This window comes from Flavobacterium anhuiense, from assembly GCF_004151235.1.
GTDB lineage: Bacteria > Bacteroidota > Bacteroidia > Flavobacteriales > Flavobacteriaceae > Flavobacterium > Flavobacterium anhuiense_A.
In genome coordinates, this window is record NZ_JUIV01000007.1 from 57,672 (window position 1) to 115,342 (window position 57,671).

The 57,671-nt window shown below is 32.9% G+C and carries 59 protein-coding genes and 3 tRNA genes (2 of these 62 cut by a window edge); 42 read left to right on the top strand and 20 right to left on the bottom strand.

Annotation, left to right across the window (positions count from 1 at the left end; genetic code table 11):
- From ilvD to acs, 5 genes are all read left to right on the top strand, one after another.
- Positions 1-1,490, top strand: partial view of a dihydroxy-acid dehydratase gene (ilvD, locus tag NU08_RS10715; RefSeq protein ID WP_129747111.1) — the 3' portion only. Its footprint begins 184 nt before the window's first position; only the last 1,490 of its 1,674 coding nucleotides appear in the window; the start codon falls outside the window, past its left edge; it ends in the stop codon at positions 1,488-1,490.
- 57 nt (positions 1,491-1,547) lie between these two features.
- Entirely contained in the window at positions 1,548-3,236 is a 1,689-nt protein-coding gene (gene ilvB, locus NU08_RS10720; RefSeq protein ID WP_129747112.1) for a biosynthetic-type acetolactate synthase large subunit, read from the top strand.
- Between the two features lie 89 nt (positions 3,237-3,325).
- On the top strand, positions 3,326-3,847 hold the full coding sequence (ilvN, locus tag NU08_RS10725) for an acetolactate synthase small subunit (RefSeq protein ID WP_111291077.1): 522 nt from the start codon (positions 3,326-3,328) through the stop codon (positions 3,845-3,847).
- Between the two features lie 61 nt (positions 3,848-3,908).
- Positions 3,909-5,378 (top strand): ketol-acid reductoisomerase, encoded by a 1,470-nt coding sequence (ilvC, locus tag NU08_RS10730; protein ID WP_129747113.1) that lies wholly within the window; start codon positions 3,909-3,911, stop codon positions 5,376-5,378.
- Positions 5,379-5,869: 491 nt separating this feature from the next.
- Positions 5,870-7,780, top strand: coding sequence for an acetate--CoA ligase (acs, locus tag NU08_RS10735; RefSeq protein WP_129747114.1), 1,911 nt, complete (start codon positions 5,870-5,872; stop codon positions 7,778-7,780).
- A gap of 45 nt (positions 7,781-7,825) precedes the next feature.
- Here acs and NU08_RS10740 read toward each other — a convergent pair whose 3' ends face one another.
- The 5 genes from NU08_RS10740 to NU08_RS10760 all read right to left on the bottom strand — a co-directional run bounded on the left by NU08_RS10740 (position 7,826) and on the right by NU08_RS10760 (position 12,522).
- Entirely contained in the window at positions 7,826-8,227 is a 402-nt protein-coding gene (locus tag NU08_RS10740; protein WP_129747115.1) for a hypothetical protein, read from the bottom strand.
- Between the two features lie 193 nt (positions 8,228-8,420).
- Complete coding sequence (locus NU08_RS10745; protein ID WP_129747116.1) at positions 8,421-9,017, bottom strand: 3'-5' exonuclease; 597 nt, start codon at positions 9,015-9,017, stop codon at positions 8,421-8,423.
- A gap of 3 nt (positions 9,018-9,020) precedes the next feature.
- Positions 9,021-10,937 carry a DUF294 nucleotidyltransferase-like domain-containing protein gene (locus tag NU08_RS10750; RefSeq protein WP_129747117.1) on the bottom strand — a complete coding sequence of 639 codons (1,917 nt, stop codon included), beginning with the start codon at positions 10,935-10,937 and terminating at the stop codon, positions 9,021-9,023.
- A gap of 697 nt (positions 10,938-11,634) precedes the next feature.
- Complete coding sequence (locus tag NU08_RS10755) at positions 11,635-12,018, bottom strand: hypothetical protein (protein ID WP_129747118.1); 384 nt, start codon at positions 12,016-12,018, stop codon at positions 11,635-11,637.
- 87 nt (positions 12,019-12,105) lie between these two features.
- Positions 12,106-12,522, bottom strand: coding sequence for a hypothetical protein (locus tag NU08_RS10760; protein WP_129747119.1), 417 nt, complete (start codon positions 12,520-12,522; stop codon positions 12,106-12,108).
- A gap of 144 nt (positions 12,523-12,666) precedes the next feature.
- On the opposite strand from NU08_RS10760, the gene NU08_RS10765 reads away from it, so the two are divergent.
- Together NU08_RS10765 and NU08_RS10770 are read left to right on the top strand one after the other, a co-directional pair.
- Entirely contained in the window at positions 12,667-13,896 is a 1,230-nt protein-coding gene (locus tag NU08_RS10765; RefSeq protein ID WP_129747120.1) for a multidrug effflux MFS transporter, read from the top strand.
- Between the two features lie 83 nt (positions 13,897-13,979).
- Complete coding sequence (locus tag NU08_RS10770) at positions 13,980-14,327, top strand: DUF4242 domain-containing protein (RefSeq protein ID WP_242502537.1); 348 nt, start codon at positions 13,980-13,982, stop codon at positions 14,325-14,327.
- 113 nt (positions 14,328-14,440) lie between these two features.
- Here NU08_RS10770 and NU08_RS10775 read toward each other — a convergent pair whose 3' ends face one another.
- From NU08_RS10775 to NU08_RS10790, 4 genes are all read right to left on the bottom strand, one after another.
- Positions 14,441-15,706 (bottom strand): NAD(P)/FAD-dependent oxidoreductase, encoded by a 1,266-nt coding sequence (locus NU08_RS10775; protein WP_129747122.1) that lies wholly within the window; start codon positions 15,704-15,706, stop codon positions 14,441-14,443.
- A gap of 80 nt (positions 15,707-15,786) precedes the next feature.
- Positions 15,787-17,121, bottom strand: a complete 1,335-nt coding sequence (locus NU08_RS10780; RefSeq protein WP_129747123.1) for a DEAD/DEAH box helicase — start codon at positions 17,119-17,121, stop codon at positions 15,787-15,789.
- Between the two features lie 151 nt (positions 17,122-17,272).
- Positions 17,273-18,808, bottom strand: coding sequence for a DEAD/DEAH box helicase (locus NU08_RS10785; protein WP_008464114.1), 1,536 nt, complete (start codon positions 18,806-18,808; stop codon positions 17,273-17,275).
- Between the two features lie 109 nt (positions 18,809-18,917).
- Complete coding sequence (locus tag NU08_RS10790; RefSeq protein ID WP_129747124.1) at positions 18,918-19,451, bottom strand: DUF6155 family protein; 534 nt, start codon at positions 19,449-19,451, stop codon at positions 18,918-18,920.
- A gap of 141 nt (positions 19,452-19,592) precedes the next feature.
- Here NU08_RS10790 and NU08_RS10795 point away from each other — a divergent pair, with 141 nt between their 5' ends.
- Both NU08_RS10795 and NU08_RS10800 read left to right on the top strand, forming a co-directional pair.
- Entirely contained in the window at positions 19,593-19,886 is a 294-nt protein-coding gene (locus NU08_RS10795) for a DUF3817 domain-containing protein (protein WP_008464118.1), read from the top strand.
- Positions 19,879-21,126 (top strand): mechanosensitive ion channel family protein, encoded by a 1,248-nt coding sequence (locus NU08_RS10800; protein WP_129747125.1) that lies wholly within the window; start codon positions 19,879-19,881, stop codon positions 21,124-21,126. Before NU08_RS10795 ends, NU08_RS10800 begins: the two co-directional genes overlap by 8 nt.
- A gap of 237 nt (positions 21,127-21,363) precedes the next feature.
- Here the strand turns inward: NU08_RS10800 and NU08_RS10805 are convergent, their stop codons facing one another.
- Positions 21,364-21,783 (bottom strand): hypothetical protein, encoded by a 420-nt coding sequence (locus NU08_RS10805; protein ID WP_129747126.1) that lies wholly within the window; start codon positions 21,781-21,783, stop codon positions 21,364-21,366.
- 82 nt (positions 21,784-21,865) lie between these two features.
- On the opposite strand from NU08_RS10805, the gene NU08_RS10810 reads away from it, so the two are divergent.
- Complete coding sequence (locus NU08_RS10810) at positions 21,866-22,267, top strand: glyoxalase (protein ID WP_119790970.1); 402 nt, start codon at positions 21,866-21,868, stop codon at positions 22,265-22,267.
- Positions 22,268-22,331: 64 nt separating this feature from the next.
- Here NU08_RS10810 and NU08_RS10815 read toward each other — a convergent pair whose 3' ends face one another.
- On the bottom strand, positions 22,332-24,308 hold the full coding sequence (locus tag NU08_RS10815; RefSeq protein WP_129747127.1) for a thiamine pyrophosphate-dependent enzyme: 1,977 nt from the start codon (positions 24,306-24,308) through the stop codon (positions 22,332-22,334).
- A gap of 188 nt (positions 24,309-24,496) precedes the next feature.
- Here NU08_RS10815 and NU08_RS10820 point away from each other — a divergent pair, with 188 nt between their 5' ends.
- The 16 genes from NU08_RS10820 (at position 24,497) to NU08_RS10895 (ending at position 35,960) form a co-directional block, all read left to right on the top strand.
- On the top strand, positions 24,497-25,447 hold the full coding sequence (locus NU08_RS10820) for an isopenicillin N synthase family dioxygenase (protein WP_129747128.1): 951 nt from the start codon (positions 24,497-24,499) through the stop codon (positions 25,445-25,447).
- A 113-nt stretch (positions 25,448-25,560) separates the two neighbouring features.
- On the top strand, positions 25,561-25,893 hold the full coding sequence (locus NU08_RS10825; RefSeq protein WP_008464140.1) for a translation initiation factor: 333 nt from the start codon (positions 25,561-25,563) through the stop codon (positions 25,891-25,893).
- A 119-nt stretch (positions 25,894-26,012) separates the two neighbouring features.
- Positions 26,013-26,885 (top strand): nucleoside phosphorylase, encoded by an 873-nt coding sequence (locus NU08_RS10830; RefSeq protein WP_129747129.1) that lies wholly within the window; start codon positions 26,013-26,015, stop codon positions 26,883-26,885.
- A complete protein-coding gene (locus NU08_RS10835) occupies positions 26,882-27,133 on the top strand; it encodes a hypothetical protein (protein ID WP_129747130.1) in 252 nt (83 codons plus the stop codon). Before NU08_RS10830 ends, NU08_RS10835 begins: the two co-directional genes overlap by 4 nt.
- Positions 27,134-27,150: 17 nt before the next feature.
- On the top strand, positions 27,151-27,591 hold the full coding sequence (locus NU08_RS10840; protein ID WP_129747131.1) for a DinB family protein: 441 nt from the start codon (positions 27,151-27,153) through the stop codon (positions 27,589-27,591).
- A gap of 3 nt (positions 27,592-27,594) precedes the next feature.
- On the top strand, positions 27,595-27,987 hold the full coding sequence (locus NU08_RS10845; protein WP_129747132.1) for a VOC family protein: 393 nt from the start codon (positions 27,595-27,597) through the stop codon (positions 27,985-27,987).
- The gene (locus tag NU08_RS10850) at positions 27,987-28,463 is read left to right on the top strand and encodes a DUF4265 domain-containing protein (RefSeq protein ID WP_129747133.1); all 477 of its coding nucleotides are present in this window, start codon (positions 27,987-27,989) and stop codon (positions 28,461-28,463) included. Before NU08_RS10845 ends, NU08_RS10850 begins: the two co-directional genes overlap by 1 nt.
- Positions 28,464-28,698: 235 nt before the next feature.
- Entirely contained in the window at positions 28,699-29,550 is an 852-nt protein-coding gene (locus NU08_RS10855; RefSeq protein WP_129747134.1) for a substrate-binding domain-containing protein, read from the top strand.
- 19 nt (positions 29,551-29,569) lie between these two features.
- Positions 29,570-30,502 (top strand): transglutaminase, encoded by a 933-nt coding sequence (locus tag NU08_RS10860; RefSeq protein ID WP_129747135.1) that lies wholly within the window; start codon positions 29,570-29,572, stop codon positions 30,500-30,502.
- 216 nt (positions 30,503-30,718) lie between these two features.
- Positions 30,719-31,090, top strand: coding sequence for a hypothetical protein (locus NU08_RS10865; protein ID WP_242502538.1), 372 nt, complete (start codon positions 30,719-30,721; stop codon positions 31,088-31,090).
- Between the two features lie 207 nt (positions 31,091-31,297).
- Positions 31,298-32,884, top strand: coding sequence for a ribosomal protection-like ABC-F family protein (gene abc-f, locus NU08_RS10870; protein ID WP_129747137.1), 1,587 nt, complete (start codon positions 31,298-31,300; stop codon positions 32,882-32,884).
- 144 nt (positions 32,885-33,028) lie between these two features.
- Positions 33,029-34,081, top strand: a complete 1,053-nt coding sequence (locus tag NU08_RS10875; protein ID WP_129747138.1) for a linear amide C-N hydrolase — start codon at positions 33,029-33,031, stop codon at positions 34,079-34,081.
- A gap of 137 nt (positions 34,082-34,218) precedes the next feature.
- Positions 34,219-34,536: an ArsR/SmtB family transcription factor gene (locus tag NU08_RS10880; protein ID WP_111378014.1), complete on the top strand. Its 318-nt coding sequence runs from the start codon at positions 34,219-34,221 to the stop codon at positions 34,534-34,536.
- A 3-nt stretch (positions 34,537-34,539) separates the two neighbouring features.
- Positions 34,540-35,007: an SRPBCC domain-containing protein gene (locus NU08_RS10885; protein WP_129747139.1), complete on the top strand. Its 468-nt coding sequence runs from the start codon at positions 34,540-34,542 to the stop codon at positions 35,005-35,007.
- A gap of 5 nt (positions 35,008-35,012) precedes the next feature.
- Positions 35,013-35,390 (top strand): DoxX family protein, encoded by a 378-nt coding sequence (locus tag NU08_RS10890; RefSeq protein ID WP_129747140.1) that lies wholly within the window; start codon positions 35,013-35,015, stop codon positions 35,388-35,390.
- A gap of 12 nt (positions 35,391-35,402) precedes the next feature.
- A complete protein-coding gene (locus NU08_RS10895; protein WP_129747141.1) occupies positions 35,403-35,960 on the top strand; it encodes a DUF4256 domain-containing protein in 558 nt (185 codons plus the stop codon).
- Positions 35,961-36,166: 206 nt separating this feature from the next.
- On the opposite strand, the gene NU08_RS10900 is transcribed toward NU08_RS10895, so the two are convergent.
- Positions 36,167-36,517, bottom strand: a complete 351-nt coding sequence (locus tag NU08_RS10900; protein WP_008464157.1) for a DUF2200 domain-containing protein — start codon at positions 36,515-36,517, stop codon at positions 36,167-36,169.
- Between the two features lie 118 nt (positions 36,518-36,635).
- Here NU08_RS10900 and NU08_RS10905 point away from each other — a divergent pair, with 118 nt between their 5' ends.
- Genes NU08_RS10905 through NU08_RS10915 form a run of 3 tightly spaced genes read left to right on the top strand, consistent with a single transcriptional unit; the run spans position 36,636 to position 38,260 of the window.
- Complete coding sequence (locus NU08_RS10905; protein ID WP_129747142.1) at positions 36,636-37,034, top strand: VOC family protein; 399 nt, start codon at positions 36,636-36,638, stop codon at positions 37,032-37,034.
- Between the two features lie 52 nt (positions 37,035-37,086).
- Entirely contained in the window at positions 37,087-37,605 is a 519-nt protein-coding gene (locus NU08_RS10910; protein ID WP_129747143.1) for a serine O-acetyltransferase, read from the top strand.
- A 16-nt stretch (positions 37,606-37,621) separates the two neighbouring features.
- Complete coding sequence (locus NU08_RS10915) at positions 37,622-38,260, top strand: SMI1/KNR4 family protein (protein WP_129747144.1); 639 nt, start codon at positions 37,622-37,624, stop codon at positions 38,258-38,260.
- A 42-nt stretch (positions 38,261-38,302) separates the two neighbouring features.
- Here NU08_RS10915 and NU08_RS10920 read toward each other — a convergent pair whose 3' ends face one another.
- Entirely contained in the window at positions 38,303-38,698 is a 396-nt protein-coding gene (locus NU08_RS10920; RefSeq protein WP_129747145.1) for a VOC family protein, read from the bottom strand.
- A 132-nt stretch (positions 38,699-38,830) separates the two neighbouring features.
- Between NU08_RS10920 and NU08_RS10925 the strand changes: the two genes are divergently transcribed.
- Both NU08_RS10925 and NU08_RS10930 read left to right on the top strand, forming a co-directional pair.
- Positions 38,831-39,337 carry an endonuclease V gene (locus NU08_RS10925; RefSeq protein WP_129747146.1) on the top strand — a complete coding sequence of 169 codons (507 nt, stop codon included), beginning with the start codon at positions 38,831-38,833 and terminating at the stop codon, positions 39,335-39,337.
- 41 nt (positions 39,338-39,378) lie between these two features.
- A complete protein-coding gene (locus NU08_RS10930) occupies positions 39,379-40,551 on the top strand; it encodes a hypothetical protein (RefSeq protein ID WP_129747147.1) in 1,173 nt (390 codons plus the stop codon).
- An 84-nt stretch (positions 40,552-40,635) separates the two neighbouring features.
- Here NU08_RS10930 and NU08_RS10935 read toward each other — a convergent pair whose 3' ends face one another.
- Positions 40,636-41,217, bottom strand: coding sequence for an HD domain-containing protein (locus tag NU08_RS10935; protein WP_129747148.1), 582 nt, complete (start codon positions 41,215-41,217; stop codon positions 40,636-40,638).
- A gap of 139 nt (positions 41,218-41,356) precedes the next feature.
- Here NU08_RS10935 and NU08_RS10940 point away from each other — a divergent pair, with 139 nt between their 5' ends.
- The 5 genes from NU08_RS10940 (at position 41,357) to NU08_RS10960 (ending at position 45,094) form a co-directional block, all read left to right on the top strand.
- Positions 41,357-41,920: a Crp/Fnr family transcriptional regulator gene (locus NU08_RS10940; protein WP_129747149.1), complete on the top strand. Its 564-nt coding sequence runs from the start codon at positions 41,357-41,359 to the stop codon at positions 41,918-41,920.
- Positions 41,921-41,993: 73 nt separating this feature from the next.
- Positions 41,994-42,794, top strand: coding sequence for an MBL fold metallo-hydrolase (locus NU08_RS10945; RefSeq protein ID WP_165352448.1), 801 nt, complete (start codon positions 41,994-41,996; stop codon positions 42,792-42,794).
- Between the two features lie 120 nt (positions 42,795-42,914).
- Complete coding sequence (locus NU08_RS10950) at positions 42,915-43,427, top strand: hypothetical protein (protein WP_129747151.1); 513 nt, start codon at positions 42,915-42,917, stop codon at positions 43,425-43,427.
- The gene (locus NU08_RS10955) at positions 43,424-44,347 is read left to right on the top strand and encodes a DUF2268 domain-containing putative Zn-dependent protease (RefSeq protein ID WP_129747152.1); all 924 of its coding nucleotides are present in this window, start codon (positions 43,424-43,426) and stop codon (positions 44,345-44,347) included. Before NU08_RS10950 ends, NU08_RS10955 begins: the two co-directional genes overlap by 4 nt.
- Positions 44,348-44,443: 96 nt before the next feature.
- Positions 44,444-45,094 (top strand): hypothetical protein, encoded by a 651-nt coding sequence (locus NU08_RS10960; protein ID WP_129747153.1) that lies wholly within the window; start codon positions 44,444-44,446, stop codon positions 45,092-45,094.
- Positions 45,095-45,150: 56 nt separating this feature from the next.
- Here the strand turns inward: NU08_RS10960 and NU08_RS10965 are convergent.
- From NU08_RS10965 to NU08_RS10975, 3 genes are all read right to left on the bottom strand, one after another.
- Positions 45,151-45,231 (bottom strand) — tRNA-Tyr (locus NU08_RS10965).
- A 70-nt stretch (positions 45,232-45,301) separates the two neighbouring features.
- Positions 45,302-45,376, bottom strand: a tRNA-Val gene (locus tag NU08_RS10970).
- An 89-nt stretch (positions 45,377-45,465) separates the two neighbouring features.
- Positions 45,466-45,540: transfer RNA gene (locus NU08_RS10975), tRNA-Val, on the bottom strand.
- 255 nt (positions 45,541-45,795) lie between these two features.
- Between NU08_RS10975 and NU08_RS10980 the strand changes: the two genes are divergently transcribed.
- A complete protein-coding gene (locus NU08_RS10980; protein ID WP_129747154.1) occupies positions 45,796-47,580 on the top strand; it encodes an ABC transporter ATP-binding protein in 1,785 nt (594 codons plus the stop codon).
- A gap of 144 nt (positions 47,581-47,724) precedes the next feature.
- Here NU08_RS10980 and NU08_RS10985 read toward each other — a convergent pair whose 3' ends face one another.
- Positions 47,725-48,894 carry a proline dehydrogenase family protein gene (locus NU08_RS10985; protein WP_129747155.1) on the bottom strand — a complete coding sequence of 390 codons (1,170 nt, stop codon included), beginning with the start codon at positions 48,892-48,894 and terminating at the stop codon, positions 47,725-47,727.
- 246 nt (positions 48,895-49,140) lie between these two features.
- On the opposite strand from NU08_RS10985, the gene aroB reads away from it, so the two are divergent.
- The 5 genes from aroB (at position 49,141) to recQ (ending at position 55,663) form a co-directional block, all read left to right on the top strand.
- Positions 49,141-50,208: a 3-dehydroquinate synthase gene (gene aroB, locus NU08_RS10990; protein WP_129747156.1), complete on the top strand. Its 1,068-nt coding sequence runs from the start codon at positions 49,141-49,143 to the stop codon at positions 50,206-50,208.
- 304 nt (positions 50,209-50,512) lie between these two features.
- Positions 50,513-51,916, top strand: coding sequence for an arginine decarboxylase (locus NU08_RS10995; protein ID WP_111369071.1), 1,404 nt, complete (start codon positions 50,513-50,515; stop codon positions 51,914-51,916).
- 99 nt (positions 51,917-52,015) lie between these two features.
- Positions 52,016-52,984 carry a deoxyhypusine synthase family protein gene (locus NU08_RS11000; RefSeq protein WP_057117936.1) on the top strand — a complete coding sequence of 323 codons (969 nt, stop codon included), beginning with the start codon at positions 52,016-52,018 and terminating at the stop codon, positions 52,982-52,984.
- A gap of 8 nt (positions 52,985-52,992) precedes the next feature.
- Positions 52,993-53,406: a hypothetical protein gene (locus tag NU08_RS22330; RefSeq protein WP_008468993.1), complete on the top strand. Its 414-nt coding sequence runs from the start codon at positions 52,993-52,995 to the stop codon at positions 53,404-53,406.
- A 142-nt stretch (positions 53,407-53,548) separates the two neighbouring features.
- Complete coding sequence (gene recQ / locus NU08_RS11010; RefSeq protein ID WP_129747157.1) at positions 53,549-55,663, top strand: DNA helicase RecQ; 2,115 nt, start codon at positions 53,549-53,551, stop codon at positions 55,661-55,663.
- 209 nt (positions 55,664-55,872) lie between these two features.
- Here the strand turns inward: recQ and NU08_RS11015 are convergent, their stop codons facing one another.
- Both NU08_RS11015 and NU08_RS11020 read right to left on the bottom strand, forming a co-directional pair.
- Positions 55,873-56,388 (bottom strand): DinB family protein, encoded by a 516-nt coding sequence (locus tag NU08_RS11015; RefSeq protein ID WP_129747158.1) that lies wholly within the window; start codon positions 56,386-56,388, stop codon positions 55,873-55,875.
- Positions 56,389-56,397: 9 nt separating this feature from the next.
- Positions 56,398-57,671, bottom strand: the end of a protein-coding gene (locus NU08_RS11020; RefSeq protein ID WP_129747159.1) for a phosphoenolpyruvate carboxylase. Its footprint extends 1,312 nt past the window's final position; 1,274 of the gene's 2,586 nt are visible here — the last part of the coding sequence; the start codon falls outside the window, past its right edge; it ends in the stop codon at positions 56,398-56,400.

A 57,671-nucleotide genomic window follows, 5' to 3' on the forward strand; every position in this document is an offset into this window, starting at 1 on the left:
AAAAAGGTGTCTGGGGTGCAGATCTTGTCGGACTTATTTTTAATACCATTGGTGTCAGTGACGGTATTTCTAACGGAACTGAAGGTATGCGTTACTCACTAGTTTCTCGTGATGTAATCGCAGATTCTATCGAAACAGTTGTAGGAGCGCAATGGTATGATAGTTTAATTGCAATTCCTGGATGCGATAAAAATATGCCAGGTGCTTTAATTGCAATGGGAAGGTTAAACCGCCCATCTCTTATGGTTTACGGAGGTTCTATCCATTCTGGGAAATGGAAAGGAGAATCTTTAAATATCGTTTCTGCTTTTGAAGCTTTAGGAAAAAAAGTAAAAGGCGAAATTACTCCAGAAGATTTTAAAGGTGTTATCCAAAATGCTTGCCCAGGAGCTGGGGCTTGCGGTGGAATGTATACTGCAAATACAATGTCTTCTGCTATTGAAGCATTAGGAATGAGTTTGCCTTATAGTTCTTCTAACCCTGCTTTAAGCCAAGAAAAAAGAGACGAATGTTTGGAAGCTGGAAAAGCAATCAAAATATTATTAGAAAAAGATATCAAGCCAAGAGATATTATGACTCGTAAGGCTTTTGAAAATGCGATTACAATTGTAGCTGTTTTAGGTGGTTCTACAAATGCTGTTATGCACTTAATTGCAATGGCTCACTCAGTTGGAATCACAATTACTTTAGATGATTTCCAAGCAATTAACGATAGAACACCAGTATTGGCAGACATGAAGCCAAGTGGTAAGTACATGATGGAAGATATTCACGAAGTTGGAGGTATTCCTGCAGTAATGAAATACTTATTGAAAGTTGGATTGATTCACGGAGACTGTTTAACGGTAACTGGAAAAACAGTGGCTGAAAATTTAGCTTCAACTCCAGATTTACAAGACGGACAAGAAGTAATTCATGAAATTCAAAAAGCATTAAAACCAACAGGAAATATTCAGGTATTATACGGAAATCTTGCTACTGAAGGTGCTGTAGCAAAAATCAGTGGTAAAGAAGGAGAGTATTTCGAAGGGCCAGCTGTTGTATTTGAAGGCGAATTTGAAGTAATTCCAGGTCTTCAAGCCGGAAAAATTAAACCAGGTAATGTAGTCGTCATCAGGGGTTGTGGACCAAAAGGTGGTCCGGGAATGCCTGAAATGCTGAAGCCTACATCTGCTATTATTGGTGCTGGATTAGGAAGCAGTTGTGCACTAATCACAGACGGTAGATTCTCGGGCGGTTCGCACGGTTTCGTGGTAGGACACGTTACACCAGAGGCATATGACGGTGGTGGTATTGCACTAGTAAAAGATGGAGATTTAATTGCTATCGATGCTGTGAAAAATACGATCGACCTGAAGATATCTGACGAAGAATTTGCTGCAAGAAAAGCGGCTTGGGTTCAGCCAGCTTTAAAAGTTGACAGAGGGGTTTTACTTAAATACGCTAAGTCGGTTTCTAGTGCATCAACAGGATGTGTAACCGATAAATAATTATAAAAAATCAAAAATCAATTTCAAAAGCATTGAAATTGATAAAAAAAATATACTATGAAAATATCAGGGGCAGAAGCCGTTATAAGATGTTTATTAGCAGAAGGAGTAGATTTAATTTATGGTTATCCAGGTGGAGCTATAATGCCAGTTTACGACGAATTATATAAATTTCAAGATCAGTTGCACCACGTTTTAGTACGTCACGAACAAGGTGCAACGCATGCAGCTCAAGGTTATGCAAGAGCTACAGGAAAAGTAGGAGTGGCAATTGCTACTTCTGGACCAGGAGCTACCAATTTAGTAACTGGTATTGCAGATGCTCAGATCGATTCAACTCCTTTAGTATGCATTACTGGTCAAGTTGGAAGACATTTATTAGGATCTGATGCATTTCAGGAAACAGATATTATCGGAATTTCAACTCCGGTTACAAAATGGAATTTCCAAGTAACCGAAGCTTCTCAAATTCCTGAAATTATTGCAAAAGCATTTTACATTGCTCGTTCTGGACGTCCGGGACCTGTATTGGTAGATATTACTAAAAACGCTCAGTTTGATGAGTTTGAATTTAGCTACGAAAAATGCACAGGAATCAGAAGTTATGTTCCGGTACCGAAATTAAACTTAGACAAAGTTGCAGAAGCTGCAGCTTTAATCAATAGTGCAAAAAAACCGCTTATTGTTTTCGGTCAGGGAATTATCTTAGGTCAGGCAGAAGCTGAGTTTAAAGCAGTAGTAGAAAAAGCTGGAATTCCAGCAGCTTGGACAATCTTAGGTTTATCAGCTTTACCAACAGATCATCCTTTGAACGTTGGTATGCTTGGAATGCACGGAAATTATGCGCCAAATTTATTGACCAACGAATGTGATGTTTTAATTGCTTTCGGAATGCGTTTTGACGACCGTGTTACAGGTAAATTAAGCACTTATGCAAAACAAGCCAAAGTAATTCACTTCGAAATCGATCCTGCTGAGATTGATAAAAACGTTAAGACAGATATTGCTGTTTTAGGAGATGTAAAAGAATCTTTAGCTGCTTTATTACCGCTTCTTGATGCTAAATCTCATGATTTGTGGCACAATGAGTTTAAAGAATTAAGTAAAGTTGAATATGATTCTGTAATAAAAGAAGAATTAAATCCAACAAACGGTAAAGGAATTTCGATGGGAGAAACTATCGAAATGATCAACAAACATTCAAAAGGAGACGCTATTATCGTTTCAGATGTTGGTCAGCACCAAATGTTTGCATGTCGTTATGCTAAATTCAATTCGACTAAAAGTAACATTACTTCGGGAGGTTTAGGAACTATGGGATTTGCATTGCCAGCTGCAATTGGAGCAAAAATGGGAAAACCAGAGCGCGAAGTAGTGGCGATTATCGGTGATGGAGGTTTCCAGATGACAATTCAGGAGCTTGGAACTATTTTCCAGACAGAAGTTCCAGTAAAAATTGTGGTTTTAAACAACGAATTCTTAGGAATGGTTCGCCAATGGCAAGAATTATTCTTTGATAACAGATATGCTTCAACCAAAATGATTAATCCAAATTTCATTGCAATTGCTGAAGGATATCATATCAAATCTAAAAAAGTTACACAGCGTGAAGATCTTGATGCCGCGGTCGCTGAGATGCTCGCATCAAAAGATTCATACTTCTTAGAAGTTGTTGTCGAAAAAGAAAACAACGTTTTCCCAATGATTCCAACAGGAGCTTGTGTATCAGAAATTAGATTAAGTTAAGGAAAAAGTTTCAAGTTTTAAGTTTCAGGTTTCAAGTTCTGTTGAGAACGTGAAACTTGAAACGTGAAACAAAAAAAAACTAAAAACAAATGGAAGATAAAACATTTACCATATCGGTATACTCAGAAAATAATGTGGGTTTGTTAAATAGAATATCTGGAATATTCTTAAAGCGTCACATTAATATATTAAGTCTAAATGTTTCAGAATCAGAAATAGAGAATGTTTCAAGATTTATCATTGTAGTAAATACAACTGAAAAATGGGTTCAGAATATTGTAGGCCAGATTGAAAAACAAATTGAAGTTATAAAAGCATTTTATCATACAGATGAAGAGACTATTTTCTTAGAAAATGCTTTGTTTAAAATCGCTTCAAGTTTGTTGTTTGACGAGAAACAAATTCAGAATATCATCAAAGAAAGCCAGTCTACGATTGTAACGGTTTCTCGTGATTTCTTTGTGATTTCAAAATCAGGAAGACGTTCTGAAATTGAAGAATTATACCAAAAGTTCAAACCATACGGAATTATGCAGTTTGTGCGTTCGGGAAGAATATCGGTTTCTAAACAAAAAATGGAGATTTCTGCATTGCTAGAAACCTTTAAATAATAAAATCTTAGTTATATAAAATCAATATTAAAATTTCATTTCATTAAATATTAAAACAAAAATGGCAAATTATTTCAATACATTACCACTTAGATTACAATTAGAACAATTAGGAGTTTGCGAATTTATGGAGCAATCTGAATTTGCAGACGGAATTGCAGCATTGGCTGGAAAAAAAGTTGTAATTGTTGGTTGTGGAGCACAAGGTTTGAATCAAGGTTTAAACATGAGAGATTCTGGTTTAGACATTTCTTATGCATTGCGTGCAGATGCAATTGCAGAAAAAAGAGCTTCTTATAAAAATGCAACTGAAAATGGTTTCAAAGTAGGAACTTATGAAGAATTGATTCCAACAGCAGATTTAGTTTGCAACCTTACACCTGATAAACAACATACAGCTGTGGTAACTGCTATTATGCCATTAATGAAACAAGGTTCTACTTTGTCTTATTCTCACGGATTCAACATTGTAGAAGAAGGAATGCAGATTCGTAAAGACATTACTGTTATTATGTGTGCTCCTAAATGTCCAGGTTCTGAGGTGCGTGAAGAGTATAAAAGAGGATTTGGAGTTCCAACTCTTATCGCTGTTCACCCAGAAAACGATCCAAACGGATTTGGTTTAGATCAAGCAAAAGCTTACGCTGTAGCAACTGGAGGACACAGAGCTGGAGTTTTAAGATCATCTTTCGTAGCTGAAGTAAAATCAGATTTAATGGGTGAGCAAACTATTCTTTGTGGTTTACTTCAAACTGGATCTATTTTATGTTTTGATAAAATGGTTGAAAAAGGAATCGATGCTGCATATGCTTCAAAATTAATCCAATACGGATGGGAAACTATCACTGAAGCTTTAAAACACGGTGGTATTACAAATATGATGGATCGTTTAAACAATCCTTCAAAAATTGAAGCTTACGAATTGGCTGAAGAATTAAAAGATATCATGCGTCCGTTATTCCAAAAACACCAAGATGATATCATTTCTGGAGAATTCTCTAGAACTATGATGATCGACTGGGCAAATGACGATGTGAATTTATTGAAATGGAGAGCTGCAACAGGAGAAACTAATTTCGAAAAAACGGCTCCACAAGAAGCTCCAATCTCTGAGCAAGAATATTTTGACAATGGAGTATTAATGATTGCGATGGTAAAAGCTGGTGTTGAATTAGCTTTCGAAACAATGACTGAAGCTGGAATTATCGAAGAATCTGCTTATTACGAGTCATTACACGAATTACCATTAATTGCAAACACAATTGCAAGAAAGAAATTATTCGAAATGAACCGTGTAATTTCTGACACTGCTGAATACGGATGTTATTTATTTGATCATGCATGTAAACCATTATTAGCTGACTTTATGAAAAAAGTTGAAACTAATATTATCGGTAAACCATTCTCAACTTCAAACGAAGTAGATAATACTGTATTAATTGCTGTAAATAAAGCAATCCGTCAGCATCCTATTGAAGAAGTAGGAGCTTGGTTGAGAGAATCTATGACAGCAATGAAAAAAATTGGATAATAAAAAATTCGGAATTTTCGCAGAATCCGATTCTGCGGAATTTGCACTGTATCAATGATTTGTAATATTTTGAATTAGTAAGCACTTATTAAGATAATAGATATAGATGCATATTGCATTCACTTAACTTCAGATAATAAGCAAGTTAAGTGAAGCGGATCCCTAAAATGGGGTGTATTTTGAAAAAAATATACTTGTTGAAATTTCTGTTTTAATTAATAAGGATGCTGCTATTTTCAAAATAGAGAAAAATTTTGCAACGCATTTACAAAATTAATTGTTATTGAAATTTGTTAAATTAAAAAAGGCATAATATCTGTTTATTATGCCTTTTTTGCCCTTAAGTAGTAATAAAAAATAAAGTTTTAAAATAATTTCAAATAATTATCATATTTTATTAAATAAATGTTTTTTTTTGATAAAATTTATGAATTAAATTATTTCACGGATACGTTCAGATTTAATACATTTATAAAAAAATTCAACAAACGATGAGCTATTACAAAATTGAAAATTTAGAACAATACTTTAAACATTACAATAAGTCAATAAGAGAGCCAAGAAAATTTTGGGGAAAAATAGCAGAGGAGAATTTCACATGGTACCAGCAATGGGAAAAAGTTGTTGATTTTAATATGGCTGAGGCTGAAGTAAAATGGTTTACAGATGCTAAAGTTAACATTACCAAAAACTGTATTGATAGACATTTAAGCAAAAGAGGAGAGAAAACGGCAATTATTTTTGAACCGAACGATCCTTCTGAAGAGGCTTTACATATATCGTATAATGAGTTATACGAAAGAGTTTCAAAAATGGCAAACGTTCTTCGCGAGCAAGGTGTTCGTAAAGGAGACAGAGTTTGCATTTATTTGCCAATGATTCCAGAATTGGCAGTCTCTGTTTTAGCTTGCGCTAGAATTGGAGCTATTCACTCAGTTATTTTTGCTGGATTTTCTGCTTCTGCAGTTTCTGCAAGAATTAACGATTGCGAGTGTAAAATGGTGATTACATCTGACGGAGGTTATAGAGGAAATAAAACAATTGATCTTAAAGGAATTGTTGATGAAGCTTTAGAAACTTGTCCTTCTGTAACAAAAGTTTTAGTTGCAAAAAGAACTAATACTGATGTTAAAATGAAAGATGGCCGTGATATTTGGTTGCAACCATTATTAGACGCAGCATTAGACAATAGTGTTGCAGAAATTATGGATGCCGAAGATCCTTTATTTATTTTATATACTTCAGGATCAACAGGAAAACCAAAAGGAATGGTTCATACTACTGCAGGTTACATGGTATATACAGCGTATACTTTTAAAAACGTTTTCAATTACGAAGACAATGACATTTTCTGGTGTACTGCAGATATCGGATGGATTACAGGTCACTCTTATATATTGTACGGACCATTATTGAATGGCGCTACAACTGTAATTTTTGAAGGAGTTCCATCTTATCCAGATTTTAGCCGTTTTTGGGATATTATCGAAAAACATAAAATTACACAATTCTATACTGCGCCAACAGCAATCCGTTCGTTAGCAAAAGAAAGTTTAGACTATATTCAAAAATATCCTCTTAAATCTCTTAAAGTTATTGGATCTGTTGGAGAACCAATTAACGAGGAAGCTTGGCACTGGTTTAATGACCACGTTGGTGATAAAAGATGTCCGGTTGTAGATACTTGGTGGCAGACAGAAACAGGAGGAATCATGATTTCACCTATTGCTTTTGTAACACCAACAAAACCAACTTATGCAACTTTGCCATTACCTGGAATTCAGCCTGTTTTAATGGATGAGAAACGTAATGAAATTGAAGGAAATCAAGTAGTTGGAAGTTTGTGTATTAAATTTCCATGGCCTGGAATCGCAAGAACCATCTGGGGTGATCACCAGCGTTATAAAGACACTTATTTCTCTGCTTTCCCAGGAAAATATTTTACAGGAGACGGAGCATTAAGAGACGAGGTAGGTTACTACAGAATTACGGGTAGAGTAGATGATGTTGTAATTGTTTCTGGTCATAACTTAGGAACGGCTCCAATCGAAGATGCTATCAACGAACACCCAGCTGTAGCGGAATCTGCTATTGTTGGATTCCCACATGAAATAAAAGGAAATGCTCTTTATGGATACGTAATTCTAAAAGAAACAGGAGAAGTTAGAAATAAAGAAAATTTATCAAAAGAGATTAACCAATACATTGCAGATCATATTGGACCAATCGCTAAGTTAGATAAAATTCAATTTGTTTCTGGTTTGCCAAAAACTCGATCAGGAAAAATTATGCGTAGAATTCTGCGTAAAATAGCAGAAGGAGATTTTTCTAATTTTGGAGATACAACTACTTTGTTAAATCCAGAAGTGGTTGAAGAAATTATGAAAGAAAGAATTTCTTAAGTAAAAAATATAAGACTAAAAAGCCTCTTAATCTAAGAGGCTTTTTTATTGTATCTGTTGTGTGTTTTTTAAGCTTGCATCATTTACAAAAACAAGCTGTTGCATATTGCTTAAGTTCGTAAGCGATAAAATACCATTTTTGTTTTCATTTATTCCATTTATTTTAAAACAGAATTGATTACCATCTTTGTCCATTAAAGTTATAAATTCTGCTGTATCATCCGTGAAATTTTGGCAACTATGCGAAATGGTGTATTTATACATCACAGCCATTCTATCTTGGTTGTAATTGTAAACTCTTCCATCCATCGTAAAAGTCCATTTGATATTTGGATTTGTTTTAGAATACCAATTCCCTAAAATTCGTTTAGAAGAAGGATCTTGATTTTGAGCAAAAATTGCTGAAACAAAAAACAGCAATGGCAACATAAATAAAAGCTTTTTCATAGATTTTTTTTAATTAAAAAATAGACTGTGTTTTTGTTTGTTTTTTGGAAATATAATTTGATATAAAATTACAGTTTTACTTAATTTGAAAAATATGTGAGCTTATAATTTTGTGTTAAAGCTTAAATAAACAAAATGCCTCTTAAAAATTTAAGAGGCATTTTTATATCGTACAAAATTGATTATTTTTAATTTATTTAATTCCCAATCTAGATTTTAATTTCAAGAATAGAAGTCCAATTCTATAGGCATCTTCCGAAGAAGAATTTCTATCACTTTTCGGAATTTTATAGATTCCGCACAAATCGTCAAGAGAAAATTGTTTATCATTTATGTCAGTCAATTTTCTGTACATTACATCTACATCGAGCGCTTCATTTTTTAATCGACCGCAATCTAAACGTTCCAAAGCGGCATTCAGCATTTCAATATCAAAATTAATGTGATGTCCTACTAAAATTGAATTTCCAATAAAATTCACAAAAGCTTCAAGTGCATCAGGTTCAGGCATTTTCATCATTTTGCTTTCAATGATAAATTCATTTGAAAGTCCGTTGTCCTGAAGATATTTGTATTGTAATAAAACCGTTTCAAAATTTTCTTTAATAACAATGCTGTCATCGATAACAGAAAAAGCTCCAAGCGATAATATAACATCCTTATCCGGATTTAAGCCAGAAGTTTCTGTTGATAAAACAACAAACTTATTAGGTTTAGTTTCGAATTTAGTTAAATAGTCTTTCCAGAAATCTGGATAGTCTTTATTGATATTTTTTAGCCAGTCTAGCATGTTTTATGAGAATTGTGTCAATTGAAATTTACTTTTAATCAGTTCCTCCAGGTCTTTCATTGGGGACAATGCATTTTTTAATTTCTCTCTGTCAGATTTTGACATTTCTCTTAGATTAATATATTGGCCAGAGTCGTCATTTTTTAATCCTTCAACAGTTCTAAATTTCGAAAGTGTCAAGAATGCTTCCGCACAACTTAAATATATTTCGGCATTTTTAGAATCTGTAATTGCTAATTGTTTGAATCTTAGATAAGTATTTTGAATTCCTTTTATGTTAGCGTTTAATATTAATAAACGTGCGCCGTCAATTAATGGCATTAAAGCTCTTGTTTTAATGTCAAATTTGTCTTTATAAGGGCCATCTTCTTCTGTGATAAATTTCTTGAAGAAACTTAAAGGAGAATTTCTTTTTAATGCATCATTTCCTAAAAAGTCAAAAAACAAAGTATTATTTACTGCATTTTTGAAAATCACGCTTTCTATCGCTTCTTCAATTTTTGGTTCTCCAAAAACAATTTCGTAATCAAAGAAAATACTGCTCAAATCATTGCTGTTTTCACCTGGAGTATTCATCCAGCTGTTGTACTGTTTTGTCCAGTCGCTCAATGATTTACACCAAAGCATATTGCTCGCCATGTGTCCGTTTGGACAATAATCATAACCTACTTTTTCTAATATAGAAGTAGCGCGTTTTGCCAATCTCAAGAAATAATCTTTTACTTCTCTGTATTTCTCGGGAGTAACATCTTCAAAAATTAAAATGCTATCTTGATCTGTAAGCAATAATTGCTCCTTACGCCCTTGACTACCAATGCTTAACCATGCAAAACGTGCAGGAGGGGAGCCTAAATCTAAAATTGATAATTCAACTGCTCTTTTAATGATAGCTAAGTTAATCTCACTTGCGATATTGCTAACATGTGAGATTGGAATATTCTTTTGAATCGAGTTCTGAATCAGATCAGATAGACGATCACGTATTTGTTTTAAATCTTTTGGAAGCTGAGAACGCTTAATTTCTTTGATTAATACACCTGGGTTACTAGCTTGAGCAACAATAAGATCGTGTTCAGAAATAATTCCTTTTACAACAGATTTGCTTGTACCGTCTTTAGTAACGCATAAGTGAGTTACATTATGTTTCAGCATTAACAATTGTGCTTCAGCCAAAGACACATTTTCTAAAACTGTAACAACCGGAGAAGACATAATCTTGTCAATGGTTTCAGTAATAGGATAGCGTCCAGTTGCAATTTTTGAAGACAAATCAGCATTGGTGACAATTCCAATTGGATGATTTTTCTCGCCGCAGATAATGATATTATCTACCATAGCATCTGTCATCAAAATAGCTACATCCTTAATTATAGATGTCGCCTGAGTGGTTAGTGGCGAATTATTATAGTTAAGTGATTGAATATATTGCATTTCTGTCTGCTGATCAATGTAATCGCTATCAGAAATTAGCTTGCCGTTTGAGCTAACGCTATCTTTTGTGTGACGTGAATTTACAGCAAAACTCTCCAGCAGAAAGTTTAATACATCAGAATTATTGGCAACAAATGGTCTAAATACAGCGATTGGGATAGCATAAATAATGCTTTCCTCACGTGCCTTAGCGGTCATCATGTAGTTGTTTTTTGCAAAAAACGGACGTAAACCAAAAATATCGCCTTCATGACATTTGTTTATAATGGTTTCTTCGGCGTCTGCAATAGTCGTAAGATTAATGACACCAGAAGCTACAACATAAAAACTTTCATGAAGCGGATCGTTATTTTGAAATAATACCGCATGCTTTTCTAAATTGATGACACGAATATTCGTGGCAATATCTGATAATTCCTGAAAGGTTAAATTATCAAACGGTTTGTATTCTTTTAAAAAATCTGCAATATGCTCAGCAACTGTATTCATATGTGTGATAATTTATTTTTAAAGTATCGAATGTAAAAATAGTAAAATAAAGTCTTACAACGAAAGGTTCTTTAGTAGAAACTAATTATTTTAAGGAAATGTTAAAAGATAATAGTTACAAGGCTTGTAAAAGTTTTTATGTTTTGAAAATCTGAATATTTCTGATTTTGAAAAGAGATATTTCATTTAATGAAAAATAAACGTCAAAAAGCAAGTCTGATGATTTTGCGATATTTGAAAAATTTTATGATTTAAAAGTCATATACTGCATTTATGGCGGTTTGAATTTAAAGGAAAAAATTCAGCGTAACAGACAAATTGTCGAGCTAATTTTGCAATATTTGAAAATATTTTATTTTAAAGATCATATAGCGTAATTATGATTGATTTGAATTTCGAGAAATTTGTTCTAATGATCAATAAAATTTTCTTAAATCAAGATAATCCAAATTTTCAATATTTGAAAATTTTTTAAAACAAAAACCATACAGCGTATTTATGCGAGTTTGGAATTTTTAATTCTTTTGAAAAAAAATTATTCATCAAATATAAACCAGAAGTAAGGAAGTGGAATTTTCGATATTTGAAAACATTTTCAAAAGAAATGCATATAGCGTATTTATAGGGTTGTTTCTAAAATATTCTATTTTACATAATATAAATTATAGGTCAATTTGAAATAACTCTGAGAAGGAGCTTATTCGTATAATTTATTCAAAATCATCTCTTTTGGTACAACATCGCCTCCGCCATTTTTATTGAACTGGATTACGTTGTCGTTTACAAATAAAACTGCACTAGCTGTAACTCCGTTTTTATCTTTTAATTTTATTTGCGCTTTATCGCCGTGTGGATAAACATGTCCGGAAACTTCCAAAATTCCTGAATTTAAATCTTTGTGTTCGCTTGTAACTTCAGCAGTTCCAAAAATCTTATAATTTGACTGAGCTATTGTAATCGTAAAAATATATTCTTTCTTGCAGTTTTTGCATTTTTGGCTTCCCCAAGTTCCTGAGAATTTGTTTTGCTGTGAGAATGCTTGCATGGAAATTAAAAATGCCAGGAAAAGAAATTTTTTCATTGTAGTTTGTTTTATTAAAATCTGAACCAAATATAAATCAAAAAAGCATCACAAGTTTGCGATGCTTTTTCTAAAGTTTTTTTAAACCTATAATTTTTTCAAATAAACCGATTTTCCATTTAACGAAACGTCAACCTGATTTGTTTTTTCGTTAAACGTAGTTCGTAAAGCATTTCCGTTAAATATTGTAACGTCGCCATACACATGCCCAGTTTCATTAGAAGTATAATCAAATTTTACTTTTTTGTTTCCTGGTTCGATGCCTAATTTATAACTTGAAAATTTTGTGCCTCTTAAATCAAAATCCTGTTGCGAATCGATAATTTTACCGTCAGCGTAAAAATTCGTGACCGATTTGCTTAAGGTAATATCCGGATAATATTGGTTTACTTTTTTTAAGAGTTCGTATTGTTCAATACTAGCTTCTTCTTGTTTAGATGTAATGGTCTGTGCAAATGTAATTGATGTGCATAAAACTGCAGCTAGTAAAAGGTACTTTTTCATAATTTTTAATTTAAAGATTAATAAACAGTTACACTAAATAATGTTGGCAATTACTTTAATTTATTATTATATACTTTCTCAAGTTATACTACAAGGTATGAAATCTTTACCTTTACAAAAAATTATAAGCCACTTTTTAAGATAATGACAACAAAAAAATATATTCAGCTTATACTGATATTGGGTTCTTTAACCGCTCTTGGCCCTTTTTCAATCGATATGTACCTGCCTGGTTTCTCGGGAATTGCAAAAGATTTAAATACTACTGTTGCTAAAGTTTCGATGAGTTTATCCAGTTATTTCATCGGAATTTCTGCTGGACAATTGCTTTATGGGCCTTTATTAGACCGTTTCGGACGTAAAAAACCTCTGTTTGTTGGACTTTTGGTCTACATTCTGGCGTCTTTAGGGTGCATTTATGTTGCTGATATTGATTCTTTTATAATGCTTCGTTTTGTACAGGCAATTGGTAGCTGTGCCGCAACTGTAGCTTCTGTAGCAATGGTTCGTGATTTATTTCCTGTAAAAGATATTCCGAAGGTATTTTCGCTTTTAATGCTCGTTGTGGGACTTTCTCCAATGCTGGCGCCAACTATTGGCGGTTATGTTACCGAAGATTTAGGCTGGCATGCTGTATTTTTTATATTAATGTGTATGGGAATCTTGATTTTGGCTGCTTCACAATTCGGACTTCCAAATACATATAAGCCAGATACTTCCATTTCGTTAAAGCCGAAGCCGATTCTGTCTAATTTTCTTTTGGTAATAAAAGAACCTCAATTTTATACGTATGCGTTTACAGGCGCTGTAGCTTTTTCAGGATTATTTTCTTATGTAGCGGCTTCTCCTCTGGTTTTTATGGATATTTATAAAGTCGATGCCAAAACTTATGGATGGATTTTTGCTCTTATGTCTGTTAGTTTTATCGGATCTAGTCAGTTGAATTCTATGCTATTAAAGCGATTTTCGAGCGAACAGATGATTTTTGGAGCTTTGATTTCTCAATCTGTCATTAGTATAATATTCTTGATTTTGGCTTTAAATGACCTTTTAGGATTGTATCAAACTATCGGAATGTTATTCTTGTTTCTGGCATGTTTAGGAATTTCAAATCCAAATACTGCTGGATTGACGCTAGCTCCTTTTGCTAAAAATACCGGAAGCGCTTCTGCATTAATGGGTGCCATTCAGCTTGGAATTGGCGCTTTGGCTTCGTTTGCAGTTGGTGTTTTTGTGAAGGATTCAGTAACGCCAATGGTTGCGATTATGACGACTACAACTATAACCGCATTTATAATTTTAAATATCGGCAAACGATTTATCAAGCAAAAAGTAGAATTGTCTGAAGATGACAGCATTGCTTCTGTTCATTGAATTATAACGCAAGTGATTAAAAATCAAAAGGTAATAATTGATTTTGCGCTTTTATTTCAGTAATTTTATAGGACTAAAATGGAATGGAATCCAGAAACCATTTTAAAAACGGGGCGAAACCGAAAAGCCACATGAGTAGGAATAAATTTCTAAAGATTATGCCTAAATATGTTATCGAAAGAGAAATCCCAAATGCCGGTAAACTTACATCTGATCAATTAAAAAGTATTTCGCAGGCCTCCTGTGGCGTACTTAGTCAACTAGGAACTCAAATTCAATGGGTAAACAGCTATATTACAAACGATAAATTATATTGCATTTATATAGCGCCAAATGAAGAAATGGTTTATGAACACGCTAAATTAGGAGGTTTTCCAGCCAATTCTGTAAATCAGGTCACAGGAATAATCGACCCAACTACTGCTGAATAAATAATTAATATTCCAAATTCCAAAATTGGAAAGCGTTAAATACCAAAAAGCCAAAAACACTTTGTTTTTGGCTTTTTTATTTTTCAATACATTGGAATTTGGAATTTAAAACTCTAATTTTGTGTCTTTTTATCTGGTCTGATAATCATCCTAAGCGATTGATCCTTTGCGAAATATGCGACCATCCAGTTCCAAAAAGTATTTAATCTGTTTCTGTAAGTAATCAAAGAAATTAAGTGAATAAACAGCCAGATGATCCAAGCAAAGAAACCTTTGAAATGCCATTTTGGACTTGGCAAATCAACAACGGCTTTAGCTTTTCCGATAATCGCCATAGATCCTTTGTCTTTGTAAGCAAAAGGTTTAAGCGGTTTGTTGGCAACCATAGCCTTGAAGTTTTTAGCCAGATTCAAACCTTGCTGAATAGCTACTTGTGCAACCTGCGGATGACCATCAGGGAAATTTTTATCTCCTGCTAAAATAGCAGTGTCACCAATTGCATAAATATTATCTACGCCGTTAACTTTATTGAATTCATCAGTTGCCATGCGTCGTCCGCGTCCATAACTTTCTTTAGGAATTCCTTCGAAAATTCTAGCAGAAACACCAGCTGCCCAAATTAAGTTTTTGGTTTTGATGGTTTCTCCATTTTCAAAAACTACCGTGTCATCAACGTAATCTACAACTTTAGTGTTTAGTTTTACCACAACTCCAAGTTTTGTTAGAGCTTCTAGAGTATCTTTTTGAGAATCTTTGCTCATTGGCGCCAAAAGTGCATCGCCTCCATCAACCAAATAAACATTGCTCGCAGAAGTATCTAATTCTGGATATTCCTTTAACAGAATATTTTTTCTCATTTCGGCAAACATTCCAGAAACCTCCACTCCTGTTGGCCCTCCTCCTGCTACTACAATTGTAAGTAATTTACGTCTTTTACGCATGTCTTTACAAATGGCAGCTTTTTCAAGGTTTTTAAGCAACGTATTACGCATTACGATGGCATCATTTAAGGTTTTCATCGGAATAGCGTTTTTCATCACGTTTTCCATACCAAAATAACTCGTCTCTGCTCCAGTTGCAAAAACAAGGTAATCGTATTCCAATTCTCCGTTACTTAGAGTGATTTTCTTTTCGGCAGGAGAAACTGATAATAATTCGCCTAAACGAAACTGCAGATTTTTCTTGCCAGCAAAGAATTTTCTGAACGGATAGCTAATGCTTGATGGCTCTAAAAATGCAGTAGCAACCTGATATATAAGTGGTGGAAAAAAATTATAATTATTCTTGTCTACAAGAGTTACTTGTATTTGAGGCTGATTTACAAGCTCTTTTGCCAGATTGATTCCTGCAAATCCACCTCCAATAATGACTATTTTCATATATGTTGTATTAAGTAGGATTATAAAATTATTCCTTATAAATATACAACTTTAATATGCAATGACAATTGTCATATTTATTACTTTTTGAATTTTTTAACGGTTTTATCAACTATATCGATTTTGTTCTGTAGGACATAACTTGCCATTAATTTTTCGATAAGTTCGTCTTTAGTCAAATGATGAAAAACGGTTTTTACTTTTGTTTTTAAATCTGAAGAAAGCTCGTGATTTGGTTTTGTTTTAAAGATTTGTCTCGCCCACAAAAGCATATTATTTTCTTCTACACTTGCTGCAGAAGGTTTTTTAAATTCCGAAAACTGAATTCCCAATTCTCTTTCAAAATCGGCAATTTCAAAAACTTCTTCTTGCTGTAAAACGGTCAACGAAAGTCCTTTTGCTCCTGCCCTTGCGGTTCTTCCGCTTCGGTGAACGTAATTTTCGTAAGTGTCAGGCAAATGGTAGTTAATTACATATGAAATTTCTTTTACATCGATTCCTCTCGCAGCCAAATCGGTTGCAACCAAAATATTGATATGTCCTTCACGAAATTGTTCCATAATTCGGTCACGAATACCTTGTGTCAAACTTCCGTGAAGCGCGCCTGAAGAAAATTTATTGATTGCTAGATTTTTGGCTAATTTGTTAACAGCAGCTTTCGTTTTACAGAAAATAATACCTCTTTCACCGTCTCTAGAATTCAAGAAATGCATTAAAACTTCTAGTTTTTCAATTGGATCAACCACAATATATTCGTGATCAATTCCTTCGTTTCCAACAGTTTCCATGTTGGCACTTATCTGAATTACATTTTTATGCAAATAATTCTGAATCAGCTGTTTTATCGTTCCAGGAAGTGTTGCCGAGAACAATAAAGTGCGATGTTTTTTTGGAATTTCAGCAATAATTTGGTCTAAACTTTCTTTAAGAATCGCTACCATTTCGTCAGCTTCATCCAAAACCAAATATTCAGTTTGTTTTAAATCGATTGCTTTTCGTTGAATCAAATCGATTAAACGTCCTGGAGTTGCCACTACAATTTGAGCACCTTCTTTTAATCGTTCAATTTGCGGTTTTATTGGAGTTCCTCCGCAAATTTGAGCTATAGATATATTGGGAATATATTTTGAAAAACTTTCTAAGTTTCTAAAAATCTGCTGACCTAATTCTCTGGTCGGAACCAAAATTACAGCTTGAATTATTGTCGATTCTGTATTGACCAATTGCAATAAAGGCAATCCGAAAGCGGCCGTTTTTCCTGTTCCTGTTTTGGCTAAACCAACAATATCATGGGCTTGGCTCAAAAATAACGGAATTGTTTTTTGTTGAATTTCTGTAGGTTCAACAATGTTTAATTCGCTTAAAGCTTTTAAAATTGGAGCTGAAATTCCTAATGTTGAGAATGGTTTAGACATAATTATTTTAGATTTTTGAGTTCTGATTTTAGATTTGATGCAGATTACTCAATATTTGAATGTTTTTTTGGGATGACTTGAAAATAAAAATCTTTGCCAAAGTTTTAAACTTTGACAAAGATCATATAATTTTTTGTATTAATTGAAATTATCAATCCGGTTCGTTCATGATTTTCTCACGATACTTTTTACCAATTAATAACGTTAATCTTTGTTTGTAATCGTCAACTAGCCATTCGCGGTAGTTTTTACTGCATTGGCTTAAACATTTAGAATAGCGTTTGATGCGATCTTCAATATCATCTTCTAATTCTCTCGCAAGCATTTTTGCTTCCTGAAGTGTTTCGGTGTTATCAACGCACATCGAAGCATGCTGATCTAGAGATTTATCCAAAACGACTTTAGAACGAAGATTCTGTTTGATGATTAATTTGTGTTCTTCATCAACATCAAAACTAACATCTGCCGTTTTGCTGAATTTTGCGCGCAATTCTGGTGGCATGCTGTATTTAAAGAACATCTCAATTTCGTGATCATCACGAAGATTTTCCAAATAAAACTCTGGCGATTTAAAGATGTGCTGCCAGTTTACAGGATCGCTCCATAAACCGAAACGTGCGGCATTATTTCCTAAATCGATAACTGTAAATTCATCTTTTCCAGGCAATTTACGAGAACCACGACCAATCATCTGGAAATATAATGTCAACGATTTTGTTGCTCTGTTCAAAATAATGGTTTCTACGGTTGGCTCATCAAAACCAGTTGTCAAAATTCCGACAGAAGTTAAAATCGCGTCTGGAGTCTTTTTAAACCATTGCAGAATGTCTTTACGCTCTTCAGAACTGCTTGTGTTATCTAAGTGTCTGATGTCATAACCCGCTTCTCTAAACGTTTCATATACATATAAAGAAGTATGAATACCGTTATTGAAAATCAAGGTTTTCTTTCCTAAAGAACGTTCTGTATAGGCATGAAGCAGTTTTTCCTGCATCAAAGTATTGGTATACAAATCGTCTGAAGATTTTACAGTATAATCTCCATTGATACCCACTTTTAACGAAGTCAAACCAACGTCATAGCTGTAAGTTGTTGCTTTTGCCAAGAAACCTTTTTCGATTAATGAACCAATTGTATCACCAACAATAAGTTCGTGGTAGCTTTGGTGCATTGGTAATTTTATATTAGAACTCAAAGGCGTTGCCGTTACTCCAAGGATAAAAGCATTTTTAAATGAGTTTAATAATTTTCTAAATGAGTTGTAGTGTGCCTCATCAATAATAACCAAACCAATATTATCTAGATGAAGTTTTTCATCATTAATACGGTTTTTTAAAGTTTCAACCATTGCCACAAAACATGAAAAATCATTCTGGTCTGGCAATTCTTTTACTTTACTATTGATTATTTTGTTTGTAACGCCAAAACCTGTTAACATTTTTGAAGTTTGTTTACAAAGTTCAATACGGTGCGTCAAAACCACCACTTTTTTATCATTATTAGACAAATAGCGGCGTACGATTTCAGAAAATATTACTGTTTTTCCTCCTCCAGTTGGAAGCTGATACAGTAAGTGGTGTTTCGGAGGAGCATTATCTAAACGGTCAAAAATAGCGTCAATATCGCCTTTTTGGTATGCATACAGTTCTTTTTTATCTTCTCTTTGTATTTCTAAAGTTTGAGACATTGTTTATTTTTGGATTTTTGCAAAAATACATCGAAAAAACAGTTATTCATCCTCTTTTAACCTAAAATAAATATTTTTTTTGAATAAAGATTTTTTATGAGAAAGGGTTTTAGTAGTCGATTCTCTCTAAAATTGCCTCAAATTCGTATCTATTTTTCCATTTTTGATTTAAAGTTTCCTCCAAAATGGCATTAATTCGTAATTTAAAATCATTAAAAATTCCGTTTGAAACAATGTAATTTACTGCCTGTTCAAAAGAATTAAAGAGGCTTTTGTAAAACAATTCCTGCTTGATGAAATTTTGCGAAGAAAACGTTTGCGCAATTTCAATATTGTAAAGCATAATATCGGCTACAACATACGAGTCTACACCCAACATCATAAAATGTTTGATTAATTTTTGAGCAACAGATCTTCTCATTTTGGCTTTTGGACGCCATTTTGCTCCAGATTTTTTGATTGGGAAATATTCGTGCGAGATTTTGACTTTTGCTTCCTGAAGCAATTTGTCTTCTTTTGGATTAAAAACAAAATCATAATATACTTTTACAGGAGCAAATTTCTCGTACAATTCTATCAATTGTTCTTCTAATTGCTCTTTTGATAATTCGCCTAAATATTTTTTTAAATCTCTTTTACTCATAGAGTAAAGGTAATTTTCAAAATTTTAAATTCCAAATTCCAATTTTCAGCCTATTAAACTGATTTAATTTGTGAATTTTTAAATCCTAAAATCAATCCAGAATCCTTAATTTTGCTGGCATAAAACTTAAAAAATATATACATGCTCAAGATTTTCAAAGTTACTGCCATTTTAGAGGGAATCTCTTATTTAGTATTATTCGCTAATATGTTGATTATCAAAAATAATAATCCTGAACTTTATCATACATTATTACGTCCGTTAGGAATGACCCACGGTGTTTTATTTATCGGATACATTCTTTTAGCCTTTTTATTGAAAAAATCAATGAATTGGGATTTAAAAACTTTTGCAATTATTTTAGTGGCTTCTCTTATTCCGTTTGGAACTTTTTACATTGAGAAAAAATATTTAGAAACTAAAGCAAATGCATAAGTTTTTGGAGAAAATATTTAATTTTTTATATCCTGTTTTTAGAGATTGGGGAATGAGCCGCAATGTGGCGTCTTATACCAGTCTGATCTTTAATATCGCTATTTTAATAGCATTGGCTTACGTAATTTATTATGCTGCCAAATTTCTTTTGGTTACTTTGACCGCCATTTTTGCACAGCGTACCAAAACAAAGTTTGACGATTATTTAATTCAAAACAAAACGACAAGATATACCGCTTATTTAATTCCGTTTTTCTTTATTTATAAAGCAGTTCCTGTTATTCTTGACAAATATGAATATTGGGAATCGATTTTCGGAAAAATAGTTGGAATCTATATTGTATTGCTTGGACTATGGATTGTTCGAACTGTTTTTAATTCGTTACGCGATTATTTAAAACAAAAACCAGAATACAGCGACAAACCAATTGACAGCTTTGTTCAGGTTATTATGATTGTGCTTTGGATTTTTGGAGTTGCCATGATTATTTCGACTTTATTCGGAATTAAAAAAGGTGAACTTTTAACTATTCTAGGAACACTTTCGGCAATTATCATCTTGATTTTCAGAGATACGATTCTTGGATTTGTTTCTAGTGTTCAGGTTGCCATAAACGATATGGTTCGTATTGGCGACTGGATTACAATGGATAAATTTGGAGCTGACGGAGATGTTATCGAAATCAATTTGACAACTGTAAAAGTTCGAAATTTTGATAACACCATAACCACAATTCCAACCTATGCTTTAAGTTCAGATTCTTTTCAGAACTGGCGCGGAATGCAGAAATCTGATGGAAGACGTATCAAACGACACGTTTTGATAAAAAGCAGTACAATTCGTTTTTTAAACGATGAAGATTTGCATCAATTGCGAAAAGTACAGTTGATAACCTCGTATATTGACAGTCGTCAAGCGGAAATTGACCGATATAATGACCTTAGAGGAATTGATAAAACGCTTTCGCTAAATGGCCGAAATATGACCAATTTAGGATTGTTTAGAAAATACATTATGCAATATTTACATGATCATCCGGGATTGAACAAGAATATGCATATTATGTGTAGACAGCTACAATCGACCGCACACGGAGTTCCTTTGGAGATTTATGTGTTTTCAAGCGACAAACGATGGGCAAATTACGAATATATCATGGCCGATATTTTTGACCACGTAATGGCTTCAGTAAGATATTTTGATCTTGAAATTTTTGAATTGCCTTCTACGTTAAGTTAGATTTTGTTTCAAGTTTTAGGTTTCAAGTTGAAATAGATTGCGTGTATTTTACCGCAAAGTTCACAAAGGTTTACGCAAAGTTCGCAAAGTTTTTTAGACAAAGCTTTGCGAACTTTGCGTTTTTAAGGCTTAGTATGTCAAAAAACCTTGCTCCCGATAGCTATCGGGATTGCGGTAAAATACACAAAGTAATTCAAGTTTGCAATTTGGAATTTAAAATTTGGAATTTTATAATATTTACTCCTCCTCTATCCTTTCAAAAAGAAACTCAGGATTTTGATATTCAATAGGAACTTCTGGAACGTAACATGGAAGATTAAAATAAGTTCCGATTACTCCTTTTCCTAAATAAAGCTTTCCATCTTTCTTTAAAAGTGCTAAAGGAACTCTTTTCCAAGCTCCGCCAAAAGAAATATAATGATAGTCGCCTCTTAGCGTGTCGCCTCTTAAATCACCTCGTACATCTCCAGAATCTTTTCCGGTTCCGTAGTGATTAATTTCATAGCGCCCATAAAAACGTTTATTGTTTATATGAATATCCAAAATCGCCGTGTCTTTGTTGTTTACAGCACGATATAGTTGACGGTTATATTTTTCTTTATCTTCTTTTGAATTGCAAGAAGCTAATAATAAGCATAGAAACAGAAATAATCGCATAATTTATTTTTAGAAAAACAAAAATAGGTTTTTACTGTGGGATTATTTCTTTAACTTTAAAGAAAACTAAAAACAAAACCCCATGGAAGATAGAGACACTTTTTTAAAAGAATTCAGAGGCGAAACTTTAGGAACCGTAAGTGCTCAATCTTCAGCAGATGAGATCTTTCAAAACCAGACCATCAGGCCTATTTTAAAACTTCAAAATGATTTGTTCATTGCCGTTTTTATCAATTACGTAAACAAAAACAAACCTGATTTTTATTCTTACTCGGTTGAAAAGAAACTTCAGACCATCGAAAATTCCATCCAGAAAGATATTAAATTTAGAAATTCGTTAAAAGGAATCGTAATGGCGCTTTTTACTGTAGACGAATACAATACTTATATTCAAAATTCTTCTGACTTGAATAAGCGAATGATGAATTTATTAATTGACCGATTGAAAAATCAGGTGCAATTGTTTGAAGTGGAAGCGAAATAATTTTAGAGCTTCTAAGTTGCTAAAATACTAAGTTTTTTTCTTAGCAACTTAGCAACTCAGCGTCTTAGTATCTTAGTAACTCTAACAAAACTTCCTCAAATCTACTTTTAGGCAAAAACTGATCTTCAAGTGCTTTTGTGAACGGAATTGGAGAATCTAAACTCGCTACGCGTTTTACAGGAGCATCTAGATATTCGAAGCAATTTTCCATAATTAAAGCTGAAATATCACTTGCGATTCCGCCAAACATGGTGTCTTCTTGGTAGATTATGGCTCTTCCTGTTTTTTTAACCGAAGCAAAAATAGTTTCGGTATCTAAAGGCTGTAAAGTTCTTAAGTCAATTAAATCAGCATCAATTTCTGAATGTTGCGCTAAAGTGTCTAAAGCCCAATGAACAGTAGCTCCAAAAGCAATAATCGTTACCGATTTCCCTTCTTTTACCAAAGCCGCTTTACCTAAAGGAATGGTATAATAATCTTTAGGAACATCTTGATAAATACTGCGGTATAATAATTTATGTTCGAAGAATAAAACAGGATTTGGGTCGTTAATTGCTGTGTTCAAAAGTCCTTTTGCATCATAAGGAAATGCTGGATAAACTACCTTTAAACCTGGAGTTTTAGTAAACCAAGCCTCATTGGTTTGAGAGTGAAATGGCCCCGCCTGAGTTCCTCCGCCGCAAGGCATACGAACGACAACATCGGCTTTTTCGCCCCAACGATAATGAGATTTAGCCAAAAGATTCACAATCGGATTAAATCCTGAAGAAACAAAATCTGCAAATTGCATTTCTATAATCGCTTTATAACCGTTTATAGAAAGTCCCATTCCTGTTGAAATTACAGCGCTTTCGCATATTGGCGTATTGCGTACTCTCTCTTTTCCAAAAGCATCAACAAAACCTTCTGTAATTTTAAAAGCTCCGCCATATTCAGCAATATCTTGCCCCATAATTACAAGGTTTTTATGGCGCCACATAGATTGTTCTAAACTATTTCTGATAGCATCTATAAACCGAATATTCTCTGATTCTGAATTATGGCTATATTCCTCATATTGAAATTCTTCATAGACATCATCTAATTCTCCACTATAAGTTGGTTCAATCTCAGATTCAGCATTTGCTATTGCCCAATTTTCATCAATTTCCTGTTTGATTTCGGCATGAAATTGTTCGTCTAATTCAGCGGTAAGAATTCCGCTTTCGGTCAAATATTTTCTGTAATTCGCAACAGGATCTCTCAGTTCCCATTGATCCATTAAATCCTGAGGAACGTATTTTGTACCACTCGCCTCTTCGTGCCCGCGCATTCTGAAGGTTTTAAACTCCAATAAAATCGGACGCGGATCTTCCTGCATTTCTTTCTTTAGTTGAGACAGTTTATTATAAATTTCTACAATATTATTTCCGTCAATAATCCAGCTCTCAATTCCGTAGCCAATTCCTTTATCGGCAAGATTTTCACAAGCATATTGTTCGTTGGTTGGCGTTGAAAGTCCGTAACCATTATTTTCAATAACAAACATTACAGGCAGTTTCCAAACGGCTGCAATATTTAGCGCTTCGTGAAAATCGCCTTCACTTGTTGCGCCTTCACCTGTAAAAACAGCGGTAATTTTTTTATTGTCTTGAAGTTTATTTGCAAGAGCGATTCCGTCAGCAATTCCTAACTGCGGACCCAAATGCGAAATCATTCCTATAATATTGTATTCTTGCGTACCGAAGTGAAAACTTCTATCACGGCCTTTGGTAAAACCGTTTGCTTTTCCTTGCCATTGCGAGAATAAGCGATGAAGCGGAATTTCTCTAGTAGTGAAAACACCAAGATTTCGGTGCATTGGAAGTACGTATTCAGATGAATCTAAAACTGCGGTTACACCAACGGCAATAGCTTCTTGTCCTATTCCAGAAAACCATTTAGATACTTTTCCTTGTCGAATCAAGATGAGCATCTTTTCTTCGATCAGTCGGGGTTTTAATATTTTTTTGTATAAATCTAATAATTGCGCGTCAGTCAGGTTTTGGCGGTAAAAGATCATGTAATTTTTTATTTTTAGGTGTTTCAAATATAACAAATTGTTGCTGTTTTATTAGAATCTAAAATAAAATTTAACTATAAACCTGCTTTTAATGCCTGAGCTTAAGATTATTTTCTAAAATATTATCTACCTTTGTTAGCGAAAGGTGCTTATGACACCTTTTTTCTTTTAAAATAAAAATGTAAAGTATGCAAAACATTCCTAGTGTAGACTTACGTGATTTCCTTTCGGACGACCCGAAACGTAAACAAAAATTTGTAAATGAAATCGGCAGTGCATTTGAAAACATTGGCTTCGTAGCCTTAAAAGGTCATTTTCTTGATGACCAATTGGTAAACGAACTTTATGGCGAAATTAGAAACTTCTTCGCCTTGCCAATAGAAACTAAGCATAAATATGAAATTCTTGGAATCGGCGGACAAAGAGGTTATGTTTCTTTTGGAAAAGAACATGCTAAAGGACGCAAAGAAGGAGATTTAAAAGAATTTTGGCATTTTGGTCAATACGTTGACAAAGATTCAAAATGGGCTTCTGAATACCCAGACAATGTTGAAGTTACCGAATTACCACGTTTTAATGCGGTTGGTAAAGAGGCATACCAAAAATTGGAAAAAACGGGTGTTTATGTTTTAAGAGCTTTGGCTTTACATTTAGGTTTAGATGAGTTTTATTTTGATAATTATGCAAAAGAAGGAAACTCAATTTTAAGACCAATCCACTATCCTCCAATTACTTCTGAGCCAGAAAACGCCATTCGTGCGGCGGCTCACGGTGACATCAACTTAATCACATTGTTGATGGGAGCTCAAGGAAAAGGATTACAGGTTCAAAACCACAACGGCGATTGGATTGATGCTATTGCTGAAGATGACGAATTGGTAATCAATGTTGGAGATATGTTGTCTAGACACACCAACAATAAACTAAAATCTACAATTCACCAAGTGGTAAATCCGCCAAGAGAATTGTGGGGAACTTCACGTTATTCAATTCCGTTTTTCATGCACCCAGTAAGTGATATGCGTTTAGATTGCCTTGAAAATTGCATTGATGAAGAAAACCCAAAGAAATACGAAGATATTACAGCTGGAGAGTTCTTATACGAACGTTTAGTAGAATTAGGCTTAATCAAAAAATAAGCTTAAATATTTTCTAGATATAAAAATTCCAAATTCCAAGTTTTTCTTGGGGTTTGGAATTTAATTTTTAGATATCTTTATGCTTGAAAATTTATTTTTAGAATAAAAAAAATATGGACTTAAAAGATCAATTAAAGAATCTATTTCCAGATCATGTTGAATCAAATGAGCCTGAACAAGTTGAAGAACAAGAACACGTTCTTTATGTTCAGAAAGAACCTATGATTTGTAAATTTGAAAAAAGAAAAGGAAAACCAACTACTATTATTGAAGGTTATGAAGGCTCTGATGAAGATTTTAAAATCTTAGCCAAAGAAATCAAAACCAAATTAAGCGTTGGCGGAACTTTTAAAGACGATTCGATTATAATTCAAGGCGATTACCGAGATAAAATAATGGCAATCTTAAAAGAAAAAGGATTTAAAACCAAACGTGTCGGAGGCTAAAAAGTTTCAGGTTTTAGGTTTAAAGTTTCAAGTTGTCCAAATAACTTGAAACATGAAACTTGAAACAAAAAAAAAACTTAGAACCTCAGTATCTCAGAACCTTAGCAACTTAAAAAGAAATGATACAATCATCAGAATTAATACTTAATCCAGACGGAAGCGTTTACCACTTAAACCTTCGTCCTGAACATATAGCACACGACATTATTTTTGTTGGCGACCAAAACAGAGTAGAAAAAATCACTCAATTTTTCGATTCAATCGAATATTCAGCTCAAAAAAGAGAATTTAAAACCCAAACCGGTATCTATAAAGGAAAAAGAATTTCTGTGGTTTCTACAGGAATTGGGCCTGATAATATTGATATTGTGTTAAACGAATTAGATGCTTTAGTAAACATTGATTTGAAAACGCGTCAGCCAAAAGAAAAATTAACTTCTTTGAATATTATCAGAATTGGAACTTCAGGTTCTCTGCAAGAAGATATTCCAGTGGATAGTTTTGTAATGTCGAAATTTGGTTTGGGGTTAGACAATATGCTTCGCTCCTACTTAATCGACGATGTTTCTATTACAGAAATGGAAGATGCATTTGTAAAACATACCAATTGGGATCCCAAAAAAGGAAAACCTTATGTTACCCAGTGTTCAGAAAAATTAGAACAATTAATTGAATCAGATCGAATTTTTAAAGGAATTACAGCAACTGCTGGAGGATTCTACGGGCCGCAAGGAAGAGTTTTGCGTCTGAATATTCAAGATGAGGAATTAAATAACAAAATGGATAATTTTAGTTTTAACGAAACTAAAATCACTAATTTAGAAATGGAAACAGCAGCAATCTATGGACTTTCTGCCCTTTTAGGCCACAATGCTTTATCGTTGAACGCTATTATTGCTAATCGTGCTTCTGGAACTTTCAGTGCAGATCCGTACAAAGCTGTTGACGAATTGATTGCTTATACATTGAATAAATTAGCAATAAACAAATGATGATTGGTCATATCATAATGGAACCTGTAAAACGCTTTACATTAGGTATTGGTGGTTTATCCAGATGGTTATTTTTTCGATTTTTAAATGCAGCCATTGAAGAAAAGTATCCTAAAGATTTAGAATATTATTTAGATCAAAGAAATAAAATTATAGATAAAAATGGTTTTACAACAGCCGAAAAAAATGGATTTGTTGGAATGTTTTTCTGGATATTATTTATAATTTTTATAGGAAAAATTGAGTAAGAAATTTAATAAAATATATGCAAAACGCTATTCTTAAATTTGAAGAATTATTGAAGGAAAATGTGAATTATATTCCGACAATAAACAATGAAATTTTAGAAGTAAAAAATCCTGGAAAATGGTCTAAAAAAGAGATTTTAGGGCATTTGGTAGATTCTGCAATTCATAATCTGGTTCGTTTTACAGAGATCAATTATGCAGAAAAACCATATCGCCACAGACCGTATAATCAAATGGATTTAGTAAATTTAAATCAATATCAGAAAATGCATATTCAGGAACTTACGCAGTTGTGGTTTACCATAAACAAACAGATGGTGAGATTGATGAAATCTGTTGATGAAAAGGCTTTAGATTACAAAATCATTTTGGCCGACGAATCTGAAATAGATTTAAGGTTTTTAATGACCGATTATGTAGATCATTTAGAACATCATATTAATCAAATAAGAGCATAAATTATGTTTTTGAGAGTGGCCAGACATACGAATGATTTAGAAAAAATTGAAAATTTTTATGTTGATGTACTCGGATTTGAATGCTTAGGCGGATTTGAACATCACAATAATTATGATGGCGTTTTTATCGGAAAACCTGGCTTAGACTGGCATTTTGAGTTTACTCAATCAGATGTTAAAGCCAAACATACTTTTGATGAAGACGATGTTATGGTCTTATACCCAAAAACTATTACAGATTACGATAAATTAGTAAATAAATTAACGCAGCAAAATATTGCAGTTATACCATCGCTGAATCCTTTCTGGAATGAAAACGGAAAAATGATTCAGGATCCAGATGGTTATAGAATCGTAATATCTCCTTTAAAAGCTGTAATTAGCGAAATTGAATAATGAAACAGGAAACTCATAAAAAAATATTATTTAAATACTATAGTGATTATCTGGACGAAGTCGTGTCTGAAACCATGTGGGCAGAAATTATCGATCTGGAAAAAGGTCTTTTTAAATTGGATAACATTCCGTTTTTCGGTCCTTTGATCGCTACAGACGACATTTTTTATGCAGAATATGATGAAACGGAAGAACGTTTTATGCATAGAAAAACGATTCAGAATTCTGGAAATTCTATTGTTCAAGTTGCTGTTTTAGAAAAAGGTTTTGATAAAGAAATTATCAGAGAAAAATTGAAAACAATTAATTGTTTATCTGAGGCATTAAATGAAACCTTTTTTGCCGTAGAAATAGCCAAAGATGTAGATTATTCCTTGGTGAGAAGCATTTTGAATGAATATGAATCACAAGACATTATAGAATTTGCAGAGCCTTGCCTTTCAGAAAAACACAGGGCAGATTTATTAAAAAACTAAAATTTAACTTAACACATAGAAACATAGATTTTATTTGAATCTGTTTAAGAGTACAGAAAAGCAAGCTTTAACACATAGCTATGTTTACTGAAATTAGTGAAACGTCTTTTTTTAAAAGTTTTAAAAACTATGTTTCTATGTGTTGAAATAACTTTGTAAAACAAATAAACTAACCAAATTTAACCATAAGATTACGCATACGCATACCAAGCAACTTAACTTAAACTTAAAATAAATGAAAACTGTCAAAATTGCGGGTGTTCCGGAACACTTCAATTTGCCATGGCATCTATGCATTGAAAATGGCGAATTTGAAGAAGAGAACATCGATTTACAATGGACAAATGTTCCCGAAGGAACCGGGAAGATGTGTCAAATGCTTCGTGACGGAGAAACAGATTTGGCTGTTATTCTAACCGAAGGAATTCTTAAAGATATTGCGGCCGGAAATCCGAGCAAAATTGTTCAGGTTTATGTCCAATCTCCCTTAATTTGGGGAATTCACGTGGATGCAAAATCAGATTTTCAAACGCTGAAAGATCTTAAGAATAAAAAAGCAGCGATTTCAAGAATCGGTTCGGGATCACAATTAATGGCTTATGTAAATGCAAATGAACAAGGCTGGGAAATGGATGATCTTGAATTTGAAATTGTAAATACAATTGATGGCGCTGTAGATGCTCTGACCAATAAAAAAGCAGATTATTTTATGTGGGAACGTTTTATGACGAAACCGCTTGTAGATAAAGGTGTTTTCAGACGCATTGACGACTGCCCTACTCCTTGGCCTTCATTTATCATTGTAGTACGTGATGAATTTTTAAAAAAGAATGCTAAAACAGTAGAAACGATCCTTAAAATAATAAACAAAACAACAGTCGATTTTAAAGAAATCCCGGATATAGACAAAAAGTTATCCAAACTGTTCAATCAAAAAGCAGAAGATATAAAAGAATGGCTGAAATTGACTCAATGGTCACAGAAAAATTTGACAGAAAAATCTTTTAATAAAATTCAAAATCAATTATTTGATCTGGGAATTATTGATAAAAAAAGTATTTTTGTAGAAACAGTAAAAGCATTGTAAATACTGCTTTTTGATTCGTATGATGAAATTCCCTAAAATTGACTTACCGCAATTAAAATCCAAACTACAGGTGAAATCGCCGTGGGACAGGATTATTATTTCGATTTTAAGTCTTTTAATTACAATTCCGATTTTCATCATACTGCATCAAAATTTGATCGATCTGGAATGGGCATTCAATCTAGATCGAATATTCATTTTTATTTTTGTTTTTGCGGCAATATTTTTTCTTCTGATGTATCTCAGAACAATTATTATTCTGTGTGTTGCAGTTTATTTATTAATTCTGTTTTATGGATCTGTAATTGGAAATTATGGTTTTAACGAAATCTCAGAAGATTATAATTCTATGATTTATACCATGTCTGATAATCCATATCCGCAGGATATTATTGTGGCAAAACTGCTTCCGTTTCCAAATAAAACAAAAATTATCAATGCTATAGAATACCAGAATCCGAAAGTGCGAAATTTTGCTATTATGGCAACTTCAAAGCATTTTAAAGGCATTAGAGGGTATTCAGATTATCGTACTATAATTCAATGTTTTGCTGTTTTTAAAGAAATAAATAGCAGATGGAATTATGTAAACGATCCAAAAGACGGTGATTATATTGCAACCGCCAGCGAATCTTTAGAATATTTTTCTGGCGATTGCGATGATCACTCTATTTTGATGGCGGCAGCTGTGCGCTCTATTGGCGGAACTCCGCGCCTTATTCACACCAAAGGGCATATTTATCCTGAAATATTAATTGGTTCAATGATTGATTTAGAAAAAGTCAATTACTTGATTAAAAACGTGCTTTTTGTAAAAGAAAGCTACGGCAAAAAACTGCATTATCATATAGACGAACGCGGTCAAGTCTGGATGAATCTTGATTATACCGCAACCTATCCTGGAGGTCCATTTATGTACGAAGAAATTTTGGGAGCTTTAACCTTAAATTAGCACTCCTCAAAAAGCCAATCAGACTAATTTTGACTTTTGCTAGAGCTGTTTTATAAACAGCTGGTTATCAGTAAAAGTGCCGAAAACAGAGACTTTCAGTATTAAAAGCAATTCAATTTTAGAAGTAAAAAAAATCTTTATAAATATTTGATTTCGAATATTTTAATGTCATTTTTTTTTGTAACTTTTTCCTGTTTAACTTTTAATCACAAAATCATGAAAAACTCTAAATTATTTACCCTCGTAATTGCCATTGCTGTCGTCGTATTAATTGTTTCATGCCATCTTAAAAGAGACAAGCTTGTGAATTCATGGAAAGTTACCGGTGTAGAAGCAAAAGAACCTGTTTCTGATTCTATAAAAAACGCGATTTTAACCAATGGAATGCTTACTTTCACAGAAGATGGGCATGTAACAGGATACTTGCTTCGTGAAATCACAGACGGAACTTACGCATTAACGCAAAAAGGTAAAAAACTGGTTATAAAAGACGAAGTTGGAACTCCTTATGTTTGTGAAAGTACTATAACAGAAGATAAACTGGTTTTAGATCTCAAAGAAGCCAAACTAACATTTGATAAAATTTAAACGGAGAATTGTCTCCTAATTCAATACAAAAAACCATTCGCTACAATTGTAAAGAATGGTTTTTTGATTTTTAAGGCTAAAATAAATATCTTTGCACTTCTTTAAATAAGCAACGCTCTATGTGAAAAATAATTTCTTTCAGGAAAATGTAGTAGGCAACCACTCTTTTGTGGCTGCTAGATTATTTATCTATAAAAGAAAGGAATTATGCTTATTCTTCAAAATATCTCCTATCAGCATGAGAATAAAGACATGCTGTTTCAAAACATTAGTTTTACACTAAATCATCACGATAAAACCGCTTTGGTCGGGAATAATGGTGTTGGAAAATCTACCTTATTAAAAATTATTGCAGGTCAACTACAGTCTTTTTCAGGGCAGATCATTCATAATTCAAAACCTTATTTTGTTCCGCAGCTATTCGGACAATTTAACGATTTAACTATTGCAGAAGCCTTACAAATAAAGGAAAAAATAACTTCACTTAAAGAAATACTTGAAGGTATCGTAACCGAAGAAAATCTTCAGTTTCTCAATGATGACTGGACAATCGAGGAACGCTGTAACGAAGCTTTGTCATATTGGCAACTCCATGATTTGGATTTGAACCAAAAAATAGAAACTTTAAGCGGTGGTCAGAAAACAAAAGTCTTTTTGGCCGGAATTATGATTCATGAACCCGATCTAGTTTTGTTAGATGAACCAAGCAATCATTTAGATTTTGCTGGCAGAACGTTATTGTATGATTTTATAAAATCTACTTCTAGTACACTTTTAGTGGTTAGCCACGACAGAACATTGCTCAATCTTTTAAATAAGACTTTAGAAATGACAAAAAATGAAATTTCGGTCTATGGTGGCAATTATGATTTTTATAGCGAACAGAAGAAAATTGAACATAATGCTTTAGAACAAGATGTTCAAAGCAAAGAAAAGGCATTGAAAAAAGCCAAGGAAAAAGAAAGAGAAACTATTGAACGCCAAAATAAATTGGATTCAAGAGGAAAAAAGAAACAGGAAAAATCGGGTGTTGCCAGAATTATGATGAATACACTTCGAAATAAAGCTGAAAACAGTAGTTCTAAACTGAAAGATGTTCATGCGGAAAAAATCAGCGGTATTTCTGAAGATTTGAGACAGTTGCGTTCGTCTCTTCCTGCTATTGATCAGATGAAGTTTGGATTTGAAAACAATTCTTTCCTTAAAGGTAAAACTCTTTTTAAAGCTTCTGATGTTAATTATGCTTATGCAGATCAATTTCTTTGGAAAGAAAATCTCAATTTTGAAATTCTTTCTGGAGAACGCCTTGTCATAAAAGGCCTAAATGGTTCTGGAAAAACAACTTTAATCAAAATTATTCTTGGAGAATTGATCCCAACGCATGGTCAAGCCACTTCATTGGCAAAAAAAGCAATTTATATTGATCAGGATTATTCATTATTGAATCAGAATCTTAAAATTTATGAACAAGCTCAGGCTTTTAATGACTGCGGTTTAGAAGAGCATGAAATAAAAATGAGATTAAATCGCTTCTTGTTTTCCAGAAATGACTGGGATAAACCTTGCAATGCATTAAGCGGAGGCGAACGAATGCGTTTAATGCTTTGTTGTCTGACTATTAGTAATGTTCCTCCTGAGATTATTATTCTCGACGAGCCAACAAATAATCTCGATATTCAAAACATTGAAATATTAACTGCCGCAATCAATGAGTATAAAGGAACTTTGATTGTAATTTCGCACGATCAATCTTTTTTGGAGCAAATTAATATAGAAAAGAGCATTTTGCTTTAAAATAAAAACTATTAGCGCTGAGAATTATCTTAGCGCTTTTCTTTTACTATTAATTCATTTTGAAATAATTAAAATAAAAATTCCGTAAATTGCAGTAAATACCTATAAATTCCAATTGCAACGTTTAATTAAATTTTGAATTTTATGAAACCAAAAAACAGAATTTTTCCTGCCCTACTTGCTTTTACATTATTAATAACCGAAACTGTACTTCCTTGCACAAGGATAGTTTACGAAGGCCTAAACGGAACAATTATTACTGCACGATCGATGGATTGGAAAGGTGAAATTCCGGCTAATTTATGGATTTTCCCGCGTGGAATTGAAAGATCTGGTGAAGTTGGAACCAGTTCGATTAAATGGAAATCTAAATACGGAAGCGTTATTACCAGTTCTTGGGACATTGCTTCTTCTGATGGTATGAACGAAAAAGGACTTGTGGGCAATCTTTTGTGGTTGGTAGAATCGCAATATCCTCCGTTTGAAAAGAATGGAAAAGTAAAAGGTCTGGCTGTTTCTTTATGGCTTCAATATGTTTTAGATAATTTTTCTACTGTTGCAGAAACAGTTGCGGCTCTTGGTAAGAATGATTTTGTAATAACCTCTTCACATATTCCGGGAACTAATATTTATGCTACAGTGCATCTTTCTATTTCTGATTCTACTGGAGATAATGCTATTTTTGAATATATAAACGGCAAGTTGGTTATTCATCATGATAGAAAATATGTAGCAATGACCAATTCTCCTATCTTTGAGCAGCAATTAGCTATCAATGCATATTGGAAAGGAATTCCAGGCACCATTATGCTACCAGGAACCAATCGTGCCGCAGATCGCTTTGTACGAGCTTCTTATTATATTGATGCTATTCCGAAGACAGATAATATCAGAACGGCTTTATCTAGTGTTTTTGGTGTCATTAGAAACTGTTCTGTCCCTTTAGGAATTTCCTCAGAAACAGAACCTAACATCTCCTCTACCCGCTGGAGAACGGTTGCCGATCAAAAAAATCTGGTTTATTATTTTGATAATGTTTTGAATCCGAATGTAATTTGGGTTGAATTCAGTAAAATTGATTTTAGCGAAAAGGGAAAAATTAGAAAATTAAGTTTGGCCAATAATGAGAATTATTCAGGTGACTCTTTGATTAATTTCAAGGAAACAAAGCCTTTTCAGTTTGCCGGATTAGATTAAAAACACTTTTTCCAAGTAAAACAAACAGCATAAAACCTTCAAATTGAAAAGTTTGAAGGTTTCTTTTTTGAAAAAAATGAAAAAAAATATTGCGCAGTCAAATGACTTCATTATATTTGCAGTCAAATAACTGCATAATGGAAATTAGAAGAGATGTTTTTCAAGCCATAGCCGATCCTACCCGAAGAGCTATTTTAAGTTTAGTTGCCATTCAGGCCATGACACCTGGAGCAATTGCCGAGAATTTTAATTCGTCAAGACAGACTATTTCAAAGCATATTCAGATTTTGAACGAATGTGAACTATTACACCAAATACAAAACGGAAGAGAAATTTATTATCATTTAAACCCAGAAAAAATGAAAGAAATTGACAAGTTCATCGAACCATTCAGAAAAATGTGGGACGATCGTTTTAATAAGTTAGAATCAATTATGAAAAACTATAAAAAATAAACCATGGAAAAGAAAACAAAAATTCACGCCGAAGATGACAGATTGGATCTTGTGATTACAAGAGAATTTGATCTGCCAGTTGAATTATTATTTAAAGCTCATACCGAGTCTGAAATTGTAGCACAATGGATGGGTACAAAAGTTTTGAAACTGGAAAGCAAAAAATATGGCGGATGGGAGTATGAAACCAGCGATCCTAACGGTAATCTAGTTTTTAAAGCAAATGGTGTTTTTCATGATTTTGTTCCAAATGAAAAAATAGTACGCACTTTTGAAATGGATAACCCCAATTTTGCGCCTCAATTAGAATTTTTAGAGTTTGAAAAATTATCTGATGATACCAGCAAATTGACCATGCAAATTATTTATAAATCTATTGAGCACAGAACAACGCAGTTAAAATTGCCATTTGCACAAGGATTAAATATGGCACACAACCGATTGGAAGAAATTGTAACTAAACTAAAATAAGAATCATGAGCAAAAGAAATAAAATTATCTATTGGGTTGCCACTTTATGGCTGGCTTTAGGAATGACATCAACAGGAATCGTACAGCTTATTCCTCTCAAAGAAGAAGCAGAAATGATACAACATTTAGGATATCCGCTTTATTTTTTAACTCTTTTGGGCGTTTGGAAGCTTTTGGGAGTAATTGCAATCCTGATTCCGAAATTCGGTTTATTGAAAGAATGGGCTTATGCAGGTTTCTTTTTTGCCATGTCTGGAGCTGTGGTTTCACATTTGGCTGTAAAAGATGATGCTTCAGCACTTTTTGGACCAATATTATTAATTGTTTTGACTGTGGTTTCATGGTATTTAAGACCAGAAACTAGAAGATGCAGTTCTAATTAAAAACTTAAGAAAATGAAAAAGCAACTTACCATAAACGAGCAAGACGAATTATTGACCATACTCGAAAAACGTTTTGAAAAGAATAAAAACCGTCACGAAAATCTAGATTGGGCAAAAATTGAAGCTAAACTAAAAGCTAATCCATTAAAACTATGGTCTCTTGACGAAATGGAAAGAACTGAAGGCGAGCCTGACGTAGTTGGATATGATGCTAAAACTGACGAATATCTTTTTGTGGATTGTTCTGCTGAAAGTCCGAAAGGGCGCAGAAGTGTTTGTTATGATCATGAAGCGCTGGAAAAAAGAAAAGAGCATAAACCAGCTGACAGCGCTATAAATATGGCGGAACAAATGGGAATTGAAATCTTAAACGAAGGGCAATATAAAGAGCTGCAAAAATTAGGAAAATTTGATACTAAAACTTCAAGCTGGATTTTAACTCCGTCAGAGATTAGGAAATTAGGTGGTGCGATTTTCTCAGATTTCAGATATAATACCGTTTTTGTTTATCATAATGGAGCAGAATCGTATTATGCTGCGAGAGGATTTCGCGGTTTATTAAGAGTTTAAAAGAATTCGTTCCGTTAGGAATGTTTCATCGGTAGAACTAAATTGATTTAGAGAGTACGTTCCGTAGCAACGTTTGATTTTTTGATATGCTATTTTCATAAAATCAGGTGTCCCTACAGGACACAATGTAGACGCTATTTTCCTTTTCTACCTATGAGATATTCCTACGGAATATATTTTGTATAGTTGTATTCTGATCAGCTTTTTTATTCTCTTAAAATCTTTTCCATCTTTCGTCCTTTGGCGATTTCATCAATTAATTTGTCTAGATATCGCATTTTTTGAATTAAAGGATCTTCAATCTCTTCTACACGATAACCACAGATTACGCCAGTAATTTTAGAAGCATTCGGATTGATTTCTGGAGCTTCAGCAAAGAATGTTTGAAAGTCCACTTTCTTTTCAATCTGCTCTTTAATTTGTTCGTCGCTATATCCTGTAAGCCATTTTATTACCGTATCTAATTCTTCTTTAGTTCTTCCTTTTTTTTCAACTTTTTGAATGTATAAAGGATATACGCTAGAAAATAGGATTTTGTAGATTCTTTCCGTTTTCATTTAGTTTGATTTAAGTCGAAATACGTTTATGTAAATATAATTCAAAAGCAAACAGAATAAAAATGCAAGCAATATTTAATATCTTAGATTCTCGAAAAATAACCTTAAAAACTTTCTTATGGAAAACAATTCAAACGATACAACACCAAAAGTGACTGGACTTGGCGGTATTTTCTTTTTTATGGATAATCCAAAAGAAACCAAAGAATGGTATGCTAAAAATTTAGGATTAGAAATCAATGAATGGGGTTCTTCAAGTTTCGAATCTAGAAATATGGATAATCCAGAACAGATAGAATCTACGCAATGGTGTCCTTTTAAGAAAGGAGATGAATATTTTTCTCCGTCTAAAAAAGAATTTATGATAAACTACCGTGTTCAGAATATTGAAGGTCTTGTAGAAAAACTGAAAGCAAACGGAGTTACGGTTCTCGACAATATCGAAACGTACGAATATGGTAAGTTTGTACACATTATGGATACGGAAGGCAATAAAATTGAACTTTGGGAACCTTAAATTGAGTTATGAGTTATGAATTATGAGTTATTGCTAAACGTTTAAAAACAATATGTTTAATACATTAGTTAAAATCAATTGTCATTCAAAAAATAGTCTTTTAAAATACATTGCGGGCAATTTATTAGAGAAATTATACTGCTGTGAAATAAACTGTGCAGAAATGGATAAAACCGTTTTGTTTGCGCATCATGGGCGCGGATGCACCATCGTAGCATCTAAAATCTGCGAAAATGTGGTTATTTTTCAAAATGTTTCTATTGGAGCCAATTTGAAGTACAATAAAATTACGAATGAATGGGAAAACGTCGGAAATCCAATTATTGCTAAAAATGTGATTATTGCCGATGGCGCCAAAATTTTAGGGCCAATAGTTATTGGAGAAAATTCGGTAATTGGCGCGGGAGCTATTATAACCAAAAGTATTCCGGCGAATAGTGTAGCTTATGGCGTAAATCAATTTAAGCCAAAAGATGAAAATTACGATTTGATTTTTAATCCAAATATGATTCGCCCTGAGAAAATAATTGAAGCAAACAAAAAACTAGTAGCAGAGTTTAATAAACACTAAATAATTGCAAACCAAAATGAAATCAATTTTATCTCACCAATATATTACAGCTTTTAAATCGAAACTTGATATTTTTGATCAATTCATGAATATTGGCGCTGACACTAATGAAATTAGCAAATTAGAAGACTTTATTGAAGTTAAATTACCTGAATCCCACATTGATCTTCTTAAAACTTATAATGGAGAAAATCGAAGCATTGGCTTTATGGGAGGTTTTGGTTACTTAGGAATTGAAGAGATGAAGATGCAGTGGACTTTCTTAAAAGAGGCTCCAGAAATGGAAGCTGAAGCAATTAATCAGGTAGAAAAGATAAAGAATACTTTGTATTGCCCAAAAAGAATTCCGTTTGCGCATGATGGCTCTGGAAATTATTTGGTGATCGATTTTAATCCCAATTCAAAAGGAACTTTAGGGCAAATTTTGTACCTGCCAACTGGCGATCCTGAGCCAATTGCTGTTATTGCAGACAGTTTTGATGATTTTTTGAATTTAATAATCGAAAAAATAGAATCTGAAGAGTTAGAATTGATAGACGAAAGAGAGGATTGGGATGAAGAAGATTGGCATATGGCAGAAATCTATTTCCAAAATACTTGGGAAAATGATTGGAGTGATATCGCAGCAGAATACAATACTAAAATGAGCAATTAAGTCTATTGCCTTATTTTGATTTCAAATTCAAAAAGCGAAAAATTACATTCCCGGCCAATATAAAAAATTAAACTTATGCCCGTCTGGATCGGCAAAACCAAAAGTATAGCCTAATTGATAGTTTTCGGGTTCAGAAAAAATGGTTGCACCAGCTTTTCTGACTTTTTCGTACCAAAGGTCTACTTCTTCCCTGCTCTCTGCAGAAAGCGAAAAGATAATTTCGTTCTCATTTTTAGCATTTACTAAATTGCCTTTTAAGGCCGTTTTAAATCTATCGGTTGTAAAAAAGTTGATTATAAAATTATTCTCCGCAATAGAAAAACTCACGATTTCCTCTGTGTTTTGTCCGTTTTGTTTGAAGCCTAAATCGGTATAAAATTGAATTGTTTGCTGTAAATCGTTTGAAACCAAGTTGGCCCATATCATTTTCGTTTTCATAAACTTTATTTTTAATTGATTACTAATAAGTTAGGAATTAGAATTTAAAAGTTTCTATAAAAAAGAATATATAAAGGCATGTTTCTATCAGGATTTTCTATTTTTAGACTCTGATATTTTATAAAACAATATATGATCCTAGCTTTTGACACGTATTACTTTGACCAGAAAGCCAAAACAATTTGTCTTGAATTTGCAGAATGGAACGAAGATAAAAACTTTAAAATTCACTCTGAAACAATTGACAATGTAGAAGAATATATTCCAGGGGAATTCTACAGAAGAGAATTGCCTTGTATTTTGAGTTTGTTAAACCAAATTGATTTATCTACAGTTGAAGTCATTGTGGTAGATGGTTTTGTGTATTTAAATGATGAACAGAAATATGGTTTGGGAGGTTACTTATACGAAAAGCTAAACAGAGAAATTCCGATTATTGGTGTAGCCAAAACAAATTTTGCGTCTATAGAAAAGTACAAAAAAGCTTTATTTAGAGGCGACAGCAAGAAACCATTATACATCACTTCTATCGGAATTGATTTGAATGAGGCTTTTAAAAAAGTAGAAAGCATGCACGGAGAATTTAGAATGCCAACTTTGTTGAAAGAATTAGATAGGCTGACGAAAGAAAATCTTTAATTAAATTGAACTAGAAAAAACAACTTTATAATTTTATTGAAATGATTATATTTTCTACTTTAATTATACTTTTGGGCATTATGCTTATTGTAGTTTATGCAATAAAAAATAATGAAAACCCTAGTAAAAATCGTACTGTTCTTAGAAGTTACAACTTTTCAGAAGATAAAAATGAAAAAAAAATCAGAAATAACCCCGAATATCAGGAATGTTTGTTCTCCGATTATCAAGATGATAGTAATTTAATTGTTGCAATTCATTTTAATAAAAATAATAGATATATATATCAGTTACTATCAAAGGACTATTCATACCACTTAGTAATTTATGATGAACAATTTACTCTTTTAAAAGATATTAATTTGAAACTTCTGCATTCTCCTGAAGTGACTAGCAGTGCTATCTTAAATACATTTTCAGAAAATGGGGAAGATTTTGTAATATTATCCCTTATTGATAGTGATAATATCTATTATTATCATTTTAATTCTGATGGATTAAATATTTTCAAAAAACATTTTTTGAGAGCTAGAAATCAAATATTCTTGATTCATCATAAAGAAGATGAGTTTATTTCAATTTCAGATGAAGACTATACTCATAAGCCTATTAAAGCATTTTGGATAAAAGACGAAACTACTTTTGAAGCTTTATTAAGTGATGATCAACTATATCCCGAAAAAGAATGGTCTGGTTATGAATATATTGAATCAGTGACTAAAACGAATATTACGAATCAATTTGCTTTTATAGCTCATCATGCCAATTATGGAGTTCAAGGCGTTAAAATTTTTAAGTTTAATCAGTCAAAAAAGATTGATTTGATTTATGATATGGATGATCTTGATTTTAATGGCGCTTTTCATAATTTAAGTTTTAACTCAAAAGGAGATCGATTTGTAGTGTTACTTTATACTAGAGATAAATTTCAAAATGATAGTTTTTCTATTTGCGAATATTCTGTTTTAGAGAATAAAAGACCGTTAAGAGTAATTAAAACTAAATTTGCTTATTGGGAATTTGGCGTATTACATACTTTTTATATTACTGACAGATTGGTTTGCATCGTAAGAAATTCTGATATAATAATCTACAATTTAGAATTTGAAAAGTTAAAAGAAACCCTAAAAAGAGATTTTAGATCTGCCTTTTATGCTGGCAACAATGTCTTAATTTATCAATATGAAGATGAAGTTATTAGCTTGTCTTACTAAGAATTCGAAATTTTATTTAAACTTTAGTAAAATTTATTTTCTACAAAAAACTCCCGAATCTAATTGTTTGGTTTTTTTGGTGTTTTATAATAGGTTAGCAGTGCTAAGAAAACGATTATACTCCCGAATTTTATTCTTAAATCTTTCTGCTAAATACACATTTCCATCTTTCAGTTCGTTATGTATAATTTTGGCTTCCTCAATATACTTTAACTTTTTTTCGTCGTTCCAATAATATGGCGGTTCATACAAATTGCATATTCTATCCGCCATTTTAACAGCCCAAACTTCTATTGGCTGCTGTTTAATTCTATTTAAACTGTCAAGCATTTTTTCGAGAGAATCGCTAATTTCATCACTCTTGGTTAATGCTAAAACTCCAGATGCTACTTCGCTTCCAAATAAATCATTAACTTTTTCATAATTAAATGCCGTATCTTCTATAGTATCATGAAGCATAGCGCATTTTACAGCCAAATCAGTATTCATATTTTCTGTAAATCGGCTGGCATTTAAAACTTCAAAAACAACACTTCCAATGTGATTGATGTATTCTACTCTTTCGCCTTCATTGCTTCCGCCATATTTTTGCCCGTCGTGAAGTTTTGAAACTAATTGCCAAGTATTTTGAATTTCGTCTATTGACCAATCTTTTTGCTGTTTCATTCTATGATTTTGATTTTTTTAGGTTGAATGTAATTTAGAACTTTTTCTAAACATTTGCAACAATTTAGCATATTGTTCTATATTTTCAGTTGTTGGAATGATTGTATATTAGCCTAGAATAAATATTGAATTATTTAAAATGACATCTTTAATAGAATATTTTGAAAAACTGGGTTTTCCAGAACATACTTTAGCTGAGTTTTTAAGTTGCATAAAAACAAGACAATTTTCTTCAAATGAGCTGATTCTTGCTCAAGGACAACTCGAGAATTATTTATCATTTATCGATACAGGAGTTGTTAGGTATTATGTTGTTGCGAATGATAAAGAAATTACATTTGATTTTGCATTTAAAAATTCCTTTTATTGCGCATACGACTCATTCTATAATAGAGCTAAAACCGAAATTTATGTTCAGGCCTTAACAGATTGCCAATTGTATTCTATATCATATGAAAGTTTACAGCGTCTTTACGAAAAGTGCGAAACAGCAAAGAAACTTGGACGTATCGCAACTGAATATCTTCTTGAAAAAAAAGTAAAAAGAGAACTAGATCTTTTGACAAAAACACCGCAAGAAAGATATGAAAGACTGTTGCTAGAACAGTCGAAATACATTCAGCAGATTCCGCTAAAATATCTTGCATCTTATATTGGAGTTGTACCAGAGACTTTAAGTCGAATAAGAAAACGCATTTCTTGACCAAAGTCAATTTGCAGACCATTTATTAGACTCAGATTTGCATGAACATTTTAATAATTAAAATTAAATGCAAATGGAAGTTACAATTACACATATCGACACGGCTTGCGTTTTGATAAACATAAATGGATTTAAAATTTTGACAGATCCTACTTTAAATAAAAAAGATGGATTTTTTCCGCAATATGTCAGCAGCCCGATGGCATTTTCAAAAAAGTATTGCAGTCCTTCATTATCTATTGAAGAAATTGGAAAAATAGATTTGGTTTTGTTAAGTCACGATCATCATAGCGATAATTTAGATAAAAAAGGACGCATTTTTATTCAAACAGTTCCAACTGTTCTTTCTACTACAGATGCTGTAAAACGCTTAAAAAACACCAAAACCATTGGGCTTGACAACTGGCAAGAATATAATGTTGAAACCGAAAAAGTAGAAAATCTAAAAATTACAGCGATACCTGCTCAACATACCAATATAAGAAGATTGAATAAAATTATGGGGAGTGTTATTGGTTTTACAATAGAATGGCAAAGACAAGCCAACGGATGCATTTATATTTCTGGAGATACAGTTCTTTTTGAAGGATTGTATGAATTGGAGAAAAGAAAAAAAGTCGATATAGCTATTTTGCATCTAGGAGCTGGAGCATTTCCGTACTTAAAAAAGAATTTAAGAGTTACCATGAATGGCGAAGAAGCAATTGCGACAGCTCAACTTTTAAAACCAAGGATCGTAATGCCGATACATTACGAAGGCTGGTGGCACTTTAAGCAATCTGTAAAATCTTTAAAAAGTGAAATTGGGAAGTCTGATGTAAAAGAGAAATTTCTGTGGCTTGAAAGTGGGGTTGAAGCCTATCTGCCAATATAAAAACTAAAAAAAAACATTGATATAGAATGACAAAGAATGTTTTGCTAAAGTTGAAATATAAAGTAATCAGGTTTTATTTATATTAGCGAGATATTAAAGAAATTCAATCCTTCTATATCAATGGCTTTAACAATTATTGAGAATCTAAGAATTCTGTCAGAGAATTTCGAGCACAAGGCGGACGTTCTCTCGGATTCCATTATTTTTATTAATGAAATAAATAAAATCAAAATCCAGCCTGAAAATAAAGGAGGTTTTGTAATTACTTATAATTTGCATTTTGGAGAGAAAAGACTCTTGGTGCCAGAAGAAATAGTTTATCATTTTTGTCTCGATTTATTTAAAAGAAAAGAGAATGATATTGAAGTAATTTCTGAAACCCGCAAGCCAATTAATATTGGTGAATGGTTTAAAATTGAAGAAGCCGAATCTTTATCTATAATTACTAGCATTCAAAAAGAATTAGAATATAATTATAGATTAAAGCACCTATTTTTAGAAAGTAAGCGATTTGAAATAACTTACTTTAATAGTTTATTAATTTTAGAAGATAAACAGAAAAAATATTTGTCTAATGTATTTAATTTTAGAGATAGTATTGAAAAACTTAATATTTTAAAACAAACAAAATGAGGCAAAAGTTAATCATTCTTATCTTAATTTTTATTCAAAATGCAGTCTTTGGGCAAAGTAATTTTTCAGATAATCCTTTAGATGCAATTTTTGAAACAAAAGATTCAAAAAACTTTTGGGAAGCTTTTGATAAAATGGAGAAATCAAAAGGAAATCCCTTCGTAGAATACATGCAGAAAGGCTCACCAGGTGTTAAAGCATTTACTGAAAACAGAATAATAAATGCTGATTCTCTTTTTGCAGTTGTAAAAAAAAGAAAAGCAGATTATGAACTTTCAAGAAATGTTTTAAATGGTATTTCTACAAAAGAAAAAAGAGTAAGAGCAATTTATAGCGCACTGAAGTATTGGTATCCAAAGGCTAAGTTCCCTCCTATTTACTTCGTTTACGGAAGATTTAATTCCGGCGGAACTTCTGCGCCAGAAGGAATTGTTATAGGAACAGAAAAACTTCAAAACCTAGACGGAATTTCCGGTTTAATTGCACACGAACTTATACATTATCAGCAAAACATCACTGGCAAAGACATGCTCTTAAAATGGTGTGTGATGGAAGGCGGCGCTGATTTTATTGGTGAACTTATCTCTGGCGAATCCATCAATAAAATCGAATATCAATATGGAGAACAAAATAAGGATAAATTGTGCCAAGAATTTGTTGAGAGATTAAAAAATAGTGATTATCAGGATTGGTTATATGGAACTTCTAAAAAAGATGACAGACCAAACGATCTAGGATATTGGATTGGCTATAAAATAACCGAATCTTATTTCAACAACCAAAAAGATAAGCAAAAAGCTATTGAAGAAATCTTAAATATAAAAGATCCACTGCAATTTTTAAAGCAAAGCGGTTTTTTAGATGTTTATATCGAAAAGCATCAAAAATCAAAAAAGGGAAGTTTTGATGCGTTTTTTTGAATGAAATATCACGTAAGTTTCAAAAAGGTTAATGCAGTGATTTAAAAAAAATGCTTGAAATAGAAATCAGTTTAATTATTCATAGTTGGTTAAAAAATGAACAAAAAAGCGATAATATTGATTTTGGCACTAATGCTTTTTTCTTGTAAGCAAGCCAATAAATCTGTTGATGCAGAAGCTTTAGATTCAATAAAAAACACAGAAAAGAATAAAAAATCAATTATTAATGCTGATAAAAGCATTTTCACTAAATATGACTATACTTATTCTAAAGGAAAAAGTATAATAGTACAAAATAGTTTGCCAAAAGGCGGAATTCGATACACTGATCCTAAAGGAAACAAATATATTTATGCTATATTTTGGACACGAATTATTAATGAGACAGATAATCCAATTGAGTTTAAAATTAACTTTCCTATAGATTCTTATGAGATTCCAGCTTTACCAGGAAAATATTATAAAACATTAATTCCGCCTGACACGATGACGATTCAGAAAGCACCTTTGCTTAATTATGGTTTGACAAATTTAGAATCTTTTTTTGATAAGAGTATTGATAAACCATCTTCATTAAAAAGAACTATTAAACCAAAAGAATCGACTGGATTTTATGTTGTAACACTTCGTTTGATTGGAGGTGATCAATATGGTATATTGCGAACAGAACTTACTTTAAAAGGAGAAAATCTTTTTTATAAAATAAGAGATAAAGAAATTCAATGTGGAAGTATAGTAATAAAGTAAACTTACTGAAAAGAAAAAGCCTATAAATCCAAAGACTTATAGGCTTTATTTTTCCGTGGGGAGAGCAGGATTCGAACCTGCGAAGTTCACACAGCAGATTTACAGTCTGCCCTCGTTGGCCGCTTGAGTATCTCCCCAAAACTGAGTGTAAATTGTTACATTCAGGAAATTCAAAAAAAAATCCTTAATTACTTAAGGAGTCTTTTGTGGGCGATGAGGGGTTCGAACCCCCGACCCCCTCGGTGTAAACGAGGTGCTCTGAACCAGCTGAGCTAATCGCCCTATTTTACTAGGTTGCTATCATTTTGTGATTGCGAGTGCAAATATACATTTAGAATTTATATTTACAAGCCTTTTTTTGAAAAATTTTGTGGGCGATGAGGGGTTCGAACCCCCGACCCCCTCGGTGTAAACGAGGTGCTCTGAACCAGCTGAGCTAATCGCCCTATTTTACTAGGCTGCTATCATTTTGTGATTGCGAGTGCAAATGTACAGCTAGATTTTGTATTTGCAAGCATTTTTGAGAAAAAAAAACAAACTTTTTTCTAGATCTCTATTTTTAAGCTACTTAAAAATGAATATTTTTTTAGGTTTTCTTATAATTTCGTTAAAAAGCCAAATTGAGAACTCTAATTCGTAATATTCCTTTGTAGTGATTCGACTTAGTTATACATTTGTAAACCTAAAAATAGTAAAATCTAATGGCGCGATTTAAAGAAAATGATTTGCCTAAATCAAAAATAACGGCTACTTCACTAAATAAAGCAAAAACAATTTTTACATACGCAGGTCATCACAAATGGAAATTCTTCATAGGTTTGATTTTTCTTTTGCTTACTGGTGCCACTGCTCTAGCCTTTCCTAAATTAATGGGAATGCTTGTAGACTGTGTAAAAAACAAGAATAATGACGAAGCAAATACCATAGCTATAGGCTTGGTTGCAATTCTATTTTTACAATCTTTCTTTTCATTTTTCAGGCTTTCATTGTTTGTAAACTTTACCGAGAATACATTAGCAAACCTGCGTTTGGCACTATATACTAATTTGGTAAAATTACCAATGACTTTCTTTTCGCAAAAAAGAGTTGGTGAATTAAACAGTAGAATTAGTGCTGATATCACACAAATTCAAGATACTTTAACTACAACAATTGCAGAGTTCTTACGTCAGTTTATTTTAATCATTGGTGGCGTTATTCTTTTGGCAACAGAAAGTTTCAAATTGACTTTGCTAATGCTTTCTGTAGTTCCATTGGTGGCAGTCGCAGCAGTGATTTTTGGAAGATTTATTAGAAAATACTCTAAAAAAGTGCAGGATCAGGTTGCCGAAAGTCAAGTGATTGTTGAAGAAACGATGCAAGGAATTAGTATCGTGAAAGCTTTTGCCAACGAATGGTACGAAATTGCACGTTATAAAGGAAAAATTAGCGAAGTGGTAAAATTGGCTATTAAAGGAGGTAAATACCGTGGTTATTTTGCTTCGTTTATCATTTTCTGTTTATTTGGTGCCATAGTAGCTGTGGTTTGGTACGGGGTTCGTTTGAGCATTGCTGGCGAAATGAGCGTTGGGCAATTGATTTCATTCGTATTGTATTCGACTTTTGTAGGAGCTTCTTTTGGTGGAATTGCCGAATTATATGCACAAATTCAAAAAGCAATTGGTGCTACAGAACGTGTTTTTGAATTATTAGACGAAAGTCCTGAGAAAATCAATTCAGATTCAAATAAAAATCAGGAGAAAATTAAAGGAAATGTTACATTCAAAAATGTGGCATTTAGCTATCCTACACGTCAGGAAATCCAAGTTCTGAAAGATGTAAATTTTTCGGCAGAATTTGGTCAGAAAATAGCAATTGTTGGGCCTAGTGGCGCTGGAAAATCGACTATTTCTTCTCTTTTGCTTCGTTTCTACGATATTACTTCTGGTGAAATTACGGTTGACGGAAAAAATATCTACGATTATGACTTAGAAAACCTTCGTGGCAATATGAGTATTGTGCCTCAAGATGTAATTTTATTTGGAGGAACCATTAGAGAAAACATCGCATACGGAAAACCAGATGCTACTGATGAAGAAATTATGCAAGCAGCAAAACAAGCAAATGCATTTAATTTTGTGGATAGTTTTCCGGAGAAATTTGAAACTTTGGTTGGAGAACGCGGCGTTAAACTTTCTGGAGGTCAGCGCCAGCGTATTGCGATTGCGAGAGCGTTGCTTAAAAACCCGAGCATTTTGATTTTAGACGAAGCTACATCATCTTTAGACAGCGAAAGCGAAAAACTGGTTCAGGAAGCTTTAGAAGTATTGATGGAAGGAAGAACAAGCATTATTATTGCTCACAGGCTTTCAACAATCAGAAATGCTGATAAAATCTTAGTTTTAGATAACGGAAAAATTTCTGAAGAAGGAACGCACCAGGAATTAATAAACTTAGAAAACGGAATTTATAAGAATTTAAGCAACTTGCAGTTTAGTAACTCTTAACTAAATTCCAATTAAACTCTAGTTCAAACCCGACAGGTTTTTAAAATCTGTCGGGTTTTATTTTTAGCAAAAAAAAAACTCCAATCTTTTTAGATTGGAGTTTTTTACATCTGTAAACTGAGACAGAAAACTGAAAACTATAAATTATTTCCCTTTTCTTCTCTTACGTTCAGTTTTAATCATAGATAATTCGCGGCTTGTTTGACCTGCTACAGAAGTATTTTCTTCAGCACGACGAATCAAGTATGGCATAACATCTTTTACAGGTCCAAATGGCAAGTATTTAGCAACATTATATCCGTTTTCGGCTAAGTTGTAGCTAATATTGTCACTCATTCCGTATAATTGTCCGAACCAGATTCTAGAATCGTTTTTGGCGATTCCTTTCTGAGCCATCATTTCCATTAATTTATATGAACTTAATTCGTTATGAGTTCCTGCAAAAATGGCCATTTTATCGATATGCTCTAACATATATTGTACAGCATTATCATAATTTACGTCTGTAGCTTCTTTAGAAACGCAGATCGGAGAAACATAACCTTTTTCTTCGGCTCTTTTGTTCTCTTTTTCCATATAAGCGCCACGAACCAATTTCATTCCGATATAGAAACCTTCAGTTTTGGCAACTTCATGAAGTTTTTTCAAGTAATCTAAACGATCCCAACGGTACATTTGCAAAGTGTTAAATACAATTGCTTTTTCTTTATTGTATTTACGCATCATGTCAGTTACCAATTCATCAGCTGCATCTTGCATCCAGCTTTCTTCACCGTCAATCAATAATGCAACATCTTTTTTGTACGCTTCGCTGCATATTTTGTCAAAACGAGCTACAACTCTATCCCATTCTGCTTGTTCGGCTGGATTTAAAGTTTGTTTCTCTCCTAATTTTTCATACAATTCAAAACGTCCTAAACCTGTTGGTTTGAAAACAGCAAACGGAATCGCCAAACGTTCTTTAGCAAAATCCACTGTTCTTAAAGTCATTTCTAAAGCAGCATCAAATTGCTCTTCTTCTTCTTTTCCTTCTACAGAATAATCCAAAACAGAAGAAACTCCTTTTGTAAACATTTTGTCTACTACAGTAAGACAGTCATTTTCGTTTACACCACCACAAAAATGGTCAAAAACAGTTGCTCGAATTAATCCTTCTACTGGTAAATGAGCTTTAATTGCAAAATTAGTTACAGCAGTTCCTATTCGTACTAAAGGCTCGCTGTCAATCATTTTGAAAAGAAAATAAGCTCTATCAAGTTCAGTGTCACTCTTTAGTGAAAATGCAACCTGTGTATTATCGAATATCTTTTCCATTAAAATTTATTTTTTATGCAAATATAGAGAGTGTTTTGAATATTTTTCACTAAACGGTGTCATATTTTTCAATATTCTTAACGAGAACATTGCAAATGTTAATTTATGAAGTAAATGTTTATTTCTTGAATAATTTTATCTTAATTTTAAAGAAGCAAACCTGCATTTTAAACAAATTAGGCTTAAAGTTTGAATATTATTAAGCTAAAAATGCCTTATTTTGCGCTTTCAATTAACTAAAGAATTATGCAATCTATTCAAGCCAATAACTACCTCGTACATTTTAATGAGAATGCTTACGAAGCTTTAAATAAACATTTAAGAGAAAGTAAATATTCTAATATTTTTATAATTGTTGATGATCAGACCAATGAGCATTGTTTGTCTAAATTTATTCCGCTTTTGGAAACAGATTTGGCAATCGAAATTATAGAATTTGAAGCTGGTGAAGCAAATAAAAATATCGAAACTTGTATTGAGATCTGGAATATCTTGACAGAACTTGGAGCAGACAGAAAATCACTTATTATTAATTTAGGCGGCGGTGTTGTAACTGATTTAGGAGGTTTTGTTGCTTCTACGTTTAAAAGAGGTGTAGATTTTATCAATATCCCTACTACTCTATTATCTATGGTTGATGCTTCTGTTGGAGGAAAAACAGGCGTTGACTTAGGAAATCTTAAAAATCAAATCGGGGTTATTAATGTACCGCAAATGGTATTAATCGATACACAGTATTTAGAAACTTTACCGCAAAGCGAAATGCGCTCTGGTTTGGCTGAAATGCTGAAACACGGTTTAATATATGATGCTCCATATTGGAGACAGTTTTCAGATTTAAAATCAATTGTGTTTGACGAATTAGATCAATTAATTTATCGTTCTGTTGAAATAAAAAATGAAATCGTTATTCAAGACCCAACGGAGAAAAACATTCGTAAGGCTCTAAATTTCGGACATACTTTAGGACACGCAATTGAAGGCTACTTCTTAGAAAGCGAAGAAAAGACGACTTTACTGCATGGAGAAGCTATTGCTGTTGGAATGATCTTAGAAAGTTATATTTCGCTTCAAAAAGGATTAATTTCTGCAGAAGAATATCGTGAAATCAAAACTGTGATAAAAGACATTTACGATGATGTGATTTTTGAGGAAAATGACATTGATCCGATCTTAGAATTGTTAATTCACGACAAAAAAAATGAATACGGTTTGATTCAATTTGCATTAATTGAAGGAATCGGAAAAATAAAAATTAACCAATCCGTTGAAAATAAATTGATTCTAGAGGCGTTTGAGGATTATAAATCTTAAACTTTTTTTAATCAAAAGCATTGCATTTGGTATATATTATTTTTTACATTTGCGCCATGAAAACAAACAATCAGCAAAGGCACTTCAGCTCTTACAGAAACAGACTCAACAGTTCTTTATTAAGAATGCTGAATCGTTTCTATAATAGTAAAAGTCCTTTCTGTTTTGATGTATTCCAATGTACAAAAGCAGAGCATGAAAAACTGCCTATTATATTCGCCAATATTAGAGTTTGAATTTAAGATTAAGTCCCCAAAAACCTAAAATTAAATTATAATTACAATCTCTAAACATTGACAAATAAATGAATACAAAATATTCTGATCTAATAAACCAAACATACTACTTTCCACAAGAGGAATTTAAATTGAACAAAGACAATCTATTGTTTCACAACATCGATTTGATGAAATTGGTTGAACAATACGGTACGCCATTAAAGTTTACTTACCTTCCTCAGATTTCTGAAAACATCAACAAGGCAAAAGCTTGGTTCAGAAAATCAATGGAAAAGAATAAATACGACGCTAAATATTACTATTGTTATTGTACAAAAAGCTCTCATTTTGAGTACATTATGAATGAAGCTTTCAAGAACAACATTCACATCGAAACTTCATCTGCTTTTGATGTTAATATTGTTGAGAATTTATTAGAAAATGGAAAAATCAACAAAAGTACGTATGTAATTTGTAATGGTTTTAAAAGAGACGAATACATTACTAACATCGGTAGATTAATCAATAACGGACATAAAAATACTATTCCGATTATTGATAATTACGAAGAGTTAGATTTGCTTCAGGCAGAAATTAAAGGTAAATTCAAAATCGGAATCCGTATTGCTGCCGAAGAAGAGCCAAAATTTGAGTTTTATACTTCAAGATTAGGTATTGGTTACAAAAACATAGTTTCTTTCTATAAAAAACAAATTCAGGAGAATGATAAATTAGAGCTGAAAATGCTTCACTTTTTCATTAATACCGGAATTAACGATACATCATATTATTGGAACGAGCTTGTTAAGTGTATTAAAGTATACATTGCTCTTAAAAAAGAATGTCCTACGCTAGACGGACTAAACATTGGCGGTGGTTTCCCTATCAAAAACTCACTTGCTTTTGAGTATGATTATCAATATATGATTGATGAAATTATCAATCAGATTAAAATTGCTTGTGATGAAGCTGAAGTTGATGTTCCAAATATTTTTACGGAATTTGGTTCGTTTACAGTAGGCGAAAGCGGTGGTGCAATCTATCAGATTTTATATCAAAAACAACAAAATGATAGAGAAAAATGGAATATGATCGACTCATCTTTCATTACCACTTTACCAGATACTTGGGCTATAAACAAACGTTTTATTATGCTAGCTATCAATCGCTGGAATGATACTTACGAACGGGTTCTGTTAGGAGGTCTTACTTGTGATAGTGACGATTATTACAATTCTGAGCAAAACATGAACGCCATTTATTTGCCTAAATACAACAAAGAGAAGCCTTTGTATATTGGTTTCTTTAATACTGGCGCTTATCAAGAAACAATTGGAGGATACGGCGGTCTGCACCACTGTTTGATTCCGCAGCCGAAACACATCTTGATTGATCGTGACGAAAATGGAATTCTGGCAACCGAAGTGTTCTCAGAACAACAGACTTCAGACGATGTTTTAAAGATTTTAGGCTATAAAAAAAAGGTGTAAAAAAAACGGCAGATTAAGTTATAATTTTTCTTAAAAAATTCTTAATTTGCATTAACATCCAAAAAGGTTAAACTTTTTAATTCAAAAAAAAACAAAAAAATGAAAGGACCAATCAGTCAGTTTATTGAAAAACATTATTTGCATTTTAACTCTGCTTCGTTAGTAGATGCTGCAAAAGCATACGAACAGCAATTAGCTGATGGCGCAAAGATGCTGGTAAGTATGGCTGGCGCAATGAGTACAGCAGAAATTGGTAAAATTTTTGCCGAAGTAATCAGACAAGACAAAGTGCATATTATTTCATGTACTGGAGCAAACTTAGAAGAAGATATCATGAATTTAGTGGCTCATTCTCACTATGAGAGAGTTCCTAACTACCGTGATTTAACACCAGAAGATGAGTGGGCTTTATTAGAAAGAGGATTAAACCGTGTTACTGACACTTGTATCCCTGAGCATGAAGCTTTCCGTCGTTTACAAAAACATATTTACAAAATTTGGAAAGATGCTGACGACAAAGGTGAGCGTTACTTCCCACACGAATTTATGTACAAAATGTTGTTGTCTGGCGTTTTAGAAGAATATTACGAAATTGATCTAAAAGATAGCTGGATGTATGCAGCTGCAGAGAAAAATTTACCAATCATCGTTCCAGGATGGGAAGATAGTACAATGGGTAATATCTTTGCTTCATACGTAATTAAAGGAGATTTAAAAGCATCTACCATGAAATCTGGAATTGAATACATGACTTTCCTTGCGGATTGGTATTCTAAAAACAGTTCAAACGGAATTGGATTCTTCCAAATCGGTGGTGGTATCGCGGGTGATTTCCCTATCTGTGTAGTGCCAATGCTATACCAAGATATGGAAATGCATGATGTGCCATTTTGGAGCTATTTCTGCCAAATCTCAGATTCAACAACTAGTTATGGTTCTTACTCTGGGGCAGTTCCAAATGAAAAAATCACTTGGGGTAAATTAGACATCAAAACCCCAAAATTTATTATTGAATCGGATGCTACAATTGTTGCTCCGTTAATTTTTGCATACTTATTAGATTTATAAGATAATTTATGAAAAGAGTTATAGTAGACTACGCCAAACTTACCAACGAAATTTTAAACCTTTTGGTTGAAAAGTTTCCTGATGGTTATGATGATTCGGATGTAATCCGTTTTAGAAATGCTAAAAACGAATTGGTTGAAGCTGTTGAAGTTCGTACTGAAGACACTATTTACTTAGTTAAAATTAGTACTAAACTTGCTGACAGAATTGAAAACTACGATGAAGATGACGATTTAGATGTTGATGTAGATGCAATTGCACCAGTTAAAGGTATAGATCTTGATGATGATATTAGTGACGATGATGATGACGATGATAATCTCGACAAGCCTGATACTGATGGTGGTGACGATGATGACGATGATGATGACGACAAAGCTGATACTGACTATGATGAAGAAGACGAAGATGATGAAGATTAATCCATTTTCTCTCTAATAAAAAAAAGGAACTCTGTTTGGAGTTCCTTTTTTTATAATAATTCAATTGCAAATTGCTAAACTTATATTTTTATTTTTATAGGATTATTTTTACATTTAAATCTTAAACAAAAAATACATGCCTATGACCTCGGAAATTCTACACGCTACATTAAAAGAAAATTTTGGTTTTGAAAAATTCAGGCCCAATCAGGAAACTATAATTAATACCGTATTATCTGGACAAGATGCATTGGCAATTATGCCAACAGGCGGAGGAAAATCAATTTGTTTTCAGCTTCCTGCTTTAATTTTACCAGGAATCACTATTGTGATATCGCCACTGATTGCTTTAATGAAAGATCAGGTTGATAGTTTGAGAACAAACGGAATTTCTGCTTGTTATATTAATAGTACACAATCATCGCAAGAACAGCAATATTATATCGACAACTTAAAATCAAATCACTTTAAGTTAGTCTACGTGGCACCAGAAAGTCTTTCTTATCTTGATATGGCTTTTAGCGAATTGAATATTAGCTTAATAGCAATCGATGAAGCGCACTGTATTTCGTCTTGGGGACATGATTTTAGACCTGCTTATACTAATTTAGGATATTTAAAAAGCCGCTTCCCTTCTACTCCAATCTTAGCATTGACAGCTACAGCTGATAAAGCGACACGAACAGACATATCCAAACAATTGAATCTTAAGAATCCGAAAACATTCATAGCTTCTTTTGATCGTAAAAATCTAAGCCTTGAAGTTCGTCCAGCTTTAGATCGTGTCAAGCAAATAATTGATTTTATTGAAAATAAACCCAATGAATCGGGAATTATTTATTGCCTAAGTCGCAAAACTACTGAAGAGCTAGCAGAGAAATTAAAAAAGAATGGTATTGAGGCTAAAGCTTATCATGCTGGTTTAGATAATGAAACACGTACTAAAACTCAGGATCAGTTTATAAATGATGATTGTCAGGTAGTTTGTGCCACAATTGCTTTCGGAATGGGAATTGACAAATCGAATGTTCGTTGGGTAATTCATTACAATCTCCCAAAAAATATAGAAGGATATTATCAAGAAATTGGGCGTGCCGGACGTGATGGTCTTCCTGCTGAAACCGTTTTGTTTGAAAGTTATGCCGATGTAATTCAATTGCAGAAATTTGCCTCAGAAGGACTTAATTCAGATATTCAGCTTGCAAAATTGGATCGAATGAAGCAATACGCAGATGCTGTAAGCTGCCGAAGAAAAATTCTACTTTCTTATTTTGGCGAATTAGTTACCGAGAATTGCGGAAACTGCGATATTTGCAAAAATCCTCCAACTTTTTTCGATGGGACGATTCTCGCGCAGAAAGCTTTGTCTGCTATTGTTCGTTTAAAAGAATCTGAACCTTTAGCCGTAATTGTCGATTTTTTAAGAGGCTCGAGAAACGCATATATCTACGAAAAAAATTATCAAGAGCTAAAAACCTACGGAATTGGCCATGACGTTTCTTGGTACGATTGGAATCAATATCTTATTCAGCTGATCAATTTGGGTTATTGCGAAATTGCTTTTCATCAGCATAATAAAATTCTGCTAACTCCTTTTGCGAAGAAAGTTTTATTTGAAGGCGAAAAAGTGAAGCTAACGACAGTTGTTAAGAAAACAATTGAGAAAAGTGAAACTAAAGAAGCAAAACCAAAAGCAACTAAAAACTCTTTATTTGAGACACTTCGCAAATTGCGTTATGAAATTGCGCAGGAAGAAGAAGTTCCGGCTTATGTTATTTTTAGTGATGCTTCTCTACGCCAAATGGAAATCTTAAGACCAATGAGTGACGAGGAGTTTCTTGCTGTTGAAGGTGTCGGGAAAGCAAAACTAGAAAAATACGGAGCAGATTTCATCAAAGCCATTATTGAATTTGAAAGAAATAAATCTGTTGTCAAAAAAGAGAAAAAAGATAATACTTATAAAAAAACGCTGGAATTATTTCAGAGTGGAGTTTCGGTTGAAGAAATTGCTGAACAGCGAGATTTAAATCCAACCACAATTATTTCGCATTTAGCAAAATTATATGTCGATGGCCATGATTTAGATCTAAGTCAGTTTGTTTCAGAAGATGAAATCCTTCAAATAGAAAAAGCTCAAACAGAATTAGAGAATCCAAATGCATTAAGACCTTATTTCGATTATTTTGAAGAAAAAATGTCTTATGATAAAATTCGATTTGGTTTGGCTTTTTTGGAGAGAAAGAATCAAAAGGCGTAAAAAAAGCTTCGACTCTGCTCAGCCCGACACAATAATTAGAATACAATTGTCAGACAGAGCGGAGTCGAAGTCCTCGTTTTACAGAATGCAAAAATTATACAAAATACCAACCCGACAGGTTTTAAAAACCTGTCGGGTTTACAAAATGTTAAAATCCCAAACTCCAACGATATGGATTTTGGGATTTTAAATTTTCAAATATTTATTTTTTACAAATATCTCTCTTCAAAAACTTTCTGATGATGCTTTTGATGTCCAATCATGACAAAACCTAAAGCACGAACAGAAATCTGATTTCCTGAAGCACTTCCAATTCGCTTTAGCTGTTCATCAGATAAACTTTTGTAAAATAATAAAGTTGAATGTCTCACAGCTGAAAATTCAGTAAGCAGATCTTGAATACTTCTACTATTTGAATTGGTATTGTCTGCATAATCATTTTCTTCAAAACTTGGCAAAGGCGTTTTATCATTTCTTGAAAAACGCAAAGCACGATAGGCAAAAATTCGTTCTGTATCTATAACATGCTGAATAATGTCTTTTATCGTCCATTTTCCTTCTGCATAACGATAATCAAATTTATCCATTGGAATATTTTGAACAAATCGGATAAACTCATGAAGCGAAATTTCTAATTCTTCGATTAAGATTCCATCGCCAGCCGCTTTGATATAAGTACCAAAATGACCTGAATATTCATTATCTAATAATTCTGATGCTTTCATTTTTATATTTTAAGCTGAATTTCTACTTGCGTTAGTATTTCCAAATAATGATCTCGTTACGATTTTCTCATAAACTTTAACCAATTCTTCATTAGGAACTTCGGCTTTGTTTAATTCGTTGATTCTCAATAAAGCATATTGCTGAATAGTCAACAACGGTAAAACAATGCGCTCTCTAATTTGAATTGAAGCAATACCATCAGGATAATTTTCCATCAATGTTTTGTGCCCAGCAATTTTCAATAAAAGGCGTTTTGTTTCTGAGAATTCATCGTAGATAATCTGCCAGAATTCACCAAACTCAGGATCATTTTTCATGTAAGCTGTCAACGGCAAAAATGATTTTGCTAATGACATCATACTGTTTTCTAGCAATGTTTTGAAAAACAATGAATTATGATACAAATCACTCACTTTGTCCCATTGCCCGGTTTCTTCAAAATGTTTTAAAGCTGAACCTACTCCAAAGAATCCTGGAACGTTTTGTTTTAATTGGCTCCATGAACCCACAAACGGAATCGCTCTTAAATCTGCAAAATCTAATGATTCAGATTTGCTTCTTTTAGAAGGACGGCTTCCAATGTTAGTTTTTGAGTAATATTTTAACGTACTCATTTTTTCTAAGTACGGAATAAACTTCGGATGATTTTTGAAGCTTAAATATTTATCATAACCTAAATTAGCCAAATCAGTTAAGATTTGAGTTTCTTCTGCAGTCAATTCATTTTTCTCTTTACTAAATACTTGGTTTGTAACACCAGCACTCAATAAGTTTTCGATATTATAACGGCAAGAATCTAAAGTTCCAAAATTAGAGCTGATCGTTTGACCTTGAACTGTAATCTGAATTTCGTTGTTTTCAATTTTTGGACCTAGAGACGCGTAAAATTTATGTGTTTTTCCACCGCCACGAGCTGGAGGTCCGCCACGTCCATCAAAGAAAATCGCTTTAATTCCGTATTCTCTAGAAATTTTAGTCAACGAAATTTTAGCTTGATAAATACTCCAGTTTGCCATTAAATAACCGCCATCTTTAGTTCCGTCAGAGAATCCAAGCATGATAGTTTGTTTATTTCCTCTCGATTTCAAATGTTTAGCATATTCTGGATTCGTGTACAATTGCTCCATAATAGTATGCGCATTTTGTAAATCGTCTACTGACTCAAAAAGCGGAATAATATCTACAGTAGGATTGTCCCAATTATTTAAACGAATCATGGCAAAAGTCTCCATAACATTCAGAGCACTTTCGTTATTACTAATAATATAACGGTTCGCTCCTT

What these genes read in the sequence shown, in the direction of transcription:
- NU08_RS10980 (WP_129747154.1), top strand. Translation starts at nt 45,796, where the DNA reads ATGGCGCGATTTAAAGAAAATGATTTGCCTAAATCAAAAATAACGGCT.
- NU08_RS10825 (WP_008464140.1), top strand. Translation starts at nt 25,561, where the DNA reads ATGGACTTAAAAGATCAATTAAAGAATCTATTTCCAGATCATGTTGAA.
- NU08_RS10815 (WP_129747127.1), bottom strand. Translation starts at nt 24,308, where the DNA reads ATGATCTTTTACCGCCAAAACCTGACTGACGCGCAATTATTAGATTTA.
- NU08_RS10760 (WP_129747119.1), bottom strand. Translation starts at nt 12,522, where the DNA reads ATGAAAAAGTACCTTTTACTAGCTGCAGTTTTATGCACATCAATTACA.
- NU08_RS10925 (WP_129747146.1), top strand. Translation starts at nt 38,831, where the DNA reads ATGATCCTAGCTTTTGACACGTATTACTTTGACCAGAAAGCCAAAACA.
- NU08_RS10960 (WP_129747153.1), top strand. Translation starts at nt 44,444, where the DNA reads ATGAACAAAAAAGCGATAATATTGATTTTGGCACTAATGCTTTTTTCT.
- NU08_RS10880 (WP_111378014.1), top strand. Translation starts at nt 34,219, where the DNA reads ATGGAAATTAGAAGAGATGTTTTTCAAGCCATAGCCGATCCTACCCGA.
- NU08_RS10940 (WP_129747149.1), top strand. Translation starts at nt 41,357, where the DNA reads ATGACATCTTTAATAGAATATTTTGAAAAACTGGGTTTTCCAGAACAT.
- NU08_RS10845 (WP_129747132.1), top strand. Translation starts at nt 27,595, where the DNA reads ATGTTTTTGAGAGTGGCCAGACATACGAATGATTTAGAAAAAATTGAA.
- NU08_RS10935 (WP_129747148.1), bottom strand. Translation starts at nt 41,217, where the DNA reads ATGAAACAGCAAAAAGATTGGTCAATAGACGAAATTCAAAATACTTGG.
- NU08_RS10795 (WP_008464118.1), top strand. Translation starts at nt 19,593, where the DNA reads ATGCTCAAGATTTTCAAAGTTACTGCCATTTTAGAGGGAATCTCTTAT.
- NU08_RS10810 (WP_119790970.1), top strand. Translation starts at nt 21,866, where the DNA reads ATGGAAGATAGAGACACTTTTTTAAAAGAATTCAGAGGCGAAACTTTA.
- NU08_RS10895 (WP_129747141.1), top strand. Translation starts at nt 35,403, where the DNA reads ATGAAAAAGCAACTTACCATAAACGAGCAAGACGAATTATTGACCATA.
- NU08_RS10745 (WP_129747116.1), bottom strand. Translation starts at nt 9,017, where the DNA reads ATGCTAGACTGGCTAAAAAATATCAATAAAGACTATCCAGATTTCTGG.
- NU08_RS10875 (WP_129747138.1), top strand. Translation starts at nt 33,029, where the DNA reads ATGAAACCAAAAAACAGAATTTTTCCTGCCCTACTTGCTTTTACATTA.
- NU08_RS10790 (WP_129747124.1), bottom strand. Translation starts at nt 19,451, where the DNA reads ATGAGTAAAAGAGATTTAAAAAAATATTTAGGCGAATTATCAAAAGAG.
- NU08_RS10860 (WP_129747135.1), top strand. Translation starts at nt 29,570, where the DNA reads ATGATGAAATTCCCTAAAATTGACTTACCGCAATTAAAATCCAAACTA.
- NU08_RS10740 (WP_129747115.1), bottom strand. Translation starts at nt 8,227, where the DNA reads ATGAAAAAGCTTTTATTTATGTTGCCATTGCTGTTTTTTGTTTCAGCA.
- NU08_RS22330 (WP_008468993.1), top strand. Translation starts at nt 52,993, where the DNA reads ATGAAAAGAGTTATAGTAGACTACGCCAAACTTACCAACGAAATTTTA.
- NU08_RS10785 (WP_008464114.1), bottom strand. Translation starts at nt 18,808, where the DNA reads ATGTCTCAAACTTTAGAAATACAAAGAGAAGATAAAAAAGAACTGTAT.
- NU08_RS10855 (WP_129747134.1), top strand. Translation starts at nt 28,699, where the DNA reads ATGAAAACTGTCAAAATTGCGGGTGTTCCGGAACACTTCAATTTGCCA.
- NU08_RS10820 (WP_129747128.1), top strand. Translation starts at nt 24,497, where the DNA reads ATGCAAAACATTCCTAGTGTAGACTTACGTGATTTCCTTTCGGACGAC.
- ilvN (WP_111291077.1), top strand. Translation starts at nt 3,326, where the DNA reads ATGGAAGATAAAACATTTACCATATCGGTATACTCAGAAAATAATGTG.
- NU08_RS10905 (WP_129747142.1), top strand. Translation starts at nt 36,636, where the DNA reads ATGGAAAACAATTCAAACGATACAACACCAAAAGTGACTGGACTTGGC.
- NU08_RS10850 (WP_129747133.1), top strand. Translation starts at nt 27,987, where the DNA reads ATGAAACAGGAAACTCATAAAAAAATATTATTTAAATACTATAGTGAT.
- ilvB (WP_129747112.1), top strand. Translation starts at nt 1,548, where the DNA reads ATGAAAATATCAGGGGCAGAAGCCGTTATAAGATGTTTATTAGCAGAA.
- NU08_RS10985 (WP_129747155.1), bottom strand. Translation starts at nt 48,894, where the DNA reads ATGGAAAAGATATTCGATAATACACAGGTTGCATTTTCACTAAAGAGT.
- NU08_RS10865 (WP_242502538.1), top strand. Translation starts at nt 30,719, where the DNA reads ATGAAAAACTCTAAATTATTTACCCTCGTAATTGCCATTGCTGTCGTC.
- recQ (WP_129747157.1), top strand. Translation starts at nt 53,549, where the DNA reads ATGACCTCGGAAATTCTACACGCTACATTAAAAGAAAATTTTGGTTTT.
- NU08_RS10910 (WP_129747143.1), top strand. Translation starts at nt 37,087, where the DNA reads ATGTTTAATACATTAGTTAAAATCAATTGTCATTCAAAAAATAGTCTT.
- NU08_RS10830 (WP_129747129.1), top strand. Translation starts at nt 26,013, where the DNA reads ATGATACAATCATCAGAATTAATACTTAATCCAGACGGAAGCGTTTAC.
- NU08_RS10835 (WP_129747130.1), top strand. Translation starts at nt 26,882, where the DNA reads ATGATGATTGGTCATATCATAATGGAACCTGTAAAACGCTTTACATTA.
- NU08_RS10995 (WP_111369071.1), top strand. Translation starts at nt 50,513, where the DNA reads ATGAATACAAAATATTCTGATCTAATAAACCAAACATACTACTTTCCA.
- NU08_RS10755 (WP_129747118.1), bottom strand. Translation starts at nt 12,018, where the DNA reads ATGAAAAAATTTCTTTTCCTGGCATTTTTAATTTCCATGCAAGCATTC.
- NU08_RS10770 (WP_242502537.1), top strand. Translation starts at nt 13,980, where the DNA reads ATGGAATCCAGAAACCATTTTAAAAACGGGGCGAAACCGAAAAGCCAC.
- NU08_RS10840 (WP_129747131.1), top strand. Translation starts at nt 27,151, where the DNA reads ATGCAAAACGCTATTCTTAAATTTGAAGAATTATTGAAGGAAAATGTG.
- NU08_RS10950 (WP_129747151.1), top strand. Translation starts at nt 42,915, where the DNA reads ATGGCTTTAACAATTATTGAGAATCTAAGAATTCTGTCAGAGAATTTC.
- ilvC (WP_129747113.1), top strand. Translation starts at nt 3,909, where the DNA reads ATGGCAAATTATTTCAATACATTACCACTTAGATTACAATTAGAACAA.
- NU08_RS11015 (WP_129747158.1), bottom strand. Translation starts at nt 56,388, where the DNA reads ATGAAAGCATCAGAATTATTAGATAATGAATATTCAGGTCATTTTGGT.
- NU08_RS10930 (WP_129747147.1), top strand. Translation starts at nt 39,379, where the DNA reads ATGATTATATTTTCTACTTTAATTATACTTTTGGGCATTATGCTTATT.
- NU08_RS10900 (WP_008464157.1), bottom strand. Translation starts at nt 36,517, where the DNA reads ATGAAAACGGAAAGAATCTACAAAATCCTATTTTCTAGCGTATATCCT.
- NU08_RS10765 (WP_129747120.1), top strand. Translation starts at nt 12,667, where the DNA reads ATGACAACAAAAAAATATATTCAGCTTATACTGATATTGGGTTCTTTA.
- aroB (WP_129747156.1), top strand. Translation starts at nt 49,141, where the DNA reads ATGCAATCTATTCAAGCCAATAACTACCTCGTACATTTTAATGAGAAT.
- NU08_RS10955 (WP_129747152.1), top strand. Translation starts at nt 43,424, where the DNA reads ATGAGGCAAAAGTTAATCATTCTTATCTTAATTTTTATTCAAAATGCA.
- NU08_RS10780 (WP_129747123.1), bottom strand. Translation starts at nt 17,121, where the DNA reads ATGTCTAAACCATTCTCAACATTAGGAATTTCAGCTCCAATTTTAAAA.
- abc-f (WP_129747137.1), top strand. Translation starts at nt 31,298, where the DNA reads ATGCTTATTCTTCAAAATATCTCCTATCAGCATGAGAATAAAGACATG.
- NU08_RS10775 (WP_129747122.1), bottom strand. Translation starts at nt 15,706, where the DNA reads ATGAAAATAGTCATTATTGGAGGTGGATTTGCAGGAATCAATCTGGCA.
- NU08_RS10885 (WP_129747139.1), top strand. Translation starts at nt 34,540, where the DNA reads ATGGAAAAGAAAACAAAAATTCACGCCGAAGATGACAGATTGGATCTT.
- NU08_RS10805 (WP_129747126.1), bottom strand. Translation starts at nt 21,783, where the DNA reads ATGCGATTATTTCTGTTTCTATGCTTATTATTAGCTTCTTGCAATTCA.
- NU08_RS11000 (WP_057117936.1), top strand. Translation starts at nt 52,016, where the DNA reads ATGAAAGGACCAATCAGTCAGTTTATTGAAAAACATTATTTGCATTTT.
- acs (WP_129747114.1), top strand. Translation starts at nt 5,870, where the DNA reads ATGAGCTATTACAAAATTGAAAATTTAGAACAATACTTTAAACATTAC.
- NU08_RS10945 (WP_165352448.1), top strand. Translation starts at nt 41,994, where the DNA reads ATGGAAGTTACAATTACACATATCGACACGGCTTGCGTTTTGATAAAC.
- NU08_RS10920 (WP_129747145.1), bottom strand. Translation starts at nt 38,698, where the DNA reads ATGAAAACGAAAATGATATGGGCCAACTTGGTTTCAAACGATTTACAG.
- NU08_RS10750 (WP_129747117.1), bottom strand. Translation starts at nt 10,937, where the DNA reads ATGAATACAGTTGCTGAGCATATTGCAGATTTTTTAAAAGAATACAAA.
- NU08_RS10800 (WP_129747125.1), top strand. Translation starts at nt 19,879, where the DNA reads ATGCATAAGTTTTTGGAGAAAATATTTAATTTTTTATATCCTGTTTTT.
- NU08_RS10890 (WP_129747140.1), top strand. Translation starts at nt 35,013, where the DNA reads ATGAGCAAAAGAAATAAAATTATCTATTGGGTTGCCACTTTATGGCTG.
- NU08_RS10915 (WP_129747144.1), top strand. Translation starts at nt 37,622, where the DNA reads ATGAAATCAATTTTATCTCACCAATATATTACAGCTTTTAAATCGAAA.